The 57671-nt window shown below is 32.5% G+C and carries 60 protein-coding genes and 5 tRNA genes (2 of these 65 running past the window's edge); 41 read left to right on the plus strand and 24 right to left on the minus strand.

Annotated features, from left to right (window positions below; translation table 11 throughout):
- The 4 genes from secG to CKBE_RS03355 all read right to left on the minus strand — a co-directional run.
- On the minus strand, window positions 1-173 hold the 5' portion of the coding sequence (gene secG / locus CKBE_RS03340; RefSeq protein ID WP_015390050.1) for a preprotein translocase subunit SecG. It extends 160 nt beyond the left edge of the window; only the first 173 of its 333 coding nucleotides appear in the window; its start codon is at window positions 171-173; the stop codon falls past the left edge of the window.
- Window positions 174-194: 21 nt separating this feature from the next.
- Window positions 195-938 carry a triose-phosphate isomerase gene (gene tpiA, locus CKBE_RS03345; RefSeq protein ID WP_015238180.1) on the minus strand — a complete coding sequence of 248 codons (744 nt, stop codon included), beginning with the start codon at window positions 936-938 and terminating at the stop codon, window positions 195-197.
- Between the two features lie 37 nt (window positions 939-975).
- On the minus strand, window positions 976-1953 hold the full coding sequence (locus tag CKBE_RS03350; RefSeq protein WP_015238181.1) for an NAD(P)H-quinone oxidoreductase: 978 nt from the start codon (window positions 1951-1953) through the stop codon (window positions 976-978).
- A gap of 93 nt (window positions 1954-2046) precedes the next feature.
- Window positions 2047-2134: transfer RNA gene (locus tag CKBE_RS03355), tRNA-Ser, on the minus strand.
- Window positions 2135-2304: 170 nt separating this feature from the next.
- Here CKBE_RS03355 and CKBE_RS03360 point away from each other — a divergent pair.
- A tRNA-Leu gene (locus tag CKBE_RS03360) sits at window positions 2305-2389 on the plus strand.
- 3 nt (window positions 2390-2392) lie between these two features.
- Here the strand turns inward: CKBE_RS03360 and pnp are convergent.
- From pnp to CKBE_RS03390, 6 genes are all read right to left on the minus strand, one after another.
- Window positions 2393-4498 (minus strand): polyribonucleotide nucleotidyltransferase, encoded by a 2106-nt coding sequence (pnp, locus tag CKBE_RS03365; RefSeq protein ID WP_015238182.1) that lies wholly within the window; start codon window positions 4496-4498, stop codon window positions 2393-2395.
- A 64-nt stretch (window positions 4499-4562) separates the two neighbouring features.
- Window positions 4563-4832, minus strand: a complete 270-nt coding sequence (gene rpsO, locus CKBE_RS03370) for a 30S ribosomal protein S15 (RefSeq protein WP_015238183.1) — start codon at window positions 4830-4832, stop codon at window positions 4563-4565.
- Between the two features lie 395 nt (window positions 4833-5227).
- Entirely contained in the window at window positions 5228-6244 is a 1017-nt protein-coding gene (gene ilvC / locus CKBE_RS03375) for a ketol-acid reductoisomerase (RefSeq protein WP_015238184.1), read from the minus strand.
- Between the two features lie 53 nt (window positions 6245-6297).
- On the minus strand, window positions 6298-6789 hold the full coding sequence (gene ilvN / locus CKBE_RS03380) for an acetolactate synthase small subunit (RefSeq protein ID WP_015238185.1): 492 nt from the start codon (window positions 6787-6789) through the stop codon (window positions 6298-6300).
- Window positions 6790-6800: 11 nt separating this feature from the next.
- Window positions 6801-8519, minus strand: coding sequence for a biosynthetic-type acetolactate synthase large subunit (gene ilvB / locus CKBE_RS03385; RefSeq protein WP_015238186.1), 1719 nt, complete (start codon window positions 8517-8519; stop codon window positions 6801-6803).
- 395 nt (window positions 8520-8914) lie between these two features.
- Window positions 8915-9673, minus strand: coding sequence for a YaaA family protein (locus tag CKBE_RS03390; protein ID WP_015390051.1), 759 nt, complete (start codon window positions 9671-9673; stop codon window positions 8915-8917).
- A 150-nt stretch (window positions 9674-9823) separates the two neighbouring features.
- On the opposite strand from CKBE_RS03390, the gene CKBE_RS03395 reads away from it, so the two are divergent.
- Window positions 9824-9914: transfer RNA gene (locus CKBE_RS03395), tRNA-Ser, on the plus strand.
- 10 nt (window positions 9915-9924) lie between these two features.
- Here CKBE_RS03395 and serS read toward each other — a convergent pair.
- The 4 genes from serS to CKBE_RS03415 are packed head-to-tail and all read right to left on the minus strand — an operon-like array spanning window position 9925 to window position 15709.
- Window positions 9925-11268, minus strand: a complete 1344-nt coding sequence (gene serS, locus CKBE_RS03400; RefSeq protein WP_015238188.1) for a serine--tRNA ligase — start codon at window positions 11266-11268, stop codon at window positions 9925-9927.
- Between the two features lie 45 nt (window positions 11269-11313).
- Entirely contained in the window at window positions 11314-12648 is a 1335-nt protein-coding gene (locus tag CKBE_RS03405; RefSeq protein ID WP_015238189.1) for a replication-associated recombination protein A, read from the minus strand.
- Between the two features lie 9 nt (window positions 12649-12657).
- The gene (gene lolA / locus CKBE_RS03410; protein WP_015238190.1) at window positions 12658-13272 is read right to left on the minus strand and encodes an outer membrane lipoprotein periplasmic chaperone LolA; all 615 of its coding nucleotides are present in this window, start codon (window positions 13270-13272) and stop codon (window positions 12658-12660) included.
- Window positions 13265-15709 (minus strand): FtsK/SpoIIIE family DNA translocase, encoded by a 2445-nt coding sequence (locus tag CKBE_RS03415; RefSeq protein WP_015238191.1) that lies wholly within the window; start codon window positions 15707-15709, stop codon window positions 13265-13267. Before CKBE_RS03415 ends, lolA begins: the two co-directional genes overlap by 8 nt.
- Window positions 15710-15759: 50 nt before the next feature.
- Here CKBE_RS03415 and trxB point away from each other — a divergent pair, with 50 nt between their 5' ends.
- From trxB to CKBE_RS03430, 3 genes are read left to right on the plus strand one after another with little or no spacing between them, the layout of a single operon-like run.
- On the plus strand, window positions 15760-16719 hold the full coding sequence (gene trxB / locus CKBE_RS03420; protein WP_015238192.1) for a thioredoxin-disulfide reductase: 960 nt from the start codon (window positions 15760-15762) through the stop codon (window positions 16717-16719).
- Window positions 16709-17344 (plus strand): Smr/MutS family protein, encoded by a 636-nt coding sequence (locus CKBE_RS03425; protein WP_015238193.1) that lies wholly within the window; start codon window positions 16709-16711, stop codon window positions 17342-17344. Before trxB ends, CKBE_RS03425 begins: the two co-directional genes overlap by 11 nt.
- A gap of 4 nt (window positions 17345-17348) precedes the next feature.
- Window positions 17349-17681 carry a DMT family transporter gene (locus CKBE_RS03430; RefSeq protein ID WP_015238194.1) on the plus strand — a complete coding sequence of 111 codons (333 nt, stop codon included), beginning with the start codon at window positions 17349-17351 and terminating at the stop codon, window positions 17679-17681.
- A 54-nt stretch (window positions 17682-17735) separates the two neighbouring features.
- Here CKBE_RS03430 and CKBE_RS03435 read toward each other — a convergent pair whose 3' ends face one another.
- The 5 genes from CKBE_RS03435 to hemH all read right to left on the minus strand — a co-directional run bounded on the left by CKBE_RS03435 (window position 17736) and on the right by hemH (window position 24853).
- Window positions 17736-19169 carry a basic amino acid/polyamine antiporter gene (locus CKBE_RS03435; RefSeq protein ID WP_015390053.1) on the minus strand — a complete coding sequence of 478 codons (1434 nt, stop codon included), beginning with the start codon at window positions 19167-19169 and terminating at the stop codon, window positions 17736-17738.
- Window positions 19170-19824: 655 nt separating this feature from the next.
- Window positions 19825-20946, minus strand: a complete 1122-nt coding sequence (dnaJ, locus tag CKBE_RS03440; protein WP_015238196.1) for a molecular chaperone DnaJ — start codon at window positions 20944-20946, stop codon at window positions 19825-19827.
- A 111-nt stretch (window positions 20947-21057) separates the two neighbouring features.
- Entirely contained in the window at window positions 21058-22983 is a 1926-nt protein-coding gene (dnaK, locus tag CKBE_RS03445) for a molecular chaperone DnaK (protein ID WP_015238197.1), read from the minus strand.
- A 138-nt stretch (window positions 22984-23121) separates the two neighbouring features.
- Entirely contained in the window at window positions 23122-23697 is a 576-nt protein-coding gene (gene grpE / locus CKBE_RS03450; protein ID WP_015238198.1) for a nucleotide exchange factor GrpE, read from the minus strand.
- Between the two features lie 73 nt (window positions 23698-23770).
- A complete protein-coding gene (gene hemH, locus CKBE_RS03455) occupies window positions 23771-24853 on the minus strand; it encodes a ferrochelatase (RefSeq protein WP_015238199.1) in 1083 nt (360 codons plus the stop codon).
- Window positions 24854-25119: 266 nt separating this feature from the next.
- Here hemH and CKBE_RS03460 point away from each other — a divergent pair, with 266 nt between their 5' ends.
- From CKBE_RS03460 to dapB, 4 genes are all read left to right on the plus strand, one after another.
- Window positions 25120-26019, plus strand: a complete 900-nt coding sequence (locus tag CKBE_RS03460) for an NAD kinase (RefSeq protein ID WP_015238200.1) — start codon at window positions 25120-25122, stop codon at window positions 26017-26019.
- Between the two features lie 5 nt (window positions 26020-26024).
- Window positions 26025-27680: a DNA repair protein RecN gene (gene recN / locus CKBE_RS03465; RefSeq protein WP_015238201.1), complete on the plus strand. Its 1656-nt coding sequence runs from the start codon at window positions 26025-26027 to the stop codon at window positions 27678-27680.
- A gap of 77 nt (window positions 27681-27757) precedes the next feature.
- Window positions 27758-28093, plus strand: coding sequence for an outer membrane protein assembly factor BamE (locus CKBE_RS03470; RefSeq protein WP_015238202.1), 336 nt, complete (start codon window positions 27758-27760; stop codon window positions 28091-28093).
- A gap of 38 nt (window positions 28094-28131) precedes the next feature.
- Window positions 28132-28908: a 4-hydroxy-tetrahydrodipicolinate reductase gene (gene dapB, locus CKBE_RS03475; protein ID WP_015238203.1), complete on the plus strand. Its 777-nt coding sequence runs from the start codon at window positions 28132-28134 to the stop codon at window positions 28906-28908.
- 10 nt (window positions 28909-28918) lie between these two features.
- Here dapB and murB read toward each other — a convergent pair whose 3' ends face one another.
- Window positions 28919-29941 (minus strand): UDP-N-acetylmuramate dehydrogenase, encoded by a 1023-nt coding sequence (murB, locus tag CKBE_RS03480; RefSeq protein ID WP_015390054.1) that lies wholly within the window; start codon window positions 29939-29941, stop codon window positions 28919-28921.
- A gap of 129 nt (window positions 29942-30070) precedes the next feature.
- Between murB and CKBE_RS03485 the strand changes: the two genes are divergently transcribed.
- The 4 genes from CKBE_RS03485 (at window position 30071) to CKBE_RS03500 (ending at window position 31812) form a co-directional block, all read left to right on the plus strand.
- Window positions 30071-30146, plus strand: a tRNA-Gly gene (locus tag CKBE_RS03485).
- 32 nt (window positions 30147-30178) lie between these two features.
- A tRNA-Cys gene (locus CKBE_RS03490) sits at window positions 30179-30252 on the plus strand.
- A gap of 94 nt (window positions 30253-30346) precedes the next feature.
- Window positions 30347-31411, plus strand: coding sequence for a quinone-dependent dihydroorotate dehydrogenase (locus CKBE_RS03495; protein WP_015390055.1), 1065 nt, complete (start codon window positions 30347-30349; stop codon window positions 31409-31411).
- 35 nt (window positions 31412-31446) lie between these two features.
- On the plus strand, window positions 31447-31812 hold the full coding sequence (locus CKBE_RS03500; protein WP_015390056.1) for a thioredoxin family protein: 366 nt from the start codon (window positions 31447-31449) through the stop codon (window positions 31810-31812).
- 24 nt (window positions 31813-31836) lie between these two features.
- Here CKBE_RS03500 and CKBE_RS03505 read toward each other — a convergent pair whose 3' ends face one another.
- Window positions 31837-33180: a DEAD/DEAH box helicase gene (locus tag CKBE_RS03505; protein WP_015238206.1), complete on the minus strand. Its 1344-nt coding sequence runs from the start codon at window positions 33178-33180 to the stop codon at window positions 31837-31839.
- A 489-nt stretch (window positions 33181-33669) separates the two neighbouring features.
- Between CKBE_RS03505 and CKBE_RS04020 the strand changes: the two genes are divergently transcribed.
- The 14 genes from CKBE_RS04020 to minE all read left to right on the plus strand — a co-directional run bounded on the left by CKBE_RS04020 (window position 33670) and on the right by minE (window position 44196).
- Window positions 33670-33906 (plus strand): aminopeptidase P N-terminal domain-containing protein, encoded by a 237-nt coding sequence (locus CKBE_RS04020; protein ID WP_081583121.1) that lies wholly within the window; start codon window positions 33670-33672, stop codon window positions 33904-33906.
- Window positions 33903-34166: an aminopeptidase P N-terminal domain-containing protein gene (locus CKBE_RS04025; RefSeq protein ID WP_015238207.1), complete on the plus strand. Its 264-nt coding sequence runs from the start codon at window positions 33903-33905 to the stop codon at window positions 34164-34166. Before CKBE_RS04020 ends, CKBE_RS04025 begins: the two co-directional genes overlap by 4 nt.
- On the plus strand, window positions 34136-34261 hold the full coding sequence (locus tag CKBE_RS04010) for a hypothetical protein (RefSeq protein WP_263987835.1): 126 nt from the start codon (window positions 34136-34138) through the stop codon (window positions 34259-34261). The genes CKBE_RS04025 and CKBE_RS04010 overlap by 31 nt, the downstream gene beginning before the upstream one ends.
- Window positions 34262-34263: 2 nt before the next feature.
- Window positions 34264-34974 (plus strand): M24B family metallopeptidase, encoded by a 711-nt coding sequence (locus tag CKBE_RS03515; RefSeq protein WP_015238208.1) that lies wholly within the window; start codon window positions 34264-34266, stop codon window positions 34972-34974.
- A 34-nt stretch (window positions 34975-35008) separates the two neighbouring features.
- Window positions 35009-36163 (plus strand): FAD-dependent monooxygenase, encoded by a 1155-nt coding sequence (locus CKBE_RS03520; RefSeq protein WP_015238209.1) that lies wholly within the window; start codon window positions 35009-35011, stop codon window positions 36161-36163.
- Window positions 36164-36367: 204 nt separating this feature from the next.
- Complete coding sequence (locus CKBE_RS03525; protein ID WP_015238210.1) at window positions 36368-36607, plus strand: helix-turn-helix domain-containing protein; 240 nt, start codon at window positions 36368-36370, stop codon at window positions 36605-36607.
- A gap of 79 nt (window positions 36608-36686) precedes the next feature.
- On the plus strand, window positions 36687-38279 hold the full coding sequence (gene purH, locus CKBE_RS03530) for a bifunctional phosphoribosylaminoimidazolecarboxamide formyltransferase/IMP cyclohydrolase (protein ID WP_015238211.1): 1593 nt from the start codon (window positions 36687-36689) through the stop codon (window positions 38277-38279).
- Window positions 38279-38824, plus strand: a complete 546-nt coding sequence (gene ruvC, locus CKBE_RS03535; RefSeq protein WP_015238212.1) for a crossover junction endodeoxyribonuclease RuvC — start codon at window positions 38279-38281, stop codon at window positions 38822-38824. The genes purH and ruvC overlap by 1 nt, the downstream gene beginning before the upstream one ends.
- 13 nt (window positions 38825-38837) lie before the next feature.
- Window positions 38838-39413, plus strand: coding sequence for a Holliday junction branch migration protein RuvA (ruvA, locus tag CKBE_RS03540; protein ID WP_015238213.1), 576 nt, complete (start codon window positions 38838-38840; stop codon window positions 39411-39413).
- 45 nt (window positions 39414-39458) lie between these two features.
- Entirely contained in the window at window positions 39459-40520 is a 1062-nt protein-coding gene (gene ruvB / locus CKBE_RS03545; protein ID WP_015238214.1) for a Holliday junction branch migration DNA helicase RuvB, read from the plus strand.
- 55 nt (window positions 40521-40575) lie between these two features.
- Window positions 40576-42339: a glutamine--tRNA ligase/YqeY domain fusion protein gene (locus CKBE_RS03550; RefSeq protein ID WP_015238215.1), complete on the plus strand. Its 1764-nt coding sequence runs from the start codon at window positions 40576-40578 to the stop codon at window positions 42337-42339.
- Complete coding sequence (gene minC / locus CKBE_RS03555; protein ID WP_015238216.1) at window positions 42340-43035, plus strand: septum site-determining protein MinC; 696 nt, start codon at window positions 42340-42342, stop codon at window positions 43033-43035.
- An 83-nt stretch (window positions 43036-43118) separates the two neighbouring features.
- Window positions 43119-43934: a septum site-determining protein MinD gene (gene minD, locus CKBE_RS03560; protein ID WP_015238217.1), complete on the plus strand. Its 816-nt coding sequence runs from the start codon at window positions 43119-43121 to the stop codon at window positions 43932-43934.
- Window position 43935: 1 nt separating this feature from the next.
- Window positions 43936-44196 (plus strand): cell division topological specificity factor MinE, encoded by a 261-nt coding sequence (gene minE / locus CKBE_RS03565; RefSeq protein ID WP_015238218.1) that lies wholly within the window; start codon window positions 43936-43938, stop codon window positions 44194-44196.
- Window positions 44197-44240: 44 nt separating this feature from the next.
- On the opposite strand, the gene ettA is transcribed toward minE, so the two are convergent.
- Together ettA and CKBE_RS04015 are read right to left on the minus strand one after the other, a co-directional pair.
- Entirely contained in the window at window positions 44241-45908 is a 1668-nt protein-coding gene (gene ettA / locus CKBE_RS03570; protein ID WP_041571804.1) for an energy-dependent translational throttle protein EttA, read from the minus strand.
- Window positions 45909-46123: 215 nt separating this feature from the next.
- A complete protein-coding gene (locus CKBE_RS04015) occupies window positions 46124-46252 on the minus strand; it encodes a hypothetical protein (RefSeq protein ID WP_015390058.1) in 129 nt (42 codons plus the stop codon).
- 156 nt (window positions 46253-46408) lie between these two features.
- Between CKBE_RS04015 and CKBE_RS03970 the strand changes: the two genes are divergently transcribed.
- The 6 genes from CKBE_RS03970 to CKBE_RS03995 all read left to right on the plus strand — a co-directional run bounded on the left by CKBE_RS03970 (window position 46409) and on the right by CKBE_RS03995 (window position 51926).
- A complete protein-coding gene (locus CKBE_RS03970) occupies window positions 46409-47335 on the plus strand; it encodes an excinuclease ABC subunit UvrA (protein WP_015238220.1) in 927 nt (308 codons plus the stop codon).
- 201 nt (window positions 47336-47536) lie between these two features.
- Window positions 47537-47755 (plus strand): hypothetical protein, encoded by a 219-nt coding sequence (locus CKBE_RS03975; protein WP_015238221.1) that lies wholly within the window; start codon window positions 47537-47539, stop codon window positions 47753-47755.
- A gap of 201 nt (window positions 47756-47956) precedes the next feature.
- Window positions 47957-49174: an excinuclease ABC subunit UvrA gene (locus CKBE_RS03980; RefSeq protein WP_015238222.1), complete on the plus strand. Its 1218-nt coding sequence runs from the start codon at window positions 47957-47959 to the stop codon at window positions 49172-49174.
- 225 nt (window positions 49175-49399) lie between these two features.
- Window positions 49400-50530 (plus strand): excinuclease ABC subunit UvrA, encoded by a 1131-nt coding sequence (locus tag CKBE_RS03985; RefSeq protein ID WP_015238223.1) that lies wholly within the window; start codon window positions 49400-49402, stop codon window positions 50528-50530.
- Entirely contained in the window at window positions 50523-51170 is a 648-nt protein-coding gene (locus tag CKBE_RS03990; RefSeq protein ID WP_015238224.1) for an excinuclease ABC subunit UvrA, read from the plus strand. Before CKBE_RS03985 ends, CKBE_RS03990 begins: the two co-directional genes overlap by 8 nt.
- A gap of 153 nt (window positions 51171-51323) precedes the next feature.
- The gene (locus tag CKBE_RS03995) at window positions 51324-51926 is read left to right on the plus strand and encodes an excinuclease ABC subunit A (protein WP_225968677.1); all 603 of its coding nucleotides are present in this window, start codon (window positions 51324-51326) and stop codon (window positions 51924-51926) included.
- A gap of 23 nt (window positions 51927-51949) precedes the next feature.
- Here the strand turns inward: CKBE_RS03995 and CKBE_RS03580 are convergent, their stop codons facing one another.
- Window positions 51950-52732, minus strand: a complete 783-nt coding sequence (locus tag CKBE_RS03580) for a tRNA threonylcarbamoyladenosine dehydratase (RefSeq protein WP_015238226.1) — start codon at window positions 52730-52732, stop codon at window positions 51950-51952.
- A 168-nt stretch (window positions 52733-52900) separates the two neighbouring features.
- Here CKBE_RS03580 and pdxH point away from each other — a divergent pair, with 168 nt between their 5' ends.
- The 8 genes from pdxH to miaA all read left to right on the plus strand — a co-directional run.
- Window positions 52901-53536 carry a pyridoxamine 5'-phosphate oxidase gene (pdxH, locus tag CKBE_RS03585; protein WP_015238227.1) on the plus strand — a complete coding sequence of 212 codons (636 nt, stop codon included), beginning with the start codon at window positions 52901-52903 and terminating at the stop codon, window positions 53534-53536.
- 23 nt (window positions 53537-53559) lie between these two features.
- The gene (locus CKBE_RS03590; protein WP_015238228.1) at window positions 53560-54060 is read left to right on the plus strand and encodes a flavin reductase family protein; all 501 of its coding nucleotides are present in this window, start codon (window positions 53560-53562) and stop codon (window positions 54058-54060) included.
- Between the two features lie 25 nt (window positions 54061-54085).
- Window positions 54086-54595: a tRNA (adenosine(37)-N6)-threonylcarbamoyltransferase complex ATPase subunit type 1 TsaE gene (tsaE, locus tag CKBE_RS03595; RefSeq protein ID WP_015238229.1), complete on the plus strand. Its 510-nt coding sequence runs from the start codon at window positions 54086-54088 to the stop codon at window positions 54593-54595.
- Window positions 54596-54856: 261 nt separating this feature from the next.
- Complete coding sequence (locus CKBE_RS04030) at window positions 54857-54913, plus strand: hypothetical protein (RefSeq protein ID WP_407712410.1); 57 nt, start codon at window positions 54857-54859, stop codon at window positions 54911-54913.
- A 229-nt stretch (window positions 54914-55142) separates the two neighbouring features.
- Window positions 55143-55244 (plus strand): hypothetical protein, encoded by a 102-nt coding sequence (locus CKBE_RS04000; protein ID WP_235043820.1) that lies wholly within the window; start codon window positions 55143-55145, stop codon window positions 55242-55244.
- Between the two features lie 366 nt (window positions 55245-55610).
- Window positions 55611-55754: an N-acetylmuramoyl-L-alanine amidase family protein gene (locus CKBE_RS04005; RefSeq protein WP_235043822.1), complete on the plus strand. Its 144-nt coding sequence runs from the start codon at window positions 55611-55613 to the stop codon at window positions 55752-55754.
- Between the two features lie 49 nt (window positions 55755-55803).
- Window positions 55804-57513: a DNA mismatch repair endonuclease MutL gene (gene mutL, locus CKBE_RS03605; RefSeq protein ID WP_015238230.1), complete on the plus strand. Its 1710-nt coding sequence runs from the start codon at window positions 55804-55806 to the stop codon at window positions 57511-57513.
- Window positions 57513-57671, plus strand: the 5' end (the start) of a protein-coding gene (gene miaA / locus CKBE_RS03610; RefSeq protein WP_015238231.1) for a tRNA (adenosine(37)-N6)-dimethylallyltransferase MiaA. 780 nt of this gene lie beyond the right edge of the window; 159 of the gene's 939 nt are visible here — the first part of the coding sequence; its start codon is at window positions 57513-57515; its stop codon lies beyond the right edge, outside the window. The genes mutL and miaA overlap by 1 nt, the downstream gene beginning before the upstream one ends.

A 57671-nucleotide genomic window follows, 5' to 3' on the forward strand; every position in this document is an offset into this window, starting at 1 on the left:
CTTTTGGATAAAAAATTTGCTGATCCAGAAGGACCAAAGACACTAAATGCGGATCCTGTTCCAAACGAACTACCAATATTAGATCCACTTCCACTCTGAAGCAAAATAAGTAGCACTACAGCCACTGCAGATATAACCTGAAAGACCGTTATAAAAAAATAAAATAAAGACATCTACAGCTCCATATTAAACAACTATAATTTTGTAATGCCTAAAAAATCATCAGTTACAAGTGAAGCGTTACCAACTAGAGCTCCATCTATATCAGGCATAACAAAAAAACTTGCAGCATTACTTGCTTTAACACTGCCTCCATACAATATCCTAATACTGTCAGCTCCTACTTGATGTAACATTCCTCTTATAAAAGCATGTATATCCTGAGCGTATTCAGGACTAGCTGCCGATCCAGAACCAATCGCCCAAACAGGCTCGTATGAAAAAATCATTCTAGAAACGCTTTTGCCACCAAGCTCAAGTATACTAGAAACCTGGCTTTCAATAACACTAAACGTTTTTTTTGAATTGTATTCGTCAAGCGTCTCACCAAAACATACAACCGGAGTAATGTCTAAAGATAATGCAGCAGAAGCTTTTCCCGCAATGTCAAGGTTAGTCTCTTTATATAAAATCCTACGCTCCGAATGTCCTACTAAAACTAAACTACAACCAAATTCTTTAAGCATAGCTGCGGAAACCTCACCTGTATAAGCGCCAAAATTATACATGCTAATATTCTGAGCCCCCCAACAAATCTTAGTGCCATGCAATATGGTTAGAACTTGCGATAGATAGGGGAAAGGAGCTAAAATACCAAAATCACAATGTAGTGAATGGTCTACATTTCGTAATTTGCTGAGTAAAATAGTATTTTCTAAGATACTACCATGCATTTTCCAGTTTCCTAGAACAAGACGATTGGATTTTTTAATTATCATAAATATAATATTTGTTTATAGAATTAACAAAAATATGTCACATAACCAGAATGATCTTACCAACATGTTCTCCAGACTCCATAAGCTTATGGGAATCAATGACATTCTCAAATGGAATATATGAATAAGTCATTGGCCTTATCTCCCCTCTAGAGAACAAAGGCCAAACAACTTGACGCAATGATCTGGCAATCATATGTTTAAATGCAACAGATTGTGGCCTTAGCATGGAACCAATCACAATAAGGCCTTTTTTTAAAATATATCCAGAGTTTATTGAGCTAAAAGCCCCACCTAATAATGCAATAATTAACAATCTGCCGCCTCTAGATAAAATACTTAAATTACGGTCGAAATAATCTCCAGAAACCATATCCAAAATCACATTAACGCCATTACATTTAGTTATTCTATTAATCTCAGATACAAAATCTTCTGATCTGTAATTAATACATTTTATTGCGCCTATCGATTCAACAAAATTAACTTTTCTATCACTGCCAGCAGTTGCATAAACATTACATCCCAATGATTTAGCTAATTGTATAGCCATAACACCAACACCACTAGACCCTCCATGCACAAGCAAGGATTCTCCCTTTTTTATTTTTCCTTTATCTACTAAATTACTCCAAGATGTAAATAACGCCTCTGGCAAACCTGCAGAATCTTCTAGACTTACATTAAGCGGTATAGGTAAACAATGCTTGACATTAGCTATACAATATTGGGCATAACCACCACCAGATACCAGCGCGCATACCTTGTCGCCGATAGAAAAACCACCTAGATGAGCATCGCCACTTACAATTTCTCCGGAAATTTCAAGACCTAGGATATTAGAAACCCCAATAGGAGGCTTATAGAAGCCTTGGCGCTGAAAAATATCTGGCCTATTAACACCAGCAGCAGCAACCTTAATTAGGACTTCTCCTCTCCTGATTTCTGGAATAGAACGGTTGACCATAGAAAGAACATCAGGACCACCAAATTTAGTAATTTCTATCGCTTTCATTTGATAAATAAAACAAACTTATAAAAACGAGGTTATGAATTATCTTATAAAACCAAAAATAACTCAATAACAAAGACCCACAAAAAATATAATTGGCGGAAGCTCAGGGATTCGAACCCTGGGACCCTTTCAGATCTCTGGTTTTCAAGACCAGTGCAATCGACCACTCTGCCAAACTTCCTAGACTATTATTATATAATATAATAGTGAAATGTTGCTACATAACAGCTTATTTGTATAAAAAAAATAATATTTTCTGCATATCCATTAAATTCTCTTGGATATATTATAAAGCAATGATATATTTAAAAATCCTATAATAATAGATAGAACATATTATTTTATGCGTTTGCACCCATGGCGAAATTGGTAGACGCAAGGGACTTAAAATCCCTCGCCGAAAGGCATGCCGGTTCGACTCCGGCTGGGTGCACCAATCTTATTCAAAATCATTTAGTGATTTTGCTGACAATCTAAGTCTACCTTTATCATCAGACTCTATTACTTTCACCTTTATTCTTTGACCTGCAGATAATACTTCATTTATATTTTGAATGCGATGATTTGCTATTTCTGAAATATGCAAAAGGCCATCTTTTCCAGGGAAAAGTTGTACTATAGCACCAAAATCTAATATGCGATTAACCTTGCCTTCGTAAACTCCACCTATCTCCACTTCTGCTGTTAACTCAGTTATCCTATTTTGAGCCTCTTGAACATCATTTTCATTAACTCCAGATATAGTAACCAAACCATCATCAGAAATATCAATCTGCGTAGAAGTTTCTTCAGTTATACAACGTATTGTTGCTCCACCCTTACCTATAATATCTCTAATTTTCTCTGGATTAATGCGAATACTCAAAACTTTAGGAGAAAAAGAAGATAGTTCAGCGCGAGAAGAATTGATGCTATCTTTCATTTTACTTAGGATATGGAATCTGCCATCCTTGGCCTGATCTAAAGCTATTTTCATAATATCCCTGGTAATTCCATGAATTTTAATATCCATCTGTAGTGCAGTAATACCATTTACTGTTCCTGCAACTTTAAAATCCATATCACCAAGATGATCCTCATCACCTAGAATATCTGTCAGTATAGCGAATTTACTATCCTCTAGTATAAGACCCATCGCTACCCCAGCAACATGATTTCTAAAAGGCACTCCAGCATCCATCATAGCTAGGGATCCACCACACACTGAAGCCATAGATGATGATCCATTAGATTCAGTTATCTCAGACACCAATCTTATTGTGTACTGAAACTCCTTGGGATCAGGCAAAGAAGACAATAAGGCTCTTTTTGCTAAACAACCATGTCCTATTTCTCTTCTTTTAGGAACACCTATCCTTCCAATCTCTCCTGTTGCAAAAGGCGGCATATTATAGTGAAATATAAACCTATCGCGATACTCTTCATTCAAGGATTCTATGATCTGCTCGTCTTGTTTTGTTCCTAATGCAACAACAACAAGCGCTTGTGTTTCCCCTCTAGTAAACAAAGCACTACCGTGAGCACGAGGTAAAATACCCAGTTTTATATCAATAGGACGAACAGTACGAGTATCCCTACCATCAATTCTTGGCTCTCCATTTAATATTTTCTCTCTAACAATCTTTGATTCTAGATCAAATAATAAGCCATCTATTTCAGTATCACCCGGGATAGTATTCCTAGAATGCACATAATCATTCCTAATAGAACTCTTAACGAAAGATCTTATCTCTTCTAGTTTTAGATGTCTTTCTTTCTTTTCGCGATAACTATAAGCTAATGATAATTTTTCTAAAGCAATTTTTGAAATATAGGAGATTAAACTACTATCTTTTACCGCAGGAATCCATTCTATACTGTCTTTGCCTGCCAATGAAACAAGATCATTAATATTATCAATGACGATTTGCATGTTTTTGTGGCCAAACATAATGGCATCTAAAATAGAATCTTCTGAAAGCTCATTAGCACTTGACTCGACCATCAAAACAGCATCTACTGTTCCTGCTACAATTAGATCCAATTCTGAAGACTTTATCTGAGTCTTAGTTGGGTTTAAAACATACATACCATCTATAAATCCAACACGAGCAGCTCCGATAGGCCCATGAAAAGGAACACCAGAAAGAGATAAAGCAGCAGCAGAGCCTATTATGGAAGGAATGTCGGGATCTATGTCAGGATCAACCGATAAAACATGCACAACAACGTGTACGTCATTATAAAAACCATCAGGGAATAAAGGTCTTAGCGGCCTATCAATCAATCTTGAGATCAATATCTCCTTTTCTGATGACTTTCCTTCTCTTTTAAAGAAACCTCCTGGAATTTTTCCAGCAGCATAAGATTTTTCAATATAGTCCACAGTTAATGGGAAAAAACTTTGCCCATCCTTAACTTCTCTACTAGCAACAACAGTAGCTAGAATTACAGTATCACCCATCGAAACCAATACAGATCCAGATGCTTGTCGAGCTATCTCGCCAGTCTCAATGGTAACTTTATGTTGTCCATATTGGAATGTTTTAGTCATTTTATTAAACATGACAAATATTCCTTACAAAAAACCGTGGTTAGTTTCACTGACCACGGTGCTTTAATATAAATAATTATTTACGCAAACTTAACCTGTCTATTAAAGATCGATATGAATCAGGATTACGGTCTTTTAAATAAACTAATAACTTCCTACGTCTACTAACCATTTTTAACAAACCACGACGCGAATGGTGATCCTTAATATGTTTTTTAAAATGATGTGTTAGCTCATTAATGCGAGCCGTTAATAGAGCAACTTGAACTTCTGGGGAGCCAGTATCACTGCTGCTACGCTGAAATTGAGATACTATATCGCTCTTTTTTATATCTGATACAGACATTTATGCCTCTTAAAGGAACATGCTTTAAAACTGAGGTGTTTTAAAGTGATTAAAATAAAAATAACCTTAAGTTTTAATTATATACAATTTATTAAACAACAAAATATAAAATAACCTAAAACTTACATCTTATTATAAATATTTATAATTTAGCAATTATTTATGCAAAATATTAATTGCAACAATCAATCAATATTAAATGTATACAAACAAGCATTAAATCTTTTTAATAGAAAACAAAAAATGAAAATGCAAATAATTAGAAAATTCTAGAAAGTAAATTATAAGTATAGTTATGATACAAGGAGCACTATGGTAATTACTATTAATCAAAAAACAGCACATACCCAAATAATAGGATAAGTGCTGCAAAAACAAAGACAAAGAACTCTATACTAGTTCTTGGTTTTGTCTACTAATTTATTAGCTGTAATCCAAGGCATCATAGATCTCAATTTCGCACCAACCTGTTCGATTTGAGATTCTGAATTAATACGGCGACGAGATATCAATGTTGGAGCGCCAGCTTGGTTCTCTAGAATAAATTTCTTTGCATACTCTCCAGTTTGGATATCATTTAAGCATTGACGCATAGCTCTACGAGTATCATCAGTAACTACCTTAGGACCTATTTCATATTCACCAAATTCAGCATTATTAGATACAGAGTAATTCATATTTGCTATGCCGCCCTCATAAATCAAATCTACTATAAGCTTGAGCTCATGGAGACATTCAAAGTAAGCCATTTCTGGAGCATAACCAGCTTCTACCAGAGTACTAAAACCAGCCTTTATCAATTCTACTGTACCGCCGCATAGAACAGCCTGCTCACCAAACAAATCAGTCTCTGTCTCTTCACGGAATGTGGTTTCTATTATTCCAGCTCTTCCACCTCCATTAGCACTTGCATATGATAATGCCATATCACGAGCAACACCTGATTTATTCTGGTAAACAGCAATTAAATGTGGCACCCCACCACCATTTCTATATGTTCCACGAACAGTATGTCCTGGAGCTTTAGGAGCAACCATAATAACATCTATATCATCACGAGGTATAACTTGGCCATAATGAACATTAAAACCATGAGCAAAAGCCAATACAGCCCCACTCTTAATGTTTGAATGCACTGCATCGTTATAAACAGAAGCTATATTTTCATCTGGAAGCAACATCATAACGATATCTGCTGACTTTACTGCATCAATCACTTCTTTAACCTGCAACCCAGCATTTACAGCCTTGTTCCAAGAAGACCCATTTTTTCGAAGACCTACAACTACATTAATACCAGAATCATGCAAATTAAGAGCATGTGCATGCCCTTGTGAACCATAACCCAATATAGTTACAGTTTTACCTTTTAGCAACGATAAATCACAATCTTTATCATAAAAAACTTTCATAAAAAAACACTCCGTCATTTTAATAATAAACCCATCAAAGATTGCTTTAAAAGCTATGCTTTTAGGATTCTTTCCCCTCGACCTATTCCAGATAGACCAGTACGCACCGTCTCTAAAATAGCACTACGATCTAAACTATCTATAAAAGCTTGTATTTTACTCTGTGTGCCTGCGAGCTCAATTGTATATGATTTATAAGTAACATCAATAATATGCCCGCGAAAAATATCAACCATTCTTTTCATTTCCTCACGTTCCTTACCAACCGAACGAACCTTTATGAGGAGCAATTCTCTTTCAATCTGAGCACCATCCTTAAAATCAACTACCTTAACAACATCTACTAACCTATTCAAATGTTTAGTTATTTGCTCAATAATATCATCAGATCCAATAGTAACAACTGTTAAACGAGATAATGTGGAATCTTCAGTAGGAGCAACAGTAAGAGACTCAATATTATACCCTCTAGCTGAAAACAAACCAACTACACGGGACAACGCGCCAGGCTCATTCTCCATAAGCACAGAAATAACATGTTTCATATACAATCACCCTATAAATCTTCAGGACCGAGCAGCATTTCAGTCAATCCACGACCAGCTTTTACCATAGGCCAAACATTCTCTGTACGATCAGTAATAAAATCCATAAATACTAAACGATCCCTATGCTTAGTAAAAGCTTCTCTTAATGCGGGCTCAATATCAGATGGCTTTTCAATACGAATGCCGATATGCCCATAAGACTCAGCAAGCTTAACAAAGTCCGGTAAAGACTCCATATATGATTGTGAATATCGAGACCCATAATCAATTTCTTGCCACTGACGAACCATCCCCAAGAATCGATTATTAAGGCAAATTATTTTGGGAGTTAGATTATATTGGAGACAAGTAGACATCTCTTGTATATTCATTTGAATAGATGCTTCTCCAGTTACAACTGCTATATCAACATTTGGGTTAGCCTTTTGTACACCCATAGCATATGGAAGACCAACACCCATAGTTCCCAATCCGCCAGAATTTATCCAGCGTCTAGGGCTACGAAACCCATAATACTGAGCCGTCCACATCTGATGCTGACCAACATCAGATGTTACAATAGCATTACCACCAGTCACCTCCCACAATTTTTCAATCACAAACTGAGGCTTAATAACATTATCAGAATTGGAATATTTCTTACTGTTTTTAGCGCGCCATTCTTTAATCTGATCCCACCACTTTTTAGTTGATGCCTGCTTAGCAGCAATAGATCTTAGGTAATCAACTTGCTCAATGATATTAACCAAGACATCTTTAACATCTCCAACTATAGGAACGTCAACTCTAACGCGTTTAGAAATAGAAGATGGATCTATGTCTATATGAATTATTTTCCTAGAGTTTTGATTGAAATGTTTTACATTACCAACAACTCTATCATCAAAACGCGTTCCAACAGCAAGAACAACGTCACTATTCTGTAGTGCAAAATTGGCCTCATAAGAACCATGCATGCCAGGCATACCGAGACACTGTGGATCATCAAAAGCCACTGCCCCTAAACCCATCAAAGTGTTAACACAAGGCGCCCCCAACTTTAGCAACAAGTCCCTAAGTTCACTGGATGCATTAGATAGAACCACCCCTCCACCAATGTATACTATGGGACGCTCAGCCGAAAGGAGTATCTGAGCTGCCTTTCTTACTTGACCTTGATGACCCTTAATTACAGGAGCATAAGATCGCATTAAAACTGCTTCTTTAGAAGGAGAATACTTGCACCTTGCTGCAGTAATATTTTTAGGAATATCTATTAATACTGGGCCAGGTCTACCCGTTGTTGCTATATAGAAAGCACGTCGTATAGTATCAGCAAGATTTTTTACATCTCTAACTAAAAAATTATGTTTGACACAAGGACGAGTAATGCCTATAGTATCACATTCCTGAAAAGCATCCTCTCCAATCACTTCACTAGAAACCTGTCCGCTAATAATGATCATTGGAATAGAATCCATATATGCCGTTGCTATCCCCGTGATAGCATTAGTGGCTCCTGGGCCACTGGTAACAATACAGACGCCAATTTTCTGAGACGACCTAGAGTAAGCATCAGCAGCATGAACCGCAGCTTGCTCGTGCCTTACGAGAATATGTTGAAATTTATCCTGTTTAAAAATCGCATCATAAATGTACAAAACTGCTCCGCCTGGATAACCAAAAACATGTTCAACTCCATGCTCTGCCAAACAATGTACAAGTACATCAGCTCCATTCATTTCCATTATTTATTTTCCCTTCAATACAAGTTCGGCCCCAAAAGATTCTCATATCTATAGCAAAGATAACCAAACAGGAATTGTTTTTTTAAACGCCAGATGTTTTTATGAAAATAGTAAGACCATTAATAACTTCGGGATAAAAAATAAACACCAGTTTGTCTTAGGGCATCGAACAACCGTCAATGACGTACAAGATCGAAATGAAAGCCCTGGCAAATGCTCATGACATAACCAAAAGCAACTTTTGCAATAATATACAAAATTCCACAAATCAACACTCTGTTTTATGATAAAAAACAGGAAGATATAAAAAAGCAACGATTCGCCGCATTAGATTAGATTATAAACTATTTCCTAAAAAATGGATAAGATAATTTGTCAAAAGATTGTCACTTGTGCTATTTTTTTCTAAAAAATAAACATTCATTATTAGAAGCGATATCATCGTATTCGTAGCCATCATAAGAGAATTTTTTTAAATCATTGATGCTCCCTATCTTATTAGTTATAACATATCTAGCCATAAGGCCTCTTAGCATTTTCGCATTAACTCCAATAATTTTCCATCTGTCGATTTTATATTCTTGAAATACACAATTAACTATACTAGCATTAACTTTGTTTAGATCTATAGCATTAAAATACTCATTAGATGATAAATTTACTAAGAAGTTTAGCTTCTTCTTTTTTATTTCGTTATTAATAAAATCTGTAATAGCACTACTCCAGAATGCATACAGATTCTTAAAATCTAAAATTTGTATTTTTGAGCTCATTTCTAATCTATATGGCTTTATAAAGTCTAAAGGACGTAAAATACCAAACAATCCACTTAAAATTAACAAATGATCTTGAGCCCAAAAGAAATCTTCCAAGTTAAAATTAGATATATTCAGAGCCCTATAAACACTCCCCTTAAAGATAGATAATGCATGGAATTCTGATAATGCATTCCAATTTGAATAATAAGCAAAAACAGATCTAGCCAAATTCACTTTTATTTTCAAAATATCAGACAACTCAATCAAAGATCTTTCTCTTAATTCTTTTACTAACATAAGACTTTCTTTAAAGAAAAATGGCCTTGTATTCCACTTTATCATGGAAGTAGTATTAGTTAGATTAAGGGACTTAGAAGGGGAAATCAGCAATAACAATCTTCAAACTCCTCATTGTTAGATAATCCTAGATAAAAAATAGTCTTCATCTTATGATAATAATCTTAAAAACTTAATTGACTATACATAAACAACATATTAGTATCGGACAATAAAGTATAGTTTCAAAATGATTTCACATATAACACAGGAGAGATGGCAGAGCGGTCTAATGCACCTGACTCGAAATCAGGAGTATGCTATTTGTGTACCGTGGGTTCAAATCCCACTCTCTCCGCCAACTTGGTTAACTAGCATGATGGCTCCATTATTTCCATGCCACCCATATATGACCGTAAGACACTTGGAACAATTACACTACCATCTGATTGCTGGTAATTTTCAAGAATAGCAACTAGAGTTCTTCCAATGGCTAAACCAGATCCATTTATAGTATGCAAATAGCTGGTATTTCCATTTTTATCACGAAAACGAGCTTTCATTCTTCTCGCTTGGAATGCTTCACAGTTTGAAACAGATGAAATCTCTCTCCAGTTACTTTGTGAAGGCAACCAAACTTCTAAATCATATGTTTTTGAAGAACAAAACCCCATATCGCCAGAACAAAGCAAGACTACTCTATATGGAATATTTAATGACCGCAAAACCAGTTCAGCATGCCCTAATACCTCCTCTAAAGCATCATATGAAAAGTCTGGGTGAACTATTTGCACCAACTCAACTTTATCAAACTGATGCTGACGAATCAGACCTCTAACATCACGCCCACCACTGCCTGCTTCTGATCTAAAGCATGGGGTGCATGCAGTTAGCTTAATCGGGAGACTATCCACTGGTATTATAGATCCAGAAACAGTGCTAACTAATGTTATCTCTGATGTTGATATAAGATACTGATCATCATTAGAATCATTATTATCTACATTGTCATTTTGCTTAAATTCTCCTTGCCGCACTGAAAACATGTCTTCCTTGAATTTTGGCAATTGACCACTTCCAAAAAGAGTATTCGAATTGACTATACATGGGGTATAGCATTCTTCATATCCATGATTCTTAGTATGAAGATCTAACATGAATTGAGACAGAGCTCTATGCAATAATGCTATCTTTCCCTTCATAAATGAAAAACGAGAACCAGTCATTCTTGAGGCCAAATCAAGATCTAAACCAAGAGACTCCCCTAAAACCACATGATCTTTAGGAATAAAACTGAAAGGATTTGGCTCATTATTAATAGACACTCCATTAGGAAGCCATCTTCTAATCTCAGTATTATCTGAAGAATTTAATCCTATAGGGACGCTTTTATGAGGGATATTAGGTATAGAATATAAGAAATCATTTATATCTTTATTTAAAGAAGATAATTTGTCCTCAAGATTTTTAAGAGCAACCGGTATGACTTGGGATTCAATAATCAGATCCCCAACATCTAATCCTTTAGCTTTAAGCTGACCAACCTGCCTTGCCAAATGATTTCTTTTAGACTGTAATATCTCTGTTTCTTGTTGTATATTTTTTCGACAACTATCTAAATATTCAAACTTTGAAGAATCCAGAAAAAAACCACGTGTTTTTAATAAATCAGCTATCTGATCTAATTCTTTACGTAAAAGACTTGTATCTAACATTTTTCTCTACAAATAATAAAAAATTAAAAAATATCACTATCGAGATTACTTACTATTTTCTTCTATATCCAATCTCTTTAAGAAAGCAATTTTTTGTTTTATCTTATGCTCTAAACCATAATCAGTTGGAAAGTAAAATTGCTCCTTAACTTCATCTGGAAAATAATCTTCTGATGGAACATAAGCATTAGGAAATTCATGGGCATACTTGTATTCTCTATAAACCCCCGATTTTCTTGTAAACTCTTTTGAAGAATTGCGCAGGTGGCCAGGAACAGCCCTACTAGAATCAGTCTTAACGTAGTTGCATGCTAAGTTAAAAGCATTATATACAGAATTTGATTTAGCAGCACAAGACATATAAACAACAGCATTTGCTAATGCAAGCTCACCCTCAGGTGAGCCTAGGCACTGATATATTCTTCCACAATTTGCACTAAAATCAATTGCTCTAGGATCTGCCATGCCTATATCCTCTACAGCAATACGCATTAAACGCCTAGCTATATACATTGGATCCGCTCCGGATGTTAATAAACTAGCTAGCCAATACAATGCTGCATTTGGATCCGATCCTCTTATAGACTTATGTAAAGCGCTAACTTGATCGTAAAAAAAGCCACCACCTTTGTCGAACATTCTACAATCTCTTGAAAAGTTAGCCTTTAACCAAGATGAGGTTATTAAATTGATTTTAGAAACTAAAGCTGACTCAAAAACAATCTCAGTCAGATTTATAACACGTCTAGCGTCTCCATCTGCCATCGATATAATATTCAAACAAGCATTTTCATCAATATAAATATTCTTGTGTTCTGCGTATTCTTTATTCAAAATTATAATGGCCCTAGATAAAAGCATAGATAAATCTTCTTTACTAAGATGATTTAAAATATAGACCTTTACTCTTGACAATAAAGAAGAATTAATCTCAAAAGAAGGATTCTCAGTAGTAGCCCCTATAAGAATTAACAAACCATTTTCTACATGTGGGAGAAATGCATCTTGCTGAGATCTATTAAAACCATGTATCTCGTCTATAAATAAAATAGTCTTCTTGCCATTAAGCTGTGCATTCTTTGCAAAAACAATAGCATCTCTTATATCTTTAACTCCGCTGAGGACGGCAGATATTGATAAAAACTCAAAATCAATATCATTAGAGAACAATCTTGCTATAGTAGTTTTTCCTGCTCCTGGAGGCCCCCACATTATCATCGAGTGCAATTTTCCACTATCTATTGCGATTCTTATTGGCTTGTTTATCCCTATAAGATGAGATTGACCGATAACATCATCTAAATTTTTTGGCCTCAGCCTTTCAGCTAAAGGAATGCATTTATTGCCAGATTGATTGAAATAACTTGCATCAAAATTCATAAATATTATCTACATATCAAGCAAATCTACATTTGGAGGGAGAATAAAACTAAATAAATCCTCTGATAAATCATCATTAATCAATATATTAGATAAATCTATTACAAATTTCTGATCAAAAACATCAAATAAATGGATCTTGGATATAAATCTATCATCAAAGCCGAAATCTATAACCCTAAAACCACTACTCAAATTATTAGTTGTCGCCGACAACCAATACAAATCATCACGATTATAAGAATATTTAATATCAACAAATTCTTCTAAATTGTCAGAAGACAGCATGTCCATAAAAAAAGATAAGGGCGTTTCATCAATATTTCTTGCTATTGCCTGACATAAATCAGAATCATACTGGTATATCTTTTCGCCGTCAGATACAACTAATTGCCTACTATTACTGACAATCTCCCATCTAAATTTTCCTGGCTTTTTAAATCTTAAAAATCCATTTTGTGAAGACTTGACAATACCTTGAGGGTCTAATATAGACTGTCTAAACTCACATGAAAAACTTCTTACTTCCTTTAGAAAATCTAATCTGTTGTCTGTATTCTCAGATTTTGCATGACAGCAAAAAATGATAGTAAAAACACATAAAAATCTAATTAAATTATTCATCTTTCTGATCTGATATATTTACTAAAATCTCACGATTTCCATTAGAACGCATGGAGGAAACAATACCTGCCTTTTCCATTTGCTCCAATAAACGTGCAGCTCTATTGTAACCAATTCTTAAATGACGTTGCACCAAAGAGATAGACGCCCTACGGTTTTTCAACACTATATCACAAGCCTTATCATACATAGGATCATTTTCATAACTTTCTATTCCTGTTACAGAATTAATACCATCTGAATCTGCTAAAGACTCTCCGTAATTAAGAATTTCATCTATATAATTAGCCTCTCCTTGAGACTTCAATGATTCTACCACTCGGTGCACCTCATCATCACTAACAAAAGCTCCATGTATGCGAACAGGAAAACCGACCCCAGGGGGCAAGTATAACATATCGCCCTGCCCCAATAAGCTTTCCGCACCTGCTTGATCTAAAATTGTGCGTGAATCTATTTTTGATGAAACTTGAAATGCTATGCGTGTTGGTATATTAGCTTTTATAAGACCAGTAATAACATCAACACTAGGACGTTGTGTAGCTAAAATTAGATGTATGCCAGCTGCTCTTGCTTTCTGTGCAAGCCTAGCTATTAATTCCTCTATTTTTTTTCCAGATGTCATCATAAGATCAGCCAACTCATCTATAACTACAATTATAGATGACATTAACTCTAAAGGCTCCGGATCATTCTTATTAACAGATAAAGGATTATAAATAAACTCATTAGACAAAGAGGCCTCCTTTATTTTTTCATTATAGCCAGATAAATTGCGGACACCCATCTTGCTCATCAAATAATATCTTTTATCCATTTCACTCACACACCAACGTAGAGCATTTGCCGCTTTCTTCATATCCGTAACAACATTGGTCAAAAGATGCGGTATGCCCTCATAAACACTCATTTCCAACATTTTAGGATCTATCAATATCAATCTAATATTAGAAGAACTATATTTATATAATAAAGATATTAACATAGCATTTATACCAACTGATTTGCCTGATCCTGTAGTTCCTGCCACTAATAAATGAGGCATTCTAGATAAGTCAGCTACTACAGGATTACCTGCAATATCCTTACCCAAGGCTATTGTTAAAGTAGACTTAGCTAAATTATACACAGAGGAGTTTAATATCTCTGACAAACATACAGACTGACGACTTCTATTAGGAAGTTCCAACCCCATTAGATTCTTGCCAGGTATTGTTTCAACTACCCTAATACTAGCAACACTCAATGATCTAGCCAAATCTCTAGCCAAGCCAACTATCTGACTCCCCTTAATTCCAATTGCTGGCTCAATTTCATATCTAGTAATTACTGGACCAGATTTTGCAGATATTACTCTTACGGATACACCAAAATCTGCCAGTTTCTGCTCTATCAATTTGGATACTAACTTTATATCCTCGGAGGGTGGTTGTATATCATTATATCTCGATGAGTCTAGTAAATTTAATGATGGCAGTTTCTCATTTTTCCTTTTAACTATGTTTTTTTCGGTTTTATTAGGCACATGCTCTATAAAGCTATCTATCACATCAGATAAATTACTTGATATATCTTTATTGTCAACAATATTTTTATGATTATCTATAATCAATAATTCCTCATTATTATTGCGACCTGTGTTATCCTGCTCTTTGTAGCGCGCATTCCTCCTCCTATGAAAAAAATCATAAATACAATAGGTACATCGATGGATAATTTTCCTAATAAAACTAAAAATATACAAAAACAAACAATTCAATCTTTTTATGAAACTATCAAGTAAGAAGCCTATTTTCTCAAAAAACAATAACCAAGAAAAACAAAAAAACAAGCTAAAACCAGTAAGCACCATAACCATTAAAAAAAGAATAGAGCCTGTCATTCCTATTAAAAATACCAAATAATCAGAGAAACAATTACCTATAATACAACCAGATCTACATATTTCCAAAAATCCTTGGCTAATATGATTTTCTATATCTTCAGAAAATATTGCCTCCAATCCTAGCGTTCCGAAAAGCAGTAATAGAAAACCTATTATATTTTCAAAATAAAAATAAACCCCAAAAAAAACAGATGATTGATCACTATTGCGAAAGTAAACAACTAGTCTAGAATAAATAATAAATAACCAACTAAACAATAAATAAACAAACCAAAAAGATGAAAAACCAAACAAATGAAGCAATATTTCTGACACATAAGCACCAAAAACCCCACCTTTATTAATTATCGAATTATGTAAAATCTGACCGTGAAGAACAAAATTATCATTAGAATCCCAAGATAATAGGCTCAGAACTAACCAGGATAACGAAACCATAAGAAATATTAATACCGCTTCACAAAATAATGCAGAATTTTTTATAAAAAATGGTAATCTAATACTACTTAGCGCACGTATTTTTCTAGAAATAAAATTAAATAAACGAACCATATTGACAACATTAATTTGATATATATTGGATTAGGATAAAGGAGCTACTTATGAGTATAACTAAAAAAACAAAATTATTAATAATTGGATCTGGACCAGCTGGATATACCGCCGCATTATATGCTGCTCGTGCCAATCTTGACCCTATCATTATTACAGGACTAAATCAAGGTGGTCAATTAATGAATACTACGGAAATAGAAAACTGGCCCACTGCCTATGTTAACACTAGTGGAGCAGATCTTATGGATCTTTTTCTATTAAATGTTAAAAAATTTAATACAGAAATAATCCTAGATAACATTGTGAATGCTAATCTATCAAGAAGGCCATTTGTTCTTACCGGCGATAGCGGAACTGATTACATATGTCAATCAGTTATTATAGCTACAGGCTCATCACCAAAGAAACTAGGAATCAAGTCTGAAGACAAATTCCTTGGCAAAGGAGTTTCTTACTGCGCCACTTGTGATGGTATGTTTTATAAAAATAAAGACGTGATAATTGTCGGAGGAGGAAACACGGCTATAGAAGATGCTCTATATTTATCTAATATATGTCAAAACGTAACATTAGTACACAGACATGAAAAGTTTAGAGCTGAGCCTATATTACTGGATCGAATCAATAACAAGGCCAGAAAAAAAACAATATCAATCAAAACATTTTTTACTCTTAGCAAAATAGAGGGAGATAAAGACAAAGTTACAAATGTCGTACTATCTAATTCTAAAAATGGCTCGTCAGAAAACATCAGGACAGATGGGATTTTTATAGCTATAGGACACAATCCTAATACAAATATATTTAATGGCCTAATGAAAACAGAAGAAGGGTATATCATTACTCAAAAAAACGACAAAAATTTCCAAACAATGACCTCCATTGAAGGAGTATTTGCAGCAGGAGATGTTCAGGACAACATATATAGACAAGCAATTACCAGCTCAGGAACTGGCTGTATGGCTGCACTAGATGCTCAAAGATGGCTTGAAAAAAATGAAGTCTAAGTATATAAAATTATCTACTGTCCAAAATTACTATAAATTCCATAAAAAGTTAAACATGCTTAGTGATGAATTTCAAGTCTCTGAGAGATTGAAAAACATATCTACTGCATTAAAGCATACCGCACGCACAGAAGATAGCGCGAAAAACTATTTTAAACACGAGCATCATGATCAACTTCAACACGATCATAAAAGTAATTGTATTTATAATTATGATATAATCGTTAGCGAATTATCTGATGAGCTATCTGTGGATCATCTATTATCTGATGATGGTAGATCTTACATAAGACCAAATTTAAATAAAAATATAGTAAAATTCCTAAAAAATGGAAAATGGAAGATAGAAGCCAAACTTGATTTGCATAATCTATGCATAGCGGGAGCTAGATCTGCATTTATAAACTTTATGAAACACTGCATAAAAAACGGTGTTAGGTGTGTCTCTATTATTCATGGTAAAGGATATGGGTCTTCCCCAGAGAACGGACCGATATTAAAGAACAAAGTGCGCTCTTGGTTAGTGCAGACAGCAGAAATTCGAGCATTTTCTGAGGCTTTAGAGCATAATGGTGGATCTGGAGCTTTGGTTGTGCTTTTACATAAAACCAAAAATGAAAGCTAATATAATGAAATTCACTTACCTAACCATAGCAATAATAACTGAACTATTCGCAACAGTAGCATTAAAGAATTCCATTGGCTTTACTCGCCTATGGCCATCATTATTTACATGTTTTTTTTATATTATATCTACATATTTTCTATCATTAACATTAGAAGAAATACCGGTGGGCATAGCTTACGCTATTTGGTGCGGCGTTGGAATCATACTAGTCTCATTAATAGGAGTATTATTTTTCAATCAAACATTAGATGCCCCAGCTGTAGCAGGAATAGTACTTATTGTATTAGGAGTAGTTATAATGAACGTATTTTCTAAGGTCAATATAGAAAACTAGAAATATGTTTTCAGTATCAACCTCAGTTTTTAAATTAATAAATTATATTGCGCTCTATATAATAATGTAACCAGTAATTAAATAATAAACAGCCACAACGGCACCGATCATTGCTACAAGAAAAATCAACCATTCTGATTTATTAAAAACTGTTTTAGATTGCTCTGATTTTGTCATTGCAAATAAAACTGTTCCAGGGCCATAAAGAACAGAAGACAATAATAAATACTTCAAGCCCCCTGCATATAGTAACCAGGTAGCGAAAACAGTAGCCATGAAACCATAAAATAAATCAAATGCTCTCTGTTTTTTTTCATAAATGCTATAAGACTCTCCCGTTGTTGCTAGCTTAAGACCATAAGCTGCTACTAATAAATATGGTATTAAATTCATAGAACTTGTAAGTTCAATAGCCAATGTAAATGCCTCTCTTGCCAGCATAGTCACTATCAAGAAAACCTGTATAGTTATACTTGTCATCCAGAGTGATGCGGATGGCACACTATTCTCATTTTCTTTTTTTAAAAAAGAAGGCATAGTTCCTGATACTGCAGCTGTATATAAAACTTCAGCGGCAAGAAGAGACCAAGAAAGGTAAGCACCTAAAACAGCTACCAATAAGCCTATTCCTATAAGAATTGCCCCCCATTCTCCAACAACCGCTTGTAATACACCTGCCATAGATGGATTTCGTAATAAGGCTAGTTCAGATCTATCCATAACCCCATATGACAATATGGTAATTAAAACAAGCAATAACAAGACACCAAGAAAACCTAATAAAGTAGCAATACCAACGTCTTTCCTATTTTTAGCATAACGAGAATAAACACTTGCTCCTTCTATGCCAAGGAATACGAAAACAGTTATTAACATTGTGCCTCGAACCTGCTCAAAAATACTACTAAGGTTGAAGGAGCCACCTCCCCACATATTATTAATAAAAATCTCTGACCTAAAACCAAAACATACTAAAACAATGAATATAACTATTGGAATAAGTTTAGATACGGTAACTATATTATTAATAAAATCAGCCTCTTTTATTCCTCTTAACACTAAAAAATGAAAAGACCATAATATACTAGAGGACAAAATAACAGCTGCTAAAGTAGTGCCATCTCCAAAAATAGAGAAGACAGAACCTATTGTTGAATTTATTATTAACAAATAGGTTACATTGCCCAAACAAGTACCAGCCCAATATCCCAACGCAGATGAGAATCCCAAATAGTCACCAAATCCAGCCTGAGCATACGCGTGAACACCAGAATCTATATCTGGCTTTCTGCAAGATAATGACTGGAACACAAATGCTAACATCAACATCCCAAGACCAGAAATAGTCCAAGCAATCAACGCACCAAACACTCCAGTAACTTGAGCAAAGTTCTGAGGCAAAGAAAAAATCCCAGCTCCAATCATAGAACCCACGACCATAGCGGTCAAGGTCATGACAGAAAGTTTCTGGGCATTGGAATTACTCATATAAATACTCCGCGTATAACAATATTCTTATTAAAAATTAAACTTGTACTATACAATTTACAAATTAATCATATTATAATGATGACGTATATTATTATTTTATATTTTTTATTTATTAATAAAAAATATAAAAGAAATAATTTGTAGCAACGTACAGAAGTGTATACCATTTAAATAACTAAAGTACTATTTTTAACAAATTATTATTAAATAGAATATCTTTTAAAAGCCATTAAAAACATTAACAAGATTATGTTTAGCCGACAAGGTCTTTTTTATAGATATATGAAAAAACATAAACTATCAAAAATAATAACCCTCATAGAAAATACAAAAATAACATGCATTCTGTAGCATCCTGAATTTCATAATGATCTTAAAAATAAAGAGCCCATAAGAATATTTATAATCCCAACTTACCAGAATCCAATACATTCTTTAATTTATCAATGCACTTAACTATCTCTGAATAATTATTTATAGATCACTTGTGGTCTAAAAACAGCTTATAACAAACTAATTATTCATAACGATCAACATACTGTTTCTTATAAAATAATAAAACACCTAACATTGATAATATAAACCAGCCAAAACCATAGAATATCACTATATTTAAACAATTAATAAATTAGCATCAGAACTATAATAATAGTTAACTAAAAAATTCCTTTACTCTATCAGTCCAAGACTTACTTTGTGGAGAATGATGACCACCACCATCTTTTAGAGATTGCTCAAATTGACGAAGAATATTTTTCTGATCATCTTTTAACTTAACAGGAATTTCTACCGCAACATGACAATATAAATCACCATAATGAGAAGAACGAACATTGCGTATTCCTTTTCCTTTTAACCTGAAAGTCTTACCAGACTGAGTACCCTCAGGTATCGAGATCTCTGCCTTGCCATTTAATGTTGGAACTTGTATAGAACCTCCTAAAGCAGCACAAGTAAAAGGAATTGTTAATTCGCAATGAAGGTCGTCACCATCTCTTTTAAAGATTTTGTGAGGCTTTATATGTATCTCAACATATAAATCACCTGGATCACCACCATTTATTCCGATATCCCCATTGCCAGAAAGACGTATCCTCATGCCATTATCAACCCCAATAGGAACTGATACTTGCAAAGTTTTATTACATCTTACCCTACCTACTCCTTTGCAACCTAAACAAGGATCTGTAATTTCTTCGCCATTACCTTGACAAACGCCGCATGTCTGCTGAACGCTAAAAAAACCCTGTTGAATACGTATTGATCCATTTCCGTTACATGATCTACATTTCTTAATACTAGAACCCTCTCTGACACGCTTGCCTTTGCAATTGCCGCAAATATTCCACCCAGGAATATTGATTTCCGTATCAAATCCAGTAGATGCTTGCTCTAAAGTAATATCAAGTTTATATTTAAGATCTGCTCCTCTATTCCTGCTATTATCACTCCCCCTCATGCCAGAAGAGCCAAATATATCTCCGAATATATCTCCGAAAGCATCAGCAAATCCACCACTAGAACTATAAGCATGATTCATGCTTTGCTGCTCTGACCATGAATGGCCAAAACGATCGTATGCAGCTCGTTTTTCTTTGTCTTCTAAAACCTCATATGCCTCTTTAAGCTCCTTAAATTTTTCTTCAGCCTCTTTATTATTTGGATTGCGATCAGGGTGATATTTCATGGCTAATTTTCTATATGCCTTTTTTATATCTTGCTCAGTTGCATTCCTTGTCACACCTAAAATATCATAAAAATCTTTTTTTGCCATATGTCTTTATAATATCTCTCGAATGAGAAATATTTAGAAATTAGTTAATAATTAAAAAAGCCCGACAATCAAAAAAATCAACTATCGGGCAACTATGTTATATGCAGAAGTCTATTGATCTCGTTTTACTTCTTTAAAATCAGCATCAACAACATCTTCCTCGCTAGATGATTTAACATTTTCATCTGGAGATGATTTATTATCATGATTATCTTGCATACTAGAATAAATCCTCTCACTAAGCTTTTGAGAAGATGCCGCTAGGGCTGATATTTTAGAGTCGATAACGGACTTATCAGAGCCTTTTAAGGACTCCTCCAGCTCTTTAATGGCAGTATCTATACTATCTTTATCCGCAGAATCTAACTTGCTACCATGCTCATCTAATGATTTTCTTGTGGAGTGTATCAAACTATCCGCTTGATTTCTAACCAAGGCTAATTCAGCAATGCGATGATCCTCCTCAGCGTTTATCTCTGCCTCTTTAATCATCTTTTGAATCTCTTGTTCAGATAAGCCAGAATTAGCCTTTATTGTGATTTTATTTTCCTTACCAGTTCCCTTATCCTTAGCAGAAACATGCAAAATACCATTGGCATCAATATCAAATGTTACTTCTATTTGCGGTATTCCACGTGAGGATGGAGGTATGCCTTCTAAATTAAACTCCCCGAGAGCCTTATTCCCAGAAGCTATTTCTCGTTCTCCTTGATAAATTTTTATTGTAACAGAAGGCTGATTATCTTCAGCAGTAGAAAAAACTTGAGAAAATCTTGTTGGAATAGTTGTGTTTTTCTGTATCATCTTTGTCATTACACCACCTAGAGTCTCTATGCCAAGAGATAATGGTGTAACATCAAGCAACAAGACATCCTTGCGCTCTCCAGACAATACAGCCCCTTGTATAGCAGCACCAGCAGCCACTGCTTCATCAGGATTAACATCTTTCCTAGGCTCCTTGCCAAAAAACTCTTTGACCTTATCTTGAACCTTAGGCATGCGAGTCATTCCACCAACCAAAATCACATCATCTATATCTGATGTTGATATGCCAGCATCTTTAATTGCTATTTTACAAGGCTCTATTGTTCTATTTATCAAGTCCTCCACTAAGGATTCCAATTTAGAGCGAGAAATTTTCATATTTAAATGCTTAGGACCTGATGAATCAGCAGTTATATACGGCAAATTTATCTCTGTTTGTTGTGATGAAGATAACTCTATCTTACATTTCTCAGCAGCTTCCTTCAATCTTTGCAAAGCAAGAACATCTTGCGATAAATCTAAACCTTGATCTTTTTTAAACTCGTTTATTATATGCTGTATAATTCTTTGATCAAAATCCTCACCACCTAAGAACGTATCTCCATTGGTTGAAAGAACCTCAAACTGTTTATCGCCATCTATTTCAGCTATTTCAATTACAGATACATCAAATGTACCACCACCAAGGTCATATACTACTATCTTTCTATCAGACTTTTCTGATTTATCTAAACCAAAAGCTAGCGCTGCAGCAGTCGGTTCGTTTATAATCCTCTTAACGTTAAGCCCTGCTATCCTGCCAGCATCTTTTGTCGCTTGTCTTTGACTATCGTTAAAGTATGCTGGCACAGTTATAACAGCATCAGTTACTTCTTCTCCTAAATAATCCTCTGCTGTTTTTTTCATTTTGCGCAATATCTCAGCAGAGACTTGTGGAGGAGCTATTTTATTGCCTCTAACGTCTATCCAAGCGTCGTCATTATCAGCCTTAACTATAGAGTAAGGCATTAAATCTATATCTTTTTGTACTTCTTTCTCAGCAAATTTACGCCCAATCAAACGCTTGCTCGCATAGATAGTATTCTTGGAGTTAGTAACAGCCTGCCTTTTTGCAGAAGTTCCAACGAGAACTTCTCCATCTTCCATATACGCTGCTATTGAAGGAGTTGTCCTAGCTCCTTCAGAATTTTCTATTATTCTAACCTGGTTACCATCCATAACAGCAACACAGCTATTTGTAGTACCAAGATCGATACCAATAGTCTTTCCCATAATATATTTGCCTTAATAAATTATATAATATAAATAATATCTCTTTAACGTGATATTGGGGCCTAATGCATACTTTTCAAGAGCACTAATAAACATTGCATCATTTAAAAAAACTACTAGTTGGAAATGTGGATATTATCAAATATCTATATTTCCAACTGAAACAACGACTAAAGCTGGCCTTAAAACTCGATCAGAAATAGCATAACCTTTCTGTAATAATTGCACTATAGTATTAGGTTGATTATCAGACTTAACGGAAGATATTGCCTGGTGTATATTTGGATCAAACTTATCGCCTACTAATGGACTAATTTCTTTTAAAAAATTTCTTTCAAAAACAGCATCAAGTTGCTTTAAGGTTATCTCTACACCCTCTATTAAGGACTCAATAGTCTGATTTGGCTGCAATAATGCAGCTTCTAAACTATCCTTCACTGGCACTAGCCCTTCAGCAAATGACTCAATTCCAAATTTTCGGACTTTAGAAATATCGTCATTAGAACGTCTTTTAATATTCTCTATCTCAGCATAGCTACGTAAAATACTCTCATTTTGCTCTTTTATTAAAATATTAGCATCTTCTAGCTTTTTACTAAGATCGGCGATTTCCTTTAGCAAATCTTCTGATAAAGATTCATCTTCTGATTTGATTTCTTTATTTTCTATAACTTCAGGAGAAACATTTTCCTCCGGAATCTTTAAATCTATCACTGTAAACTCCTTTGATGTTATTAACCAAAAACTAAAGCGTATTATATAAACAAATAGATATATAAATAAACTATTACCATCCATTCAAACTTAACTTGACTAAATCTGATAATTTATTTATCCATAACTGATTGTCATTTAAAGAAGGTATCATATTAAATTCTTTGCCTCCAGCACCAATAAATAATTGGCGATAAATATAATCAACCTCCTCAAGAGTTTCTAAGCAATCAACAATAAAACCTGGGCATATAATATCAACCCTTGTTAATCCTTCTTTTGCTAGGCTCTGCAACCTATCTGACGTATAAGGACTAAGCCATCTAAAATAACCAAAACGACTCTGAAATGTCATCTCAATTTGATTCCCATCAATACCTAATTTTCTTTTTAATTCTAAATATGTTTCTAGACAATCACTATAGTAAGGATCTCCTAGCGTTACGGAACTACATGGTATTCCATGAAAGCTAACAATTAATTTTTTCGATTGCCCATTATCCCTCCAAAAACTATTAATACTAGCAACTAAAGAATCTATATAAAAACTAGATATATTAAATTTTTTTAAAAAACGAAACTCTGGTATGTTTCTAAACCTTGTCAAATAATCAGTAGCAAATCTTATAGCACTCCCTGTTGTGCTAGATGAATACTGTGGATACAATGGAATTATTAATATCTTTGAACAATTTTTATTATGCACCAGAGAATTAATAGCATTTTTTATGGATGGATCACCATATCTCATGCCAAGTTCAATTTCAACATTAAAGCCGCTATTTTTCATAGCTTCCCTAAGCTTAACAATCTGTCTATTGCTATGAACAATCATAGGAGATCCCTCTTTAGTCCATATTTCCTTATAAAGCTTACTTAGCTTGAATGGCCTGAATATTAATATAAAACAGTATAAAATAGGAATCCAGAAATATCTTGATATCTCAATAACTCTATTGTCAGATAAGAACTCTCTTAAATAACTGCGAATATCCCTAATAAAGAAGGTCTTAGGCGTCCCCACATTTACCAACAAAACCCCGACATTATTTTTATTGCCTATGTGTTTTAATCTTGTCTTGCTATTATCTATTAATATTTTTTCACTCTTAACTCTCCTATTAGAAAAAAAATTAAAAATCATGAAGCCCTCCATTGCTAATAATTCTATTTAATTATCTCGATAATACTTACCATGTCGATAAAAAAGTGATATCTATAGCGACATAAATAAACGATAATAGACAATTATTTATTTGATAATTCAAAATCTACAAAAATACACATAATTAGCACTATTTTAAAAAATGATAAAATAGAATAAACAAAACTTGTAATACATAATAAGATATTTATATATAAGTTATATTTAATAACATAGTATGACTTTAAGTGATATCTAAAATTAACGAAAGACAATATATGAATTTCCCAATAATTGCTCTAATTGGCAGGTATCAAGATGCTAGGCTAGACGAGCCATTAAGAGCTATTGCCGAGATGCTTTCTAAAACAGGAAGGAAAATCATTATAGAATCTGCTACCGCCTCTAATACTAATATATATGACTACGCGATAGCTAACATTGATACTATAGGAAAAACAGCATCTCTAGCAATAGTAACAGGAGGTGATGGCACAGTATTAGGTGCGGCAAGGTATTTATCACCTTATGGACTACCTATCCTAGGAATTAATCATGGAAGATTAGGATTCATTGCTGATATATCTATAGATGAGACATATAATGCATTAATTAATGTAATGGATGGATTTTATACCTTAGAAGAAAGATTAGTAATAGAAGGCAGCATATGTCGAGACAATAAAAAAATGTACTCAGATTTTGCTCTAAATGATATTGTTATACATCGTGCTGGCATTGGCGGAATGATAGAAGTTAAAGTTGATCTTAATGATATTTTTATGTATACAATCAGATCAGATGGATTAATAGTTGCAACTCCAACAGGATCAACTGCATATGCTCTAGCATCAAATGGCCCAATCATACATCCTAAGCTTAATGCAATAGTACTGGTTCCTATCGCCCCTCAAACTCTATCAAACAGACCTATAGTAGTCCCTTCCTGTGGATCACTAACAATGACATTGCTAACAGTCGGGAGAAAAGAGATAGAAGCTAATGTGCACTTTGACATGCAAACTTGGTCTGAATTGCAACCTGGTGATCGTATAAATATACAGAAAGCCAGACATGTTGCAAAATTTATCCATCCAAACGGGTATAATTTCTTCTCTACTCTTCGTAGAAAGTTAAACTGGAATGTTATGCCAAAATCATCAGACAATATTGAATAAATATTATGTTGAAAACATTATCTATTAAAAATTTTATAATTGTAAAAGAAATGGAAGCTAATTTTGATAATGGCTTCACTGTGTTTTCTGGGGAAACCGGGGCCGGCAAATCTATTCTTATAGATGCACTATCATTAGCACTTGGGAATAGACCAGAAACTAATGTATTGAGAGAAGGTGCTTCTTATACTGAAATAATAGCAATATTTGATAATAATGAAAAATCATCATTATGGCTAGAGAAACATGGCATCAAAATTAAGTCAGAAATAACAATACGTAGAATAATAGATAAACAATCTCGCAGCAAAGGATATATAAATAATACGCAATCTACAATGGCTAATCTTAGATCTTTAGGATCTCTACTTGTGAAAATATATGGCCAGTACGCTCATCAAGATTTACTTAATAGCGAATCTCAGCGCACAATTCTAGATTCTTATGGAGGACATGAGTTTCTATTACAACAAACTAAGTATTATTGGAAATTATGGAGATCAGCTAAAAAACATTTGGAAAGCTCTCTACAGCATGAATCTAATCTGCAAAATGAGCTAGATCAATTGCATTGGCAAGAAAATGAAATAGAGCTAATCAAATTCTCAGACGATGAGTTGCTTGATATCTATTCAGAATATAAGAAATTATCTAATATAGAGAATATAGTAGAAACTTGTAACTCTGTTATTAAATACCTTGATGATAGTAATGTATCAGCACATAGATTAATGAATAAAAGCATAAGTCTAACACAACAAATCATTGATTCTGACCCTTCACTTTTAAAAATATACGAGGACTTACTTTCTGCACAAATAACTGTAAAAGAAGTAATATCAGATCTAAATAGCTATATGAGTAAAATAGAGATCGATCCAAATCGTCTTAAATTGCTAGAATCTAGAATTTCTGATATAGAAACATTATCAAAGAAACTAAAAACAATCCCACAAAACATTAATAACTTACACAAAAAAATACAGAACAGAATCAAAGATATAAAAAATGCTAATATTGATGTATTTAGAGAGCAAGAAAAACTAGCTAAAGAAAATTACATAAATTATGCAACTCAATTATCAAGACAAAGAGAAAAAACTGCTATAAAATTAAGCGAAAAAGTTACTGGAGTAATAAAAACACTAGCCATGCATGATAGATTCTTTAAAATAGAAATAACAAATGCAAATGAATCATCTCATGGCATTGATAATGTCAGATTTCTAGTTTCTGATCAACTATCCACACCAAAACCAATTATAAAAATTGCTTCTGGCGGAGAGATGTCAAGAATCTACTTGGCAATATCAGTAACCACTAACTATAACAATACCCCAACTATAGTATTTGACGAGATTGATATCGGTATAGGTGGATCAGTAGCAGAAAATGTAGGCAAGCTTTTAAAAAAAATTAGCAAATCTCATCAAATAATGGTTATAACTCATCTTCCACAAGTAGCTTCGTATGGGGATAATCATTTCTTGGTTGACAAATATAAAGAAGACAGGACTATTGTTTCTAAAGTAAGTTTACTATCTAGCAATGAAAGAACTGAAGAAATAGCAAGGATGTTAGGCGGCATAGAAATAACAGAAACAACTATAAACCATGCAAAAGAAATGTTAGTTAATACCAAAAATAATAACCAAGATTAATATTAGTCATTAAACTCTATATCAACAAAAGAGTCAAAAAATATATTTTCTATAACCCTTAAGAAGGTCGCAAGCTTATGCTCACATATCTTAAAACTGGTAAATTTATCTTTTATTTAATAATAGCTACATTAATAAATGGTTGCCAATACAACGGGCTAGACTTAGCTAATTTGCCTTATTACCCAGATATAGAACAAGGTAGAATTATTGATATTAAAAAAACTAAGCTCCTTAGGGAGGGATTAACCTCTGATCAAGTTCAAATATTGCTCGGCAAGCCAATTATTATCAAAGAAGACACCTGGGAATATATCAACTATTATAAAAAATCTAATGAGGAACCAAAAATTACAAAGCTAACTCTACTGTTTGTGGATAATAAGCTAAAAATATGGTATAAAAAACCATAATTATTTTACTGTGAATTATTAAAAAATAAGGAACTCTTATGCGTTTAGCTGTATCTGGATCCAGTGGAAGAATGGGATCTGCTATAATTAAGACATTGTTAAAAAATCCAGAGCTACAATTATTGACGGCTTTAGATTCCTCGAACAGCAAGTATTTAGGACAAAAAATAGAAGACTGTAATATCTCATTAACAGATGATTTAGACACATTAAAAGAAGCTGACTGTTTAATAGATTTCACTAGGCCAGAGGCGACGATGAAATATTTATCATACTGCCTAAAACATAATGTCAATATGGTAATAGGAACAACTGGATTCAGTGAAGATGAATTAAAGGTTATAGAACAAGCATCAAAAACCATAGCTATAATGCATGCATCAAATACAAGCATTGGCGTGAATGCCACAATTAAACTTATAGAACTGGCATCGAAAATATTAAAATCTGGCTATGATGTTGAGATATTTGAGGCTCATCATAGTGAAAAAGTTGATAGTCCATCTGGAACATCCATTACAATGGGGGAGGCAATAGCAAAAACATGGGAGGTTTCTCTTCCTGAGGTTGCAACATGGTCTAGGCATGGCTATACAGGCCCGAGAAAAAAAGGCACGATCGGATTTTCAGTAATGAGAGGTGGAGATATTGTGGGGGATCATTCGGTTTATTTTTGCGGACAAGGAGAACGAATAGAGATCACTCATAGATCAACAAGCAGGGAAAATTATATCAATGGAGCTATTCAAGCCGCCCTTTTCCTTAAAAACAAGAAAAATGGTAAATTCAATATGAACGATGTTTTATCTTTATAAAAAATAATATTTAATAATAGACTAGCGGCTCTATCTCTAATTTAATGCCGCTTTTATTATAAACATCGTTAATAATTAATGCAGCCAGTCCTATAACATCATCAAATTTAGCTAAGCCTTGGTTTAAAAGAATCAAGGCGTTTTTTTCATAGACAGCAACTGAACCATAATTCTTTCCTCTCCATCCACAATTATCTATTAACCATCCAGCCGATAACTTATAAGCATCTTTTCTTTGCTCCCAAAAAACTAAATCCGGAAAGAAATGAAGAGCATTCAGAAAGCTCTCTTCCGATATTATAGGGTTTTTAAAAAAACTTCCAACATTACCAAATTCTTTGATATTTGGTAGTTTGGATCGACGTATATCAAAAATTGCTTCTATAAGATTATTAATATTCTTTGAGTCTTCTAATGATTTGCGTGTGGAATAATCGTTTATTTTAAAATACTCTAAATTAGGATTCCATATCTTTGATAAAATTACACGTACAGATAAAATAATGAAGTTCTTATATGTTTTTTGTTTGAAAATACTATTTCTATATGCAAAAAAACATTCTCTGGCTAATATCTCTACTATTTCCCCTTTTAATAAATCCCATGCTATTATGCTATAACAATAATTTGAAAATTCTATTCCATATGCGCCTATATTTTGTACAGGAGCAGCTCCTACTGTGCCAGGTATAAAAGCTAAGTTTTCTAAGCCATACCATCCCATATTAAGACAATGTATTACAAAATTATGCCAAAATTCACCAGCATACGCTTCTATTAGAACATCGTTACCAAAATCAGATATCATTCTAATACCTGAAAAATTAACCTTAATAACGAGAGATTCTATGCATTCTGGTAAAATTACATTACTACCGCCTCCTAAGATAAAAATATCTTTATAATCACCGAGAGTGCTAGTTATAAATTTTAGATCTTCAAAATTACGCACAACAAAGAAATAATCCGTAAAAGAATTAAGTTTAAATGTATTAAGATCTTTAAGATTTTGCTGCTTTGATTCTAATTTCATACACGACACTATATGGATAAAATATTGTATTTTTACAATACAATTAATTCCTAAATATAACAAGATTATATCTTGTGTAAATTACTAATTATATGTTATAATTCAAAAAGTTGAGTGACATTAGCATTTGCGGGAATAGCTCAGTTGGTAGAGCGCAACCTTGCCAAGGTTGAGGTCGCGAGTTCGAGACTCGTTTCCCGCTCCATTAAATTTCTCAAAAGCACAATTATAAATTAAGGCGCGATGGCAGAGTGGTCATGCAGCGGACTGCAAATCCGTGTACGGCGGTTCGATTCCGCCTTGCGCCTCCATACAGCATAGCAAGATATTTATTTATATTTTATGACAAAACTAGCAAATCATATTATATAATTAATTACCCTAAATAACTTTAATTTGTACGATATGTCATTATTCTTTAAATCATACCCAATTGTACGACGCATACTATTTTCTTTGAGCCCTGAAAAAGCACATGAAATAACTCTTAAGGCCCTTAATTGTTTTTACAAATTCCGATTGACAAGGAATATTCTTAGTTACTCTCCTTATTTGCCAAAAGAAATTATGGGAATTAAAGTAAACAATCCTATTGGGCTAGCTGCAGGCTTAGATAAAAACGGGGAATGCATCGATCCTCTAGGAAATTTAGGTTTTGGCTTCATAGAAATAGGGACAGTAACACCAAATCCACAACCAGGGAACCAAAAGCCAAGGATGTTTCGTTTGCATAAGTCAGAAGCGCTAATAAATAGATTAGGATTCAATAATAACGGAATAAATGAGCTTATATGTAATGTAAGAAAAAGCAAATGGCATAAAAATGGAGGCATTATAGGAATAAATATTGGAAAGAATGCAAAAACCCCAATAGAACTTGCCATAGAAGACTATTTGAAGTGCCTAAATGCTTCCTATACGTATGCTGACTATATAACTATAAATATATCATCCCCGAACACAGAGAAATTACGATCTCTACAAGAAAAAGAACATCTTGATAGATTGTTATATAAACTAGTAGAAACAAGTAAATCATTGTCAGATACCCATCAAAAAAACACTCCACTTGCATTAAAAATATCTCCTGATTTGGATTTAGATGATATTGACATAATATCCGATGCGCTTGTTAGACATAAAATTGAAGGAGTTATAGCAACTAATACTACATTGTCACGAAATAATGTAACTAATGATCTTTTCTCAAATGAAAAAGGAGGACTATCTGGATATCCTCTACACGAGTTATCACTAAATATTATAAATAGAATCAAGAAAAATGTTGGTAATAATGTAACGATTATAGGCACTGGAGGAATATTATCTGCAAAACAAGCTTTAGAAAAAATGGAAGCTGGTGCTGATGCAGTTCAAATATATACTGGTCTCATATATAAAGGACCTATACTAATTAAAGAATGTATAAATGCAATTAAAGAAAATCAATTTTATGATAACATCACTTAGTTTCTAACATTAAGATCTTCATTATATCTGATCAAATGCTTCTTTACCCAAATAAAGACAAGTTTCTAATCAATAAAGAAGATTGCTATCTAATACTTTGTTTCTGTGCCGAATGGTGCGCCACATGTAGGCAATACAAACAAAAACTGTCAATTTTATCAGAACAGCTAAAAAAACATACATTCTATTGGATAGATATAGAAGATAACTACGAACTTGTCGGAGATGAGGACATAACAAACTTTCCTACTCTACTCGTGCAAATAGATGAGAAAACTGTATTCTATGGAAGTATAGATTCTAACATCGATTATTTGAATATGATAATAAGAACAGTAACCAACAACAATAAAAACATAGCAACAAAATTACCAAACATTTGGAAAATACTAGAAGAATAAGAGATTATATTGAATCTAATTAAATTAAAGTCGTCGCCCTGTTCCTCCAAGTAATAATGCTATCTTGCTCATAATTTTGGCACTTAAAATAGATTTGTCGTTAATAGGATCAAAGCCATGGATAATATTGTTGCTTCCCTTATCATCAAGAATAATTGGGGTTCTGGATCTATTGTATGTTGCTGGAGCCTTGCTTTTATAACAAATCTCTAATCTAGGAATAATGCTTTTAGTAAGCTTCTCTATTCCTAATAAATAAATCTCTTCTTCTGAGTAATATAAAGAGACAGCAATCCCTTCGTTATTTGCTCTCCCCGTACGACCTATTCTATGAACATAGTCTTCAGCATTATGAGGGATGTCGAAATTTACAACATGGGAAATACCTGCTATATCTAGCCCACGAGCAACAACATCAGTCGCAACCAAAACATCTAAATTGCTAGATTTAAAATCATTAAGAATTCTTATTCTTTCTTTCTGGGTTCTATCTCCATGGATACAATCAGCACTTATTTTGTTTGAGGATAAATAGCTAGCTAACTTATTTGCTCCAATTTTAGTATTGGTAAATACTATAACATGCTTCATTTCAGTACTACGTATTAAAAACAATATAGCATCATACTTCTCATTACTAAGTACTTTATAAGAAATCTGCTTAACTGTATCTGCTATAGAATTTGGAACAGTGACATCAGCCTCCACTGGGTCTTTCAGATATGTTAAACCTAATTTTCGAACATCTTCACTAAATGTGGCAGAAAATAATAAACTCTGCCTTTTTTTAGGAAGCATTCTAACTATTCTGTCGACATCTGGAATAAAACCCATATCAAGCATACGATCGGCCTCATCTAAAACTAATATGTCAACATTAACTAGAGATACATTTCTCTGGATTATATGGGCAATTAATCTACCTGGAGTAGCTACTAATATTTCACATCCCTTATGCAATAAGTCCTTTTGATGTTCTAAATCAACCCCCCCAAATAGTACTAGACTACGTAAATTAGTATTCTTGCTATAAAGTTTTACACATTCATAAACCTGATCTGCCAATTCTCTAGTAGGAACTAGTATAAGGGAACGCAATAAATGACGTGCTGGCGAAATACTGTTATTTGCAAAAGGCACTAATCTATTGATTATTGGCAAAACAAAAGCAGCAGTCTTTCCAGTTCCTGTTTGAGCAGCACCAATAAAATCAGCGCCTGATAAAATATTTGGAATAGCAGATTCCTGAATCAGTGTTGGTTTGACATATCCAATCTCATCAAGAACACTCACTATTGAGAAGTCTAAGCCGAACTCTCTAAAAGAGCTTGTTTTTATATCTTTATCAAAAAAACTGATTTGATTCATTAAAATACTTGGTATATAAACATAATAGAATTATAAATAGTTGAAATGTATAGATAGACTGTTTGATATGATCTTTAAAAAAATTAATCTTGTAAACAAAATAACAAGCAAAAGTAAAAAAATAACTCAAAACAGTAAATTAACACATTTCTACGCTGAATGAATTATATAATTCATTCTACAGAAATAAAGGTCATGATCTCAAAAATTAAATCCAAAAAGATAAATTATCACGCAAGACTGAAAAAATAGCGCAATAAGCGCAATAAAAAATTAAACTTGTTAAGGAAAAACAACAGACTATTGCCTGTCGTAAAACACTTTACCCTTTTAGGCAGTTAATTAGAAAATTCTACAATTCAAATTAGATAAATAATTGCTAGTTTTAATAAGAATAATATTTGTAACAATTAAACATTTAATATTTTGCTATATAAATTATGATTGCTTATCATGATAGCTATACTTCTAACTTAATTTACCTAATACATGTGTGATTTATATAAATTTATCAGCCGTAGACGTAGTTTTAAACAATTACTAAAGAATTATGAAAACAGCATCACAATTATACCAAATTCTATAGAACATATACGCAATAGTAATATATATTATCCTTACAGATCTAATAGTAACTTTTATTACTTAACAGGATTAAATGAACCAAATTCGTGCTTGATTATGTTAACAAGCACAAATCAAGACATTCTTTTGCATGCCTCATGACAAAAAAAGAATTATGGGAAGGACCAATAATTGGACGAGAAACGATAAAAGAACTATTTTCCTTTGATTCCACATATTCTATAAATGATTTTGAAAGCATACTGAGCAAGATAATAAAAAACTGCAAAACAATCTTTATAGAAATGGATCGTTTTTGTATAGAAAAAAATCAAATATTTTCTTGTTTAAAGCAAATAATTAAAAAAATAACAACGAACATATTAAATTTATGGAAATGCAATCAATACTATCTGAAATGAGATTAATAAAAGATGATAATGAAATATCTAAAATGAGACGATCTGCCAAAATTTCTGCTAATGCTCACAAAAAATTTTGCGTTACTGTAAAGTAGGCATGTATGAATACGAACTAGAGGCAAAGTTGCTTTATGAATTTAATAAACACGGTGCTAAAGAAGTGTCTTGTAAATCAATTATTGCTTCTGGCTCAAACTCATGTACGCTTCATTACTCAAGAAATAATTCAATAATTAAAAATGGAGATCTTGTTTTAATAGATGCCTGCTGTGAACTAGATAATTATGCCTCAGATATTACTAGAACTTTCCCTGCAAATGGAAAATTTAGCTCTCCTCAACTTGCTTTATATGAAATTGTACTAGAAGCCCAAAAATCTGCCATAGATAAAACTATAGCTGGAAATAATTTTATACAACCTCATGAAACAGCAGTCAAAATTATAGTTCAGGGATTAATAGATGAAAAAATTCTAAATGGAACTGTAGAGGAAATTATAGAAAACGAAACATATAAATACATCTTCCCTCATAACACAAGCCACTGGATAGGAATAGATGTGCATGATGTTGGTAATTATTATAAGCTAAATGATGGTCGAAGAATATGGCTAACATTAGTATCTGGCATGTTATTAACAATAGAACCAGGAATATACATACGTCCGTCTCACAATATACCTAGTATATTTTGGAATATAGGTATTAGAATAGAAGATACTTTATTAATAAATGAAAAAGGAAATGAAATCATCTCAAAAAATGCTCCGGTTGATCCAAGCACAATAGAAAATATAATGCATCTCTAGAAAACATAAGAAAACAATATTTACTAAAACTAAGATGAAAAAAGAATTTGACATAGCAATAGTGGGATCTGGAATCACTGGAAACACATTGGCTATCTTACTATCTAAATTAGCAACAAACCCTTCTAAAATAGCATTAATCCAAAAAACTGAACCTAATGAATTAATAAATAGAAGAAATAAACCGGATGTCTTAGCTCTAAGTTACGGCAGTAAATTATTACTGGAAAGTATAAATGCATGGCCAAAGGAATCATCTATTATAAAAACAGTACATGTCTCAAAATTTAATCAGTTTGGAAAATTATTATTAAGAAATACTGATCTTAATGTAGATCAACTAGGAAGTATAATTAATTATGATAATCTTCAAAGAACACTAGATAACTTAGTTATAAACAGCGAGGTCTCGCTGATATATGGAAATGATATTGAGATAGTTAAGAAAGATAACTCTTATCAAACACAAATAGATGGATCATTTCTAAAATCTACAATTGTCGTACAGGCTAATGGAATAAATTGCAATGGAATTGAAAAACAATATGATCAAAAAGCATTATTAACAACGATTAAAATTAAATCAGTTAATAACAATGATAGATGGGCGTGGGAACGCTTTACCGATACTGGATGCATAACTCTGCTACCAACACCGAATAATCCAGATCTGTACTCAGTTGTTTGGTGTGACAAAACGAAAAACATAGAATGCTTAAGAAACATGACTAACAAAGAATTTTCAATATCAATAAAGAAATTCTTTGGTGATCTAATAGGAGAAGTCTCTACTGATTGCGAAAAACACGTGATACCATTATCTCTAAAGATAAAAAAACACCTGAATAATTTAAATTTAGTGACAATAGGAAATGCAGCACAAACTATACATCCTATTGGAGGACAAGGACTAAATTTAGGACTAAGAGATGTTGGCTGTCTATCTAGGTGTTTTGATAAATGGCTCGATAACAAGGCAGAGACTATAAGCATATTAAATAAATTCAATAAACAAAGATCTCTAGATAGAATTGTAACAATAGGAATCACTGAGATATTGACCAACGTTTTCAGCAGTAGAGCAAGTCCAATACAAAAAGTATTTGGCATCTCATTGTCGATAATTAATTTAATAAAACCAGTAAAAAAATCAATCATAAGACAACTTATACTTGGATTGAGAATATGACTATCTAATTATATTTCTTTCAGTACTATGAAAAAATATATTAATAAAAATATGATATATTCTATACATAGCATTTTAATGATTGAATGTTTTTTTGAATACTTAATACTCACTATAGCTGTTCATGATAAAATACAAAGCTAGCAATGTGAGTTATAATTTACAATACTGATAGTCAGTAATATCAACCATAATTTTTACCAAATGAATAAACAAGATGTTTTCGAAGAATGTATACGTATAAGCCTAGCACGCTATATGAATGACTTAGGAGATTCCAAACCTAATGATATATTAAAAATGGTTATCTTATGTGTCGAAAAACCAGTTATAGAAGTAGCTTTAAAAAGAGCTAATAATAATCAGTCCAAAACAGCGGAAATGCTTGGGATTACTAGAAGTACTTTAAGGAAAAAACTTCTGCTGCATCACATACAAATATAATTTTTTCAGTATCTCTATGAGATTTTTTATATCTCATGAGAGGTTGTTTAATTAAACCTATTTGAAACTCTACATTATTATGAAAATTGAAACTGCTCTTATATCTGTTTCCAATAAAACAGGAATCGTTGAATTTGCTAAATCTTTAATATCTAGAAAGATTCGTATACTCTCTACTGGAGGAACAGCTAAAATATTAAAAGATGCCGGTTTAGATGCAATAGAAGTGTCAGAATATACAGGATTCCCTGAAATTCTCGATGGGCGAGTTAAAACATTGCACCCTAAAATACACGGTGGACTATTGGCAAAACGAGATAAAAAAGAACATATCGATACAATTAAAGAATATGGAATAGATAAAATAGATATCTTAGTTGTTAACCTATATCCATTCAACGAAGCAATATCTAAAGAAGAATGTACATTTTCAAATGCAATAGAGAATATTGATATTGGTGGACCAGCAATGCTACGAGCAGCATCTAAAAATCATGGAAATGATACTGGCGGCGTAACAGTTATTGTAGATCCCAATGACTATGATAGTGTAATTAATGAAATAGATAAAACAGGAAAAACTTCTTACGAGTTACGTTTGGCTTTAGCTACAAAAGCCTTTGCACATACAGCCGCATATGATGGATCTATAACAAATTATCTAAGCAGCCTACTAGATAAAGCTCCAAAACATAATAAAACACCTGATAGACAAAAATGGCCAGAAATTATAACAATACAAGCAAGAAAACAACAATCGTTACGATATGGAGAAAATCCTCATCAAACGGCATCATTCTATACTGATGAGAAGATTGGTCAAGGGTTGCTAAGCAACTATAAGCAGATACAAGGCAAGGAGCTATCATTCAATAATATTTCCGATGCTGATGCAGCATGGGAGTGTGTTAGTAGCTTTGATAAACCCGCCTGTGTAATTGTAAAGCATGCTAATCCATGTGGAGTTGCAATTGGTGACAGCATAAAAGATTCTTATGCCAAAGCATTTAAAACAGATCCAATCTCTGCTTTCGGAGGAATAGTAGCTTTTAATAAAATAGTTGACCTGGAAACTGCTAGAATAGTAATTAACAATCAATTTTTAGAGGTGCTGCTAGCCCCAGATTTTGATGATGCCGCAATAAAGGAATTATCATCAAAACAGAATATAAGAGTACTAAAAATTTCAATTGGCAATAGCAAAAATAACTTCGATGCAAAGAGAGTTGGTGGAGGATGGTTGCTACAAACTCCAGATAGTCATGATTTATGTATAAATGATATTAGTATTGTTACAAAAAGACAGCCAACAAAACAAGAAATTGATGATTTAATATTCGCTTGGAATGTAGCAAAATTCGTGAAGTCTAACGCAATAGTTTTTGCTAGCAAAGGCATGACATTAGGGATCGGAGCTGGACAGATGAGCCGCGTTGACTCTGCTCGCATAGCATCTATAAAAGCAATTAAATCAAAATTAGATTTAAAAAATTCTGCTGTGGCATCAGATGCATTCTTTCCTTTTCGCGATGGACTAGATGTGATAATAGAATCTGGTAGTAGTTGTGTAATACAACCAGGAGGCAGTGTAAGAGATGATGAAGTTATAGATGCGGCTAATGAGCATGGAATAGTCATGGCTATTACTGGAATAAGGCATTTTCGTCATTAATGAGAATTATTGGTATTGACCCTGGTCTTAGAAAAACAGGTTTCGGAGTAATAGAGCAGAATGGCAATGTTATGAAATATATAGCTAGCGGCACTATAATAATACCAACCAATGTGCCGTTATCAGAAAGATTAAAAGTAATTTTTGATAATATAAATCAAGTTATTAGAGAAACGAATCCACTAGTAGCTGCTATGGAAATTATTTTCATGAACACTAATCCAGCTACAACTTTATTACTAGGACAGGCCAGGGGTGCTGCTTTGTGCGCTATAGCTAATAATAACATAAAGGTTTATGAATATACGGCACTACAAATAAAGAAAGCTGTTGTTGGCACAGGAAGAGCAGCAAAAAATCAAGTTCAGACTATGGTCCAAAGACTATTATCCCTAAATGGATTACCATCTCCTGATTCAGCTGATGCTCTATCTTGTGCCATATGCCATTCGAATATAAACCCCTTTAGATTGATTATGCGAAATTTACAAAATAGTAATACTATAGATAAAGATAAAACGATTAAAAAAGGAAGATTAATTTGAATAATGTTAATGTATGATAGAAAGAATAACAGGTAAATTAATAGAAAAGAGCACGAATAGTGTTTGTTTAGATGTCAATGGAATATGTTATGAAATAGAAATAACATCAAATACTATTAATTCTCTTCCAGCTATTAATGAACAAACAACCTTGTTCACGCATCTATTAATACGTGAGGATGCCCACATATTATTCGGTTTTAATAATCCTGAGACTAGAAATACCTTCCGCCTGCTGATTAAAACAGCGGGAATAGGAGCTCGAACGGCTTTATCTGTTCTTTCAACATTAACAGTTGATGAATTGTCGAATTCTATATTAATGCAAGAACCATCCATATTAACTAAGGTTCCTGGAATAGGGCAAAAAACTGCAGAGCGTTTACTACTAGAACTAAAAAATAAAATAAAATCAGAAACTGGATTAAATTCGCTACAAGTTCCTCAAAGGCAGTCTGATATTATTAATGCGCTAGTATCATTAGGTTATTCATACAAAGAAACAATCAAGATAATTAATCTTGTTCCAGAGGATCTCGCCTTATCAGAGAGTATAAAATATGCGCTTAAATTACTGAGTTCTGGGTAATCCAGTATAGAATTAAATCTACATTAATCTTACAGATATTTAAATATGGTTATTAAGTCTGATCATCTTGCCCAAACAACCAAAATACATAATAAAATATTAGAGCCTACCGCTCCTATTAACGAGGAATCTATTGAAAGAGCCTTAAGGCCAAAAAATTTCTATGAATATATAGGACAGAAGAGAACCTGCGATCAGCTAGAGATATTTATAAAAGCCGCTCGTAATAGAAAAGAGTCATTAGATCATACATTATTATTTGGTCCACCTGGCTTAGGAAAAACTACTCTTGCCCATATAATAGCTCATGAAATGGGAGCAACTTTAAGACAAACATCTGGCCCTGTGTTAGAAAGACCAGGTGATCTAGCCGCAATACTAACAAATATGGAGAAAAATGACGTCCTGTTTATTGATGAAATACATAGGCTATCTTCTGTTGTAGAAGAAATTCTCTACCCGGCTCTAGAAGACTTCCAAATAGATATCCTAATAGGAGAAGGACCATCTGCAAGAAGTGTAAAGTTAGACCTTCAGCCATTTACATTAATAGGAGCTACCACTAGAGCAGGCATGCTAACAAATCCATTGAGAGACAGATTTGGAATTGTATCAAGGCTTGAGTTTTATACCCCAGAAGATCTTTCTCATATAATTTCTAGAAGCGCCAAGTTACTAAAAACAAATGTCACTATAGAAGGATCAGAGGAGATTGCTCGAAGATCACGAGGTACGCCTAGAATAGCAAATAGATTATTAAGACGAGTACGTGACTATGCTGAAGTTAAGGCAGAAGGCATTATAGATGCTGCTGTAGCAAATCAAGCTTTATCAATGCTAGAAGTGGATCCGAATGGATTAGACCTTATGGACAGAAAATTATTAGAAGCAATTATTTATAAATTTGATGGAGGCCCTGTTGGAATAGATAGTATTGCTGCATCTATAGGAGAAGAGAAAGATACCATAGAAGATGTTATAGAGCCTTATCTTATACAACATGGATATATACAAAGAACACCTCGTGGCAGGATAGCAACATCTATAACTTGGAGTCATTTAGGTTTGCAGCATATAAATGCTCCTCAGCAAAAAAATATATTTTAGCCTAATATTTGACGAAACATCTTAAACAAACTTAATTACGATAAACTTTAAAGAAATGACTACTATTGAAAATAACATGTCATCGCAGAATTTCTTGCGTCGAATAATAGAAGAAGACATTGCATCAAGAAAACTAGATAAGAGATTATGGTCAGGAATACCAGGGCCAATAAGTTTGCAAAAAAATATCAATGAAATTGATCTTGCTTCAATTAGAACAAGATTTCCTCCAGAGCCTAACGGATATCTGCATATAGGGCATGCAAAAAGTATATGCATAAATTTTGGATTAGCAGAACAATATAACGGAGCTTGCCATTTAAGATTTGATGATACTAATCCTGATAAAGAAAATATAGAATATGTAGAATCAATAATTGAAGCAGTTAAATGGCTGGGTTTTGGATGGTACAATAACAAACGCAATAATATATACTTTGCAAGCGATTACTTCAACTATATGTATGAATTTGCAGAAGAATTAATAAAAAATAACTATGCTTATATCGATGAGCAAAATGATAATGAAATCAAAGACAATAGAGGAACATTAACTGCCCCAGGTATAGACTCTCCTTGGCGCAATAGACATTTTGAAGAGTCCTTATTGCTATTTAGAAAAATGAAGGATGGAGAATATCCGAATGGTAGTCTTGTATTGCGTGCAAAAATAGATATGAGATCACCTAACATAAATATGCGTGATCCTGTTATGTATAGAATACGACACTCATCTCATCATCGCACTGGATCAAAATGGTGCATCTATCCGATGTATAGCTGGGCACATCCAATAGAAGATGCATTGGAAGGAATTACCCATAGCATATGCACATTAGAATTTGAAGATCAAAGATCTCTATATAATTGGTTTTTAGAGAAATTAAAAGAAATAGGAATTTTTGCAGACCCTCTTCCTCATCAATATGAATTTTCAAGATTGAATCTAAGCTACGTAGTTACAAGCAAAAGAAAATTATTAACTCTTGTAAAAGAAGGATATGTTGATGGATGGGATGATCCTAGGCTACCAACAATATTCGGCTTACGTAGAAGAGGATATACTCCTAGATCAATACGACTATTTTGTGAAAGAATATCTGTATCAAAATCAGATTCATTAATTGACTATAGTATTCTAGAGCAAGCATTACGAGATGATCTTGATTTAATAGCAACAAGAGCAATAGCAATCTTAAATCCTTTAAAATTAATAATTACAAACTACCCTAATAACCACTCAGAAATATGTTATGCTCCTATCAATCATCATGATAAAAATCTTGGCTATAGAAGCTTTTTCTTTCAGAAGGAATTATGGATAGATGAAGATGATTTTCAGGAAAACCCTCAAAAAAATTATTTTAGATTGTTTCCTGGGAACTTAGTGCGCTTAAAATATGGATATGTTGTTAAATGCACAGGGTATAAAAAAGATGAAAAAGGAAACATCTTAGAGGTGTACGCAGAATACTTCCCAGATACAAAAAGTGGAACTGATGGCGCTAATAAAATTAAAGTGAAAGGCAATATAACATGGTTATGTTTAACAGAAGCACAACCTGTAACAATAAATCTATACGAACATCTATTTACAAAGCCAATCCCAGATAATGAAGGAAATAATTTTATTAATTATATAAATCCTAACTCTAAAAAAACTATTAGGGCATTATTAGAACCAGATACAATAAATCGAGATGTTAAAACATGGCAATTTGAGAGACTTGGCTATTTTATTATAGATAAAGACAGTACTAATGAAAATATAATAATAAATCGCATTGTAACCTTGAAAGATTCTTATATTAAAAATTAAATGATAATAAAACCATCTAAAATAGATTGTAAAAGCGCCAATATAGTAGCTCCAAGGCTAATATTACAGGACGGCAGTGATGATTTATACATTTCCATAGAAACTTATTTAAAAAACTCTGGAGATTTTTTCGTAAATGAATATATCATTATTGATGCTAGACAACTAGTAAAGTCGGTAAATTGGGATCAGTTGATAGGAATACTTAAAATCCATAGCATTAGTGTACTTGGAATATTGGCAAATGGAGATAATTTAATTTCAGCTTTAGATAAAGGATTAATAAATATATCATCAGGCAAGGAAGAGATATATAATTCAAACGACTTAAGTTATCATAAAGACACAAAAAACAACAATAGAAAACTTGGTACATTATTGATAGACAAACCATTACGATCAGGACAAAAAATATATGCAAATGAAAAGGATCTTATCGTGATTGGTATGGTAAGTCCTGGAGCTGAAATAATAGCAGATGGTAATATTCACGTCTATGGACCTTTGCGTGGAAAAGCTATAGCTGGAGCGAATGGTGATACTGATTCTCGCATATTTACCACGCAATTTGATGCTGAGTTATTAGCTATTGCAGGAATATATAAAATATTCGATAACAACTTAAATGGCGACATGTATAACAAAAAACTATTTGCAAAACTACAAAATGAGAAGATTACAATTAAATTGCTATGAAAATCAGAAAAATATTTTATCTACTTATACTGTAGACTGTTGTATTATTATAGTATTAACATTTAAAAGAGGATATAAAAGTCGTGACACGTATCGTTGTTGTAACTTCTGGTAAAGGTGGTGTTGGTAAGACTACTAGCAGTGCTAGTTTTTCTGCTGGTCTGGCCATGAGGGGGCACAAGACTGTAGTAATAGACTTTGATGTTGGATTGCGCAATCTTGACCTAATTATGGGCTGCGAAAGAAGAGTTGTATATGATTTTATCAATGTGGTTCAAGAAGAAGCAAACTTAAATCAAGCATTGATAAAAGACAAGAAAGTCGAGAATCTATTCATTTTGCCAGCTTCTCAAACTCGTGATAAAGATGCATTGACTAAAGATGGGGTTGAGCTAGTACTAAAAAATCTTAGCAAGATGGGATTTGAGTATATTGTATGTGATTCACCAGCAGGTATTGAAACAGGCGCTTTAATGGCCGCATATTTCGCTGATGATGCAATAGTAGTTACTAATCCTGAAATATCTTCTGTTAGAGACTCAGATAGGATATTAGGTCTACTATCGTCAAAATCTAAAAGAGCTATTAATGGCGATGATCCTATTAAAGAATATCTATTAATTACCAGATACAACCCAAAAAGAGTACTAACTGGTGAAATGCTTTCCATATCAGATATAGAAGATATACTTAGAATAAATCTCATTGGAGTAATCCCAGAGTCTGAGTCTGTACTGCATGCATCAAATCAAGGACTACCTGCCATTCACATGAAAGAAACTAATGTTTCTATAGCATATGAAGATGTAATATCTCGTTACTTAGGCAAAGAAATTGCAATGAAATTTACAGAGCAAGAAAAACCTAATCTATTTAAAAGACTGTTTGGAGGGATATAAAATGTCATTTTTATCATTCCTGCTTGGAGAAAAGAAGAAATCAGCAGTCGTCGCAAAGGAAAGATTGCAAATAATACTAGCACATGAACGTTCTACAAAAAACTCACCAGATTATTTGCCTAAACTACAACAAGAATTGATCGCGGTTTTATCTAAGTATGTACATATAGATCTTGATGATATCAAAGTCAATGTGGAAAGACATGGTTCGCTTGATGTTTTAGAAGTAAAAATAGAAATGCAAAAAAAAGAAAACTCCTAAGCAAAATGCATCAATATTACCTTGACAAGTCGTAGTGATGAATTCTACCTTAGTGTTTTATATTTCAATCTTCTAGGATTTATATTCTTATTCTTAGACTTTTTATAACTTTCGTATTCACTATAGTTGCCGTTAAAAAATACGACTTCAGAATCACCTTCAAATGATATGATATTGGTAGCTATTCTATCTAAAAACCATCTATCATGGCTTATAACTAAAATGACTCCAGGAAATTCTAGCAATGCATCCTCTAGAGCTCTAATAGTTTCAACATCAAGATCATTTGATGGCTCATCCAGAAGCAAAACATTGCCTCCTGATAGTAGTGTTTTAGCCAAGTGCAAACGCCCTCGCTCTCCTCCGGACAAATCGCTAACAATCTTACTCTGATCCGTCCCTTTTAAATTAAATCTACTTAGATATGCTCTTGAAGATATAGATAATTTACCAATATTGATAATATCAGATCCATTTGAAATATTTTCAAAAACAGATCTATTATTAACTAGCGACTCTCTTGATTGGTCAACAAAAGCTATTTTTACCGTTTTGCCAACTATAATTTTTCCCTTGTCTGGAGATTCAGAACCAATTATCATACGAAACAATGTAGACTTACCTGCTCCATTAGCACCAATAACACCTACTATAGCACCTGGAAGAATATTGAAATTTAGATCATCTATTAAGAGCCTATCTTCATAAGCCTTGCTGACACCAACAAAATCAATTACATCTTTACCTAGCCTATCACCTGCCGGAATAAATATTTCCTGTGTTTCATTCCGTTTTTGGTATTCATATGAAGTTAATTCTTCATAATGATTCAATCTTGCTTTGGACTTGGATTGCCTACCTTTAGGATTTTTACCTATCCACTCTAACTCTTTTTTTATTGTGCGTAGACGAGCACTTTCTGAACCTTCCTCTGTTTTTAAACGAACTTCTTTTTGGGCAAGCCAAGAACTATAATTACCTTTCCATGGAATACCATAACCTCTATCTAGCTCTAGTATCCATTCAGCAACATTATCCAAAAAATAACGATCATGCGTTACAGCAACAACCGTTCCTTTAAAGTCATGTAAGAAATGCTCTAGCCATTCTACACTTTCTGCATCTAAATGATTAGTAGGCTCATCTAATAATAATATGTCTGGCTTAGATAACAACATTCTGCATAAAGCAACCCTTCTTTTTTCTCCACCTGATAAATTTTCAATTTTTGCATCCCAAGGTGGGATTCTTAAAGCATCAGCAGCGACTTCTATTTGCAACTCAGAATCATCAAATCCACTGGTAGATGCAGCTGAAATAATAGCCTCGAGCTCTGCTTGTTCAGATGCTAGTTTTTCAAAATCAGCATCTGCTTCAGCATATGCAGCATAAATATCTTCCAAACGTTTTTTTGCTCTTAGAACATCACTCATTCCTAATTCAACAGCTTCTCTAACCGTTAATTCATTATCTATAAACGGCTCTTGTGGAAGGTATCCTATCTTTAACCCTGGAAGAGCTAAAGCCTCTCCATCTATCTCTTTATCAACACCAGCCATTATTTTTAATAATGATGATTTGCCAGAACCATTTAGACCAAGAACACCAATCTTAGCTCCTGGAAAAAAAGAAAGAGATATGTCTCTCAAAATATATTTATTTGGAGAGACAACTTTACTTACACGGTTCATGGTATATACGTATTTTGCCATGGCAATTTATAAATACTATTTAAGAAAAAATTAAGGAATAAACCACAATGTTCAAACATTGATTAATTATAGTTAATTTAGTTATATCAGTAATGTTATATTTTTTTAAAAAATATTTATTTACTATAAAAATTTTTAGTAAGATTTAAAAAAATAAAACAATACACAACTAATATAAAACAGTCACTACATAATTCTAGAAGGCACATCTATAACTAAGAACGTTTTACCTTTTCCAACATCTTAAAAACATTCTTTGGCAAATCCGCAAATAACCTTTTATATGCCTTTCCCAAACAACGACGCTCAAGAGTATTTCGTCTTGTACGTTTACGTTCTGCCATAATAAACTCCTAAAATATAAAATCCAAAATAAAATAATAGTGTTTTTAATTATAACCTGATTACAACAAAAACTCTTGCTAAATCATACAAAAATATAAATAGTGATATTGTAATATTCAAGTAATTTATTATACGGGGATAATTAATAACAAATTATGAAATCTAACATAAAAATTACCGGAGCTAAACAAAACAATCTAAAGAATTTAAATTTAGAGATAGATCCCAATGATTTCACAATAGTTACTGGCGTATCTGGGTCAGGGAAAAGCTCTCTTGTATTCGATACTATTTATGCAGAAGGACAACGTAAATATGTAGAAACATTTTCCCCATACTCAAGGCAATTTCTAAATCAGATGAATAAGCCTAATGTTAGAAACATAACCGGAACATTGCCTGCAATAGCAATATACCAGAAAAATCATATAAGGAATTCGTACTGTACTGTAGGTTCTCTTACAGAAATAAATGACTATCTAAAAATAATATTTGCCAATAATTCTAATTTATTTTGCGAGAATTGCAATCAAATAGTAAAAAGAGATACAGCAAATTCCATATTGGAAGATCTAAATAAGAAATTAAAAACAAGAAAAAACATTAAGGTTAACATAACGTTCCCAATAGTTATATCACCAAATATAAGAAAAGATATGCTCAGATATCTTTCAAACAAAGGATACCTGGATATATATAAAGAGGAATCAATCAGCCATAATGAAACTGATGTTAGTAAGATTTTTATAATACAAGACAGAATAAATTTATCTAAAGAAAACCAAAGTCTCTGCCATGAAGCAATAGAAACAGCTATGCTCATGGGTAATGGCGAAGTAGTTATATATTATTGCCACAATAAAGAATCTGATGATAAAACACTAAGATACAATAACAACCTTAAGTGTAATAATTGCAACTTAGAATACAATGATGTTACACCAAGTAATTTTTCCTTTAGTTCTCCACTAGTGGCTTGTAGTAACTGTAATGGTTTTGGTGAGATATTAGAAATTGATATTGATCGTGTAATACCTGACAAGAATAAAGCCTTAAGAGACGGAGCTATAAAACCTTGGTAAACTAATACATTTATAACATGCCAACATGATCTTGAGAATTATGCAAATATAGCCTCCATTCCGTTATCCACACCATGGAAAAAACTAACAAATGATCAAAAAAGATGGGTAATATATGGTGATTATGATGGAGAATATGCTGCAGACAAATGGTATGGAATAAAAAGATTCTTCTCTAATCTAGAGAAGAAGTCTTATAAAATGCATATAAGAATTCTACTGTCCAAATATAAGAAATCTTCAGTTTGCATTAAATGTAACGGTAGCAGATTCAATAATAGTTCATTGCTATGGCGTATTGCAAATACAGAAAATAACTTGAATGAGCACTATGATTGTAGTAGGCCTATACCATATAAAAATAAAGATGCATTAAATATAGCAGATATATTGAAGATGTCAGTTAATGCAGTGTTGTAACTATTTCTTAAGTTTAAGAGAGATAAAATACTGATTAAGACAGATGATCAAGCAATACAAGAAATAGAAAACAGATTAGAGTTTTTAAGAAACATTGGACTTGGGTATCTAGCACTGAACCGTAAAGGGAAAAGCCTCTCTGGCGGTGAAATTCAAAGAATAAATCTAACTACTGCCTTAGGATCATCGCTAATAAACACCATGTTTGTATTTGATGAGCCCTCCAGTGGTCTACATTATAAAGATATAAATAAAGTAATAACATCTATAAAAAAACTTAATGATTACGGTAATTGCTTAATAGTTATAGAACACAACTTACAGTTAATATTATCTGCAGATAGAATATTGGAGCTAGGACCAGGATCTGGCATAGATGGAGGCAATATAATCTTTGATGGAACACCTCATGAATTATATACGGCTGATACAATAACATCAAAGTATGCAAATAACAAACTGATATTTAAAAAAAAATACTCCATTAAGCCAATTAACTTTAACAAAAATATATTAACAATATCAAAAGCTTACGCGAATAACCTAAAAAACATTTCTATCAAAATACCACTCAACAGATTAGTATGTATTACTGGAGTATCTGGCTCAGGGAAAACAACCCTTCTAAAAGAAATTATATATAACGGATTACATAACGTAAGAAATCCTGAATTGCACAGTGAAATATTCTTTGAAAAAATAGAAGGCCATGAAGTAGTAAATAATGTTAATTTAATTGACAACTCACCGATTACAAGAAGCACAAGATCTAATATCGCTAGCTATATTGGCGTATTCGAAACAATTAGAATTCTTTTCTCTCAAGCCTCATTATCTATAAAGAGAAATTATTCACCTAGCACGTTCAGTTTTAATAGTGGTCATGGAAGGTGTCCGACATGCAATGGAAGCGGAATAGAGCATGTAGAAATGCATTTCTTGTCAGATGTATATTTATGTTGCCAAGACTGCAATGGTAAACGCTTCAGAAAAGAAATATTAGAAGTTTATATAGAATTAAATAATAGGACAGCATCTATAGATCAAGTTCTTAACATGACCGTGATAGAATCTATTGATTTTTTTAAAGGCATCGAACTAATAACCAAAAAACTATCTTCTGTTGTTTCTATAGGGATAGGCTATCTAAAATTAGGACAAGCATTATCAACAATGTCTAATGGGGAACTAAGACGAATAAAACTGATATCTAGTATCATAAATTCATCTAATAATAAACAACAAAAACAAAATAATGATTTGTTCTTAATAGATGAACCTACATTAGGATTATATGCAAATGAAATATATATTCTAATAGAATTTTTACGTAATATTATAGATATGGGGCATTCTATAATATTAATAGAACATAATCTAGAAGTTATAAAGTCATCAGACTGGGTTATAGATTTATGACCTGAAGGCGGTGATAATGGAGGAAGAGTTATTGCTGAAAACTATCCAGAATCGCTAGATAAAAATAATTTATCTTATACAGGAAAAGCTCTAAATAATAGCAAAATAATCTGTTCCCACAGGGAATATAATACATCCTATAAAAAGAACTTAACAAATGAAAAATATATAGAAATATATAATGCCAAAGAGAACAATCTACAAAATATCGATATCAAAATACCTTTGAATCAGTTTACTGTTATCACAGGAGTTTCTGGATCTGGAAAATCTACACTTGCATTTGATATATTATTTAATGAAGGACAGAGGAGATATCTTCTTACCTTGAGCTCTCATGCAAAATCAATCATTCAGAACTCAAGAAAAACCAACATTGGCAAAGTAATAAACCTACCTCCTACTATAGCAATAAAACAACATAAAGGGTTAGGAAATTACAAGTCAACAGTATCAAATATATCAGAAATACACAATTTCTTGAGACTTATCTATGCAAAACTTGGTGAACAACATTGTCATATATGCAAAACTTTTATAAGAACTCATACAGTTGATCAAATTACAGTAAAAATATTACAAGATAATTACAATCAAAACATCATAGTATTCTCACCAATAAGTATAAAAAACCTTAAAAATCATATAGAAAAAAAGGATACTACACCTTTCTTCTTAAATAATAAACTCATAACTCAACAAAAATTAAGAATACTAAATCTCTCTGATGATATTATTATAGAAAAACTAATAGGAAACATCATAGTTAAAAACGAAAAAGAAGAAGAACTCCGAGAATTAGTAAATATTGCAGTCAAAACTAGCGATGGTTTTATAAAAGTTATATCAATAAAAAACACAAATATTCACGTAATTGATATCGAATCAATATCAGATATACTCATTCAGCAAAAAACTAATGAAAAATTTTTTAATGCAAAATTAGCATGTTTAAATTGCAATACAATATTACCTACATTAGAACCACTATTGTTTTCTCATAACTCCAAAAATGGATGCTGTCCAATTTGCAAAGGAACTGGAATAAACATTACCAATAAAAACAATAAAGAATCTTCAGAAGATATATCTTTATGCAATAAATGTAACGGTAAAAGACTTAATGAAGAAGCATTATCGGTATACTGGAAAGGATACAATATAGCGGATATTCTATCTATGTCAGTTGATAGAGCTATTGATTTCTTTGAAAATGTACAAATCTCATCTAGAGAATCTTTGATTGCTAAAGATATTTTATTAGAAATTCTCAGCAAATTAAATTTTATGAAAAAAGTAGGCTTAGATTATTTAGAGCTTAATCAACCAGAGCCGACATTATCGGGAGGTGAGTGAATCACAACGAGTACATTTAGCAGCACAGTTAGGCTCTAATACCCAAGGAGCATGCTACATTCTAGATGAGCCAACAATTGGATTGCACCCTATAGATAATAAGAAACTTATAGAATCACTTTCCTCTTTAAGAAATAATGGCAATACGATAGTAGTAGTTGAACATGACTATGAAATGATAAAAAATGCATCATACATAATTGATATGGGTCCTGGAGCCGGACTTCACAGTGGGAAAATTGTAGCACAAGGAAGCTTAAACGACATATTAGACTCTAAAGAATCAGTAATAGCTAAATCTCTAATAAAAAATAAAACAAAAACCATTTATAAAAAAAGAACAATACACAATAAATCAAAATTTATACAAATAAAAAATGCTAGTTTACATAACATCAATGGAGCATATGCTAATTTTCCATTAAACTGCTTAAATGTTGTAACTGGCGTATCTAGATCTGGAAAATCTACACTCATACAAGAAATATTATTTAAAAATGTATATAGAATACTTGAAAACATTAATAATAAAAATTATATTAACTGTGAGTATATAGAAGGAATTTGCAATATCCATAGAATTATATCAATAGATCAAAGTCCAATAGGGAAAACACCAAGATCATGTCCAGCAACCTAGACTGGTTTCTGGGATGGAATACGTAAGAAATTTGCAAATACTACAGGAGCAAAAATAAAAGGATGGAATCATTCAAGATTTTCCTTTCACTCAAAGGAAGGAAGATGCAAGGAATGTAATGGGCTTGGTACAAAAACAATAGAAATGAGTTTTATGCCTGATGTTACGATTGTATGTGAATCTTGTAATGGATTAAGATTCAATAAAGAAACATTAATGATAGAATTCCTAAGTAAGAATATAGGTGAAACATTAATGATGGAAGTAGACCAAGCTATGGAACATTTTTCTAATTTTCCTTTAATATATAGACCTCTAAAATTTTTACATGACATAGGACTTGGGTACCTTTCTATCGGCCAATCATCTTCTACATTATCGGGTGGAGAATCTCAACGCGTTAAAATCGTGTCAGAACTCATACGAAATGATATGATAATTAATAAGGATTGCAAAAATATACAGCAACACACGTTATATGTTATGAATGAGCCAACTACTGGATTATCCATCTCCGATATAGAAAGCCTTGTGGCAATGCTACAAGAATTAATAAAATCTGGAAACTCTATCATAGCCGTAGAGCATAATTTAGACTTTATTAATCAGGCTGACTGGATAGTTGATATGGGTCCTGGGGGAGGTTCTTGTGGCGGCAACATTGTATTTCAAGGTCAATTTAAATCACTATTAGATAAATCTGACAAATTAACATCAACACAAGAAGCTGTACAAAATTTTATATTGAAAAAATGATGGCAAATAAAAACTACATTATTTTAATAATTTAATATATTGTTCAGAGCAATATTTGCACCAACAAAACCCATTGTTGCGGTTACTGTAACAATAGATCCGTATCCAGAACATGATAGATTATGAGTAAATCCCCTATCGCAATTTAATGAAGGAATTATTATCTGCTGATTAATCCATAGTGCGGTAATCCCCATGTTAGGTATAGACTTCTTATTATTTCTCTTAATAACATGAGTAGGAAATCCATATTTACGCCTAAGGATGTTTCTCATTTTAGACAAAATAGGATCATTAGTTGCTATTGAAATATCACCTTGCAACAATTTTAAAACATCAGTTTTACCACCTGCACTACCACAAACTATTAAAGGTAATTTATTTCTTACCGAGTATAATGACAATTCTACCTTGATATCAACCTGATCTATACAATCAATTATTGAGTTACAATCTGTCTGTATTAAGCTATCAATATTTTCATATGATAAAAAATCTTCTATAGCACGAACATTACACTCTGGATTTATTTCTGCAATCCTATCTGACATCACCTCAACCTTTGATTTCCCTATCGTAGAAACTAAGGAATGTGTTTGTCTATTTATATTTGATTCAGCAATATTATCTAGATCAACCAATGTTATAGATCCAATTCCTGACCTTGCTAGGGCTTCTGCTGCCCAAGATCCAACGCCACCAATACCAACAATAATCACATGTGAGTTTTGTAATTTCCGGTAATTTTCATAACCATATAGTTTTATGACGCCACTAAATCTTCTATCCATTTTTGCATTATTCATAATAATTCTTAAAATAAATAAAAACCAAGTTTTTGGAATAATATGATTGTTACTAATACAATGCAATAGCAATATTATATTTATTGTTAGATTTTCTAAGAAAACGCTATAATTGTCACATGAATTGTTATCTTGCTATAGAATAACTTGAAAGGATAAGGCAATAGAATGTTACTATCAAATTTACGACAAGATTATACAAAAGGTAATCTAATAGAAAAGGATTTAAAAACATCACCTTTTGAACAGTTTGAACTATGGTTTAATCATGTTTTAGAAGAAAAAATTCCAGATCCTAATGCAATGGTTCTAAGTACAGTTAATAATAAAGAAGAACCATCATCAAGAATTATGTTGCTAAAAGACTTTGACTGCAAAGGATTTGTATTCTATACAAACTATGATTCTCGTAAAGGTCATGACTTAGAATATAATTCTAACGCATGTTTATTATTTTTTTGGCAATCATTAGAGCGTCAAATTAGAATAAATGGAGTCATAAAAAAAATAAAAGATCGTGATTCCGATTTATATTATGAAAGTAGACCTCTAGAATCACGTATAGGTGCTTGGGCTTCATTGCAAAGCAAAGTAATGCGAGATAAAGAGGATCTAAACAAACGTATCAATTTATATACAGAAAAATTTGGTAACAACCCTACACGACCTAAAAACTGGGGAGGATATATATTAGAACCAAAACTGTTTGAATTCTGGCAAGGTGGATCGTCACGTCTACATGATAGGATTACTTATACTAAAGATAGTGACAAAAAATGGAAGATAGAAAGATTATATCCATAAAATAATATGCATATTTAATATACATGAAGCCTGAAATACAAACTCAACAGAAGGAACTTAGACAATTATTAGGTAACTTTGTTACAGGCGTAACAATTATAACTACGCATGGCTTAATGAATAGACCATACGGATTAACTATCAATTCTTTTAATTCTTTATCGCTAGATCCCCCGTTAATTCTTTGGAGTCTGTCTATAAAGTCAACAAATAAGAATATTTTTCTAAATTGTAGCAACTATGTAATACATATTTTATCTAACGAACAAACTGAAATAGCAAATTCTTTTGCAATAAAAAATCCACCAGACAGATTCAAAAATATAAAGACAAAATTTTCACCAAGTGGAACAATAATGTTAGATATAGAATATAAGGCTTGGATAGATTGTAAAAACTATAGACACTACATAGAAGGGGATCATCTATTAATGATAGGAAAAGTACAATATTACCATTATTCTAATGCGGAACCATTGATATTCTATAATGGTGATTTTTATAAAAAACTTTCACATATTTAATTATTTTCTAATAATTTTTTTCAAAATGTATACAATAAAAATATCTGAGCTGAAGGAAACTTCGATACTGGCTGCCTCTATTGCAGAATCTATATGTAAAGAGGAAAGATCTAATGGAAAAATTATTTATTTATACGGCGATCTTGGTTCTGGAAAAACTACTTTAGTAAGATATTTTTTGCAAAGTTTTGGCATAGTTGATAATATTAAAAGCCCTAGTTTTTCTATAATGGAACAATATTATATTAATGAAATTAGTTTTTATCACTTTGATTTTTATAGATTTAATCATCAATCAGAGGTATTAAATATAGGGCTTAACGAACTAAAAGATAAAAACACTATTATGTTGATTGAATGGCCAGAAAAAGCTATAGGATTTTTACCAAAACCTGATTTAGAAATATTGCTATCATGCTCAGAAATAGGGACTGATGTGGAACGTTATGCCACTTTGTCTACACAAAAAAATAAAGAAGAAAAATGGCTGACAAATATAATAAGCGCTTACAAGCATGTATTGGCTCACACATAAAAAATATTTTAAATAAAAACTTATTACTAATAACACTAATATTCTATACAGTTAATTTTTCTTTTGTTTTTTAGATATTCGTATTTAGCTTTCTGATGAGAGTACTAGAGCAACAATAGAACCCAAGGTAAAACTTGACTTCAGTGTTTTTTCTCAAGCATCCATAACGATTAATCTTAGATATAAAAAATACTACTAATATTTTCAGATTTTAATAATCCATCAAACCACTATAGAAATAATGACCCATATATAAAAAATATTCGCGTAACAAAAAAAGAATCTGATGTAATAAGGATCGTATTTGACTTAAAATAAGAAGTTGATCATAAAATATTATTGCTAGAACCAATAAATTCCTATAAATATAAGACAGTCATAGATATAAATACAAAAGACACGATAATGACGATCCTTAACAAAAAAATATAAATTAAATAATATAAATAAGGGAAAAGACAATGAAAATAGATTTTTATCAGGAAATATACCCAAAAAATTAGTTTTAGTAATAGACCCTGGACATGGTGGCGAAGATCCTGGAGCAATAGGGGTAAATGGGTCTTTTGGAAAAAATATTGTTATTGATATCGCTAAAAAACCAATAGAATACCAGGATAACATTGATGTATATTTAACGCATGAATAAGACTATTTCGTGCCATTATTGACACGGGTTCAAAAAGCCAGAGATGTAAAAGCTGATCTTTAATATCTATACACCTGGACTCATGGATTGATAAAAACGCCCAAGGAGCTTCTGTATTCATATTATAATCATATAAAGCATCTAGTCTATTAGAAAAGAGGATAGCAGACAAAGAAAATGAATCAGATCTGATTGATGAAGTAAATTTACATTTATATGACAAAAATCTAGTGAAGGTTATATTAGATTTATCTACAACTGCTCAAATAAAAAACTCTATATTGCTATTAAATGAAATAAAAAATTAATCCTTTACATAAAGACGCTGTTGAACAATCTGATTTTGCAATATTAATAGCACCTGATATACCATATGTCCTTATAGAAACTGCATTTATAAGCAATCCTAAAGAGGAAATGCTCTTGAAATCAGAAGAATATCAGCATAAATTTGCAGAAGATGTTATAAAAAGCATAAACTATTACTTTAAACTAAATAATAATATTTAGCTATTATAAAATAAAACTATACAGTGATAGCAAATGAGTCCATATAACTATGTGTAATAATCGACCAATATTACAACTTCCTGACTACTTAATAAATCAAATAGCAGCAGGAGAAATTATTGAACGTCCATCATCTATAATTAAAGAACTATTAGAAAACTCTATCGATGCAGATTCAATAAATATAGAGATATATATAGATGGCGGAGGAATTAAAAACATCACAGTCATAGATGATGGGTTTGGAATACCCCATGATGAGCTAAGTCTAGCGCTACAAAGACATACCACTAACAAAATATATAATATCTCTGATCTTAGCAATATAACTTCCATGGGTTTTAGAGGAGAAGCTCTAGCATCAATTTCATCTATAACAAAACTAGAACTAATATCACGCACCAAAAAAGATAAACATGCATGGCAAATTAATAATACAGATTTTTTAGTGCATCCATATCAAGGAAAAATAGGCACAGTAGTCAATGTTAGTCAGATTTTTGATAACATTCCAGCTCGTCGCAAATTTCTACGCTCTGAAAGCACAGAGCTAGCTCACTGCATTACAACAATAGAGAACATTGCCTTAGCTCATCCTAAAATATCATTTAAAATTTTTAATAAAAATAGAATCGTAAAACAATTTATAACAACAGATCATGAGCAACGCATTTATGAAATCTTAGAAGGAAGAATTCAAAAAAAATCAATAAAAGTTTATATGTCTAACAAAATTATGGAAATAAGTGGCATATTATCTAACAACGCAAACATTGATGAAAAACATGATTATAGATACTTATATGTAAATAAAAGATATATTCATGATCGTATGATAACCCATGCCATAAAATCTGCTTACTCGGACATAAGCTATGGTAAACAAACTCCTTCCTTTGTTATCTTCCTAAATATAGATCCAGATAGTATTGATATAAATGTACATCCTACTAAAAATGAAGTTCGTTTTCTAACTGGTAATATAGTATATCAATTTATTCTAAAAGCAATAAACAATGCCATCTCTGATTTTAGTATTAAGAACATTGTGACACATAAAAAAAACTCTGGAATAAAAGAAATAACTGTTCAAACACCAGAACAAATTGCCATAGACTATATACACGATAATAAAGAATCAGAAATACCCTTAACTAGAATAGATGATAATAAAGAGCATCCACTTGGAGAAGCTATAGCACAATTACATGGCACTTATATTTTAGCTCAGAATGATGATGGTTTAATAATTGTTGATACACATGCCGCTCATGAGCGTATAATTTACGAAAAATTAAAAGATTCTTTCAAATCAAAAAAAATTCAAACACAGAAATTTTTAACTCCAGTAACTTTTAGAACGAAGGAAAAATTTGTACAATTAGTAGAAGAATACGAAGAATGGTTTAACATGCTAGGATTTGATTTAAAACCATATGCTCCAGATTCAGTTGCAATATACTACATACCATCTTTATTAATTGGACATGATATTGAGCCTTTAGTAATTACCATGATAGAAGAATTAAATTCAATCGGGCACTCTATATTTTTTGAGGAATATAGTAATAGAATAGTATCTACAATAGCTTGTCATTGTTCTATGAGAGCAAATAGAAAATTACATATGAATGAAATGAATGCATTATTACGACAAATGGAAGAAACAAAAAGATCTAATCAATGCAATCATGGCAGACCAACATGGGTACATTGGTCTTTGAAACATATTGATAAAATGTTCTTGCGCGGTCAATAATGGTAAAAAAAATTATTTGTATCACAGGGCCTACTGCTACAGGCAAGAGCTCAATAGCAATAGAATTAGCAAAATATTGGCCTATAGAAATTATTAATATGGATTCTGCCACAATATACCGTGGTATGAATATAGGAACAGCAAAACCATCTTTATAT

Origin of the sequence: Candidatus Kinetoplastibacterium blastocrithidii (ex Strigomonas culicis) (assembly GCF_000319245.1) — a bacterium.
Lineage (GTDB): Bacteria > Pseudomonadota > Gammaproteobacteria > Burkholderiales > Burkholderiaceae_B > Kinetoplastidibacterium > Kinetoplastidibacterium blastocrithidiae.

Coding starts and splice junctions, on each gene's coding strand:
- CKBE_RS03980 (WP_015238222.1), top strand. CDS start 47,957: ATGTTTGTATTTGATGAGCCCTCCAGTGGTCTACATTATAAAGATATA.
- CKBE_RS03405 (WP_015238189.1), bottom strand. CDS start 12,648: ATGAATTTTGATGCAAGTTATTTCAATCAATCTGGCAATAAATGCATT.
- CKBE_RS03470 (WP_015238202.1), top strand. CDS start 27,758: ATGCTCACATATCTTAAAACTGGTAAATTTATCTTTTATTTAATAATA.
- lolA (WP_015238190.1), bottom strand. CDS start 13,272: ATGAATAATTTAATTAGATTTTTATGTGTTTTTACTATCATTTTTTGC.
- dnaJ (WP_015238196.1), bottom strand. CDS start 20,946: ATGGCAAAAAAAGATTTTTATGATATTTTAGGTGTGACAAGGAATGCA.
- CKBE_RS03460 (WP_015238200.1), top strand. CDS start 25,120: ATGAATTTCCCAATAATTGCTCTAATTGGCAGGTATCAAGATGCTAGG.
- mutL (WP_015238230.1), top strand. CDS start 55,804: ATGTGTAATAATCGACCAATATTACAACTTCCTGACTACTTAATAAAT.
- murB (WP_015390054.1), bottom strand. CDS start 29,941: ATGAAATTAGAATCAAAGCAGCAAAATCTTAAAGATCTTAATACATTT.
- ilvB (WP_015238186.1), bottom strand. CDS start 8,519: ATGGAAATGAATGGAGCTGATGTACTTGTACATTGTTTGGCAGAGCAT.
- CKBE_RS03550 (WP_015238215.1), top strand. CDS start 40,576: ATGACTACTATTGAAAATAACATGTCATCGCAGAATTTCTTGCGTCGA.
- CKBE_RS03975 (WP_015238221.1), top strand. CDS start 47,537: ATGCATATAAGAATTCTACTGTCCAAATATAAGAAATCTTCAGTTTGC.
- CKBE_RS03505 (WP_015238206.1), bottom strand. CDS start 33,180: ATGAATCAAATCAGTTTTTTTGATAAAGATATAAAAACAAGCTCTTTT.
- CKBE_RS03495 (WP_015390055.1), top strand. CDS start 30,347: ATGTCATTATTCTTTAAATCATACCCAATTGTACGACGCATACTATTT.
- CKBE_RS03515 (WP_015238208.1), top strand. CDS start 34,264: ATGTATGAATACGAACTAGAGGCAAAGTTGCTTTATGAATTTAATAAA.
- ruvA (WP_015238213.1), top strand. CDS start 38,838: ATGATAGAAAGAATAACAGGTAAATTAATAGAAAAGAGCACGAATAGT.
- minC (WP_015238216.1), top strand. CDS start 42,340: ATGATAATAAAACCATCTAAAATAGATTGTAAAAGCGCCAATATAGTA.
- CKBE_RS03415 (WP_015238191.1), bottom strand. CDS start 15,709: ATGGTTCGTTTATTTAATTTTATTTCTAGAAAAATACGTGCGCTAAGT.
- hemH (WP_015238199.1), bottom strand. CDS start 24,853: ATGGAGGGCTTCATGATTTTTAATTTTTTTTCTAATAGGAGAGTTAAG.
- ilvC (WP_015238184.1), bottom strand. CDS start 6,244: ATGAAAGTTTTTTATGATAAAGATTGTGATTTATCGTTGCTAAAAGGT.
- CKBE_RS03350 (WP_015238181.1), bottom strand. CDS start 1,953: ATGAAAGCGATAGAAATTACTAAATTTGGTGGTCCTGATGTTCTTTCT.
- CKBE_RS04015 (WP_015390058.1), bottom strand. CDS start 46,252: ATGGCAGAACGTAAACGTACAAGACGAAATACTCTTGAGCGTCGTTGT.
- CKBE_RS04025 (WP_015238207.1), top strand. CDS start 33,903: ATGACAAAAAAAGAATTATGGGAAGGACCAATAATTGGACGAGAAACG.
- ilvN (WP_015238185.1), bottom strand. CDS start 6,789: ATGAAACATGTTATTTCTGTGCTTATGGAGAATGAGCCTGGCGCGTTG.
- dapB (WP_015238203.1), top strand. CDS start 28,132: ATGCGTTTAGCTGTATCTGGATCCAGTGGAAGAATGGGATCTGCTATA.
- CKBE_RS03590 (WP_015238228.1), top strand. CDS start 53,560: ATGAAGCCTGAAATACAAACTCAACAGAAGGAACTTAGACAATTATTA.
- CKBE_RS03520 (WP_015238209.1), top strand. CDS start 35,009: ATGAAAAAAGAATTTGACATAGCAATAGTGGGATCTGGAATCACTGGA.
- CKBE_RS03500 (WP_015390056.1), top strand. CDS start 31,447: ATGCTTCTTTACCCAAATAAAGACAAGTTTCTAATCAATAAAGAAGAT.
- dnaK (WP_015238197.1), bottom strand. CDS start 22,983: ATGGGAAAGACTATTGGTATCGATCTTGGTACTACAAATAGCTGTGTT.
- tpiA (WP_015238180.1), bottom strand. CDS start 938: ATGATAATTAAAAAATCCAATCGTCTTGTTCTAGGAAACTGGAAAATG.
- CKBE_RS03430 (WP_015238194.1), top strand. CDS start 17,349: ATGAAATTCACTTACCTAACCATAGCAATAATAACTGAACTATTCGCA.
- CKBE_RS04020 (WP_081583121.1), top strand. CDS start 33,670: ATGTGTGATTTATATAAATTTATCAGCCGTAGACGTAGTTTTAAACAA.
- ruvC (WP_015238212.1), top strand. CDS start 38,279: ATGAGAATTATTGGTATTGACCCTGGTCTTAGAAAAACAGGTTTCGGA.
- tsaE (WP_015238229.1), top strand. CDS start 54,086: ATGTATACAATAAAAATATCTGAGCTGAAGGAAACTTCGATACTGGCT.
- CKBE_RS03995 (WP_225968677.1), top strand. CDS start 51,324: ATGCCTGATGTTACGATTGTATGTGAATCTTGTAATGGATTAAGATTC.
- pnp (WP_015238182.1), bottom strand. CDS start 4,498: ATGTTTAATAAAATGACTAAAACATTCCAATATGGACAACATAAAGTT.
- pdxH (WP_015238227.1), top strand. CDS start 52,901: ATGTTACTATCAAATTTACGACAAGATTATACAAAAGGTAATCTAATA.
- CKBE_RS03525 (WP_015238210.1), top strand. CDS start 36,368: ATGAATAAACAAGATGTTTTCGAAGAATGTATACGTATAAGCCTAGCA.
- minE (WP_015238218.1), top strand. CDS start 43,936: ATGTCATTTTTATCATTCCTGCTTGGAGAAAAGAAGAAATCAGCAGTC.
- CKBE_RS03580 (WP_015238226.1), bottom strand. CDS start 52,732: ATGAATAATGCAAAAATGGATAGAAGATTTAGTGGCGTCATAAAACTA.
- ruvB (WP_015238214.1), top strand. CDS start 39,459: ATGGTTATTAAGTCTGATCATCTTGCCCAAACAACCAAAATACATAAT.
- purH (WP_015238211.1), top strand. CDS start 36,687: ATGAAAATTGAAACTGCTCTTATATCTGTTTCCAATAAAACAGGAATC.
- CKBE_RS03435 (WP_015390053.1), bottom strand. CDS start 19,169: ATGAGTAATTCCAATGCCCAGAAACTTTCTGTCATGACCTTGACCGCT.
- ettA (WP_041571804.1), bottom strand. CDS start 45,908: ATGGCAAAATACGTATATACCATGAACCGTGTAAGTAAAGTTGTCTCT.
- rpsO (WP_015238183.1), bottom strand. CDS start 4,832: ATGTCTGTATCAGATATAAAAAAGAGCGATATAGTATCTCAATTTCAG.
- CKBE_RS04010 (WP_263987835.1), top strand. CDS start 34,136: ATGGAAATGCAATCAATACTATCTGAAATGAGATTAATAAAAGATGAT.
- serS (WP_015238188.1), bottom strand. CDS start 11,268: ATGTTAGATACAAGTCTTTTACGTAAAGAATTAGATCAGATAGCTGAT.
- recN (WP_015238201.1), top strand. CDS start 26,025: ATGTTGAAAACATTATCTATTAAAAATTTTATAATTGTAAAAGAAATG.
- CKBE_RS03425 (WP_015238193.1), top strand. CDS start 16,709: ATGAAGTCTAAGTATATAAAATTATCTACTGTCCAAAATTACTATAAA.
- trxB (WP_015238192.1), top strand. CDS start 15,760: ATGAGTATAACTAAAAAAACAAAATTATTAATAATTGGATCTGGACCA.
- CKBE_RS03970 (WP_015238220.1), top strand. CDS start 46,409: ATGAAATCTAACATAAAAATTACCGGAGCTAAACAAAACAATCTAAAG.